At 73.6% G+C, this 56308-nt stretch carries 55 protein-coding genes (1 of these 55 cut by a window edge); 31 read left to right on the forward strand and 24 right to left on the reverse strand.

The window, feature by feature from the left end:
• Position 1: 1 nt before the first annotated feature.
• The gene (locus ABD352_RS36570) at positions 2-808 is read right to left on the reverse strand and encodes a hypothetical protein (RefSeq protein WP_344617124.1); all 807 of its coding nucleotides are present in this window, start codon (positions 806-808) and stop codon (positions 2-4) included.
• A 91-nt stretch (positions 809-899) separates the two neighbouring features.
• Between ABD352_RS36570 and ABD352_RS36575 the strand changes: the two genes are divergently transcribed.
• From ABD352_RS36575 to ABD352_RS36610, 8 genes are all read left to right on the forward strand, one after another.
• A complete protein-coding gene (locus ABD352_RS36575) occupies positions 900-1418 on the forward strand; it encodes a SigE family RNA polymerase sigma factor (protein ID WP_344617125.1) in 519 nt (172 codons plus the stop codon).
• Positions 1406-2143: a hypothetical protein gene (locus tag ABD352_RS36580; RefSeq protein WP_344617126.1), complete on the forward strand. Its 738-nt coding sequence runs from the start codon at positions 1406-1408 to the stop codon at positions 2141-2143. Before ABD352_RS36575 ends, ABD352_RS36580 begins: the two co-directional genes overlap by 13 nt.
• 56 nt (positions 2144-2199) lie before the next feature.
• A complete protein-coding gene (locus ABD352_RS36585; RefSeq protein ID WP_344617127.1) occupies positions 2200-4413 on the forward strand; it encodes a xanthine dehydrogenase family protein molybdopterin-binding subunit in 2214 nt (737 codons plus the stop codon).
• Complete coding sequence (locus ABD352_RS36590; protein WP_344617128.1) at positions 4410-5282, forward strand: FAD binding domain-containing protein; 873 nt, start codon at positions 4410-4412, stop codon at positions 5280-5282. Before ABD352_RS36585 ends, ABD352_RS36590 begins: the two co-directional genes overlap by 4 nt.
• A 3-nt stretch (positions 5283-5285) precedes the next feature.
• Entirely contained in the window at positions 5286-5750 is a 465-nt protein-coding gene (locus ABD352_RS36595; RefSeq protein ID WP_344617129.1) for a (2Fe-2S)-binding protein, read from the forward strand.
• 124 nt (positions 5751-5874) lie between these two features.
• On the forward strand, positions 5875-7629 hold the full coding sequence (locus tag ABD352_RS36600; protein WP_344617130.1) for a glycoside hydrolase family 15 protein: 1755 nt from the start codon (positions 5875-5877) through the stop codon (positions 7627-7629).
• A gap of 17 nt (positions 7630-7646) precedes the next feature.
• Entirely contained in the window at positions 7647-10724 is a 3078-nt protein-coding gene (locus tag ABD352_RS36605; protein WP_344617131.1) for an FAD-binding and (Fe-S)-binding domain-containing protein, read from the forward strand.
• A gap of 131 nt (positions 10725-10855) precedes the next feature.
• Entirely contained in the window at positions 10856-12784 is a 1929-nt protein-coding gene (locus tag ABD352_RS36610; RefSeq protein ID WP_344617132.1) for a N,N-dimethylformamidase beta subunit family domain-containing protein, read from the forward strand.
• On the opposite strand, the gene ABD352_RS36615 is transcribed toward ABD352_RS36610, so the two are convergent.
• Together ABD352_RS36615 and ABD352_RS36620 are read right to left on the reverse strand one after the other, a co-directional pair.
• The gene (locus ABD352_RS36615) at positions 12728-13951 is read right to left on the reverse strand and encodes an MFS transporter (protein WP_344617133.1); all 1224 of its coding nucleotides are present in this window, start codon (positions 13949-13951) and stop codon (positions 12728-12730) included. The two genes, ABD352_RS36610 and ABD352_RS36615, sit on opposite strands and share 57 nt — an antisense overlap.
• 111 nt (positions 13952-14062) lie before the next feature.
• Entirely contained in the window at positions 14063-14737 is a 675-nt protein-coding gene (locus tag ABD352_RS36620) for an Rv0361 family membrane protein (protein ID WP_344617134.1), read from the reverse strand.
• A gap of 87 nt (positions 14738-14824) precedes the next feature.
• Between ABD352_RS36620 and ABD352_RS36625 the strand changes: the two genes are divergently transcribed.
• Positions 14825-15439 carry an SET domain-containing protein gene (locus ABD352_RS36625; RefSeq protein WP_344617135.1) on the forward strand — a complete coding sequence of 205 codons (615 nt, stop codon included), beginning with the start codon at positions 14825-14827 and terminating at the stop codon, positions 15437-15439.
• 171 nt (positions 15440-15610) lie between these two features.
• Here the strand turns inward: ABD352_RS36625 and ABD352_RS36630 are convergent, their stop codons facing one another.
• On the reverse strand, positions 15611-16909 hold the full coding sequence (locus ABD352_RS36630) for an NAD(P)/FAD-dependent oxidoreductase (protein ID WP_344617136.1): 1299 nt from the start codon (positions 16907-16909) through the stop codon (positions 15611-15613).
• A gap of 153 nt (positions 16910-17062) precedes the next feature.
• Between ABD352_RS36630 and ABD352_RS36635 the strand changes: the two genes are divergently transcribed.
• Entirely contained in the window at positions 17063-17392 is a 330-nt protein-coding gene (locus ABD352_RS36635) for a plasmid stabilization protein (protein WP_344617137.1), read from the forward strand.
• 164 nt (positions 17393-17556) lie between these two features.
• On the opposite strand, the gene ABD352_RS36640 is transcribed toward ABD352_RS36635, so the two are convergent.
• Positions 17557-18069: a hypothetical protein gene (locus ABD352_RS36640; RefSeq protein ID WP_344617138.1), complete on the reverse strand. Its 513-nt coding sequence runs from the start codon at positions 18067-18069 to the stop codon at positions 17557-17559.
• Positions 18070-18119: 50 nt separating this feature from the next.
• Positions 18120-18527, reverse strand: coding sequence for a BlaI/MecI/CopY family transcriptional regulator (locus ABD352_RS36645; RefSeq protein ID WP_344617139.1), 408 nt, complete (start codon positions 18525-18527; stop codon positions 18120-18122).
• A gap of 43 nt (positions 18528-18570) precedes the next feature.
• Here ABD352_RS36645 and ABD352_RS36650 point away from each other — a divergent pair, with 43 nt between their 5' ends.
• Together ABD352_RS36650 and ABD352_RS36655 are read left to right on the forward strand one after the other, a co-directional pair.
• Entirely contained in the window at positions 18571-19464 is an 894-nt protein-coding gene (locus ABD352_RS36650) for a M56 family metallopeptidase (protein ID WP_344617140.1), read from the forward strand.
• A gap of 37 nt (positions 19465-19501) precedes the next feature.
• Positions 19502-20638 (forward strand): SigB/SigF/SigG family RNA polymerase sigma factor, encoded by a 1137-nt coding sequence (locus ABD352_RS36655; RefSeq protein WP_344617141.1) that lies wholly within the window; start codon positions 19502-19504, stop codon positions 20636-20638.
• Here the strand turns inward: ABD352_RS36655 and ABD352_RS36660 are convergent.
• Entirely contained in the window at positions 20628-21434 is an 807-nt protein-coding gene (locus ABD352_RS36660) for an MBL fold metallo-hydrolase (RefSeq protein ID WP_344617142.1), read from the reverse strand. The two genes, ABD352_RS36655 and ABD352_RS36660, sit on opposite strands and share 11 nt — an antisense overlap.
• A 142-nt stretch (positions 21435-21576) precedes the next feature.
• Here ABD352_RS36660 and ABD352_RS36665 point away from each other — a divergent pair, with 142 nt between their 5' ends.
• The 5 genes from ABD352_RS36665 (at position 21577) to ABD352_RS36685 (ending at position 26042) form a co-directional block, all read left to right on the forward strand.
• Entirely contained in the window at positions 21577-22005 is a 429-nt protein-coding gene (locus tag ABD352_RS36665) for a MarR family winged helix-turn-helix transcriptional regulator (RefSeq protein WP_344617143.1), read from the forward strand.
• A 16-nt stretch (positions 22006-22021) separates the two neighbouring features.
• Positions 22022-22582 carry a cysteine hydrolase family protein gene (locus ABD352_RS36670; RefSeq protein ID WP_344617144.1) on the forward strand — a complete coding sequence of 187 codons (561 nt, stop codon included), beginning with the start codon at positions 22022-22024 and terminating at the stop codon, positions 22580-22582.
• 39 nt (positions 22583-22621) lie between these two features.
• Positions 22622-23350: a histidine phosphatase family protein gene (locus ABD352_RS36675; RefSeq protein WP_344617145.1), complete on the forward strand. Its 729-nt coding sequence runs from the start codon at positions 22622-22624 to the stop codon at positions 23348-23350.
• On the forward strand, positions 23334-23474 hold the full coding sequence (locus tag ABD352_RS36680; RefSeq protein WP_344617146.1) for a hypothetical protein: 141 nt from the start codon (positions 23334-23336) through the stop codon (positions 23472-23474). Before ABD352_RS36675 ends, ABD352_RS36680 begins: the two co-directional genes overlap by 17 nt.
• A 276-nt stretch (positions 23475-23750) precedes the next feature.
• Positions 23751-26042, forward strand: coding sequence for a putative bifunctional diguanylate cyclase/phosphodiesterase (locus ABD352_RS36685; protein ID WP_344617147.1), 2292 nt, complete (start codon positions 23751-23753; stop codon positions 26040-26042).
• 15 nt (positions 26043-26057) lie between these two features.
• Here ABD352_RS36685 and rph read toward each other — a convergent pair whose 3' ends face one another.
• The 3 genes from rph to ABD352_RS36700 all read right to left on the reverse strand — a co-directional run bounded on the left by rph (position 26058) and on the right by ABD352_RS36700 (position 30084).
• Positions 26058-28580 (reverse strand): rifamycin-inactivating phosphotransferase, encoded by a 2523-nt coding sequence (rph, locus tag ABD352_RS36690; protein WP_344617148.1) that lies wholly within the window; start codon positions 28578-28580, stop codon positions 26058-26060.
• A 143-nt stretch (positions 28581-28723) separates the two neighbouring features.
• A complete protein-coding gene (locus ABD352_RS36695; protein WP_344617149.1) occupies positions 28724-29389 on the reverse strand; it encodes a class I SAM-dependent methyltransferase in 666 nt (221 codons plus the stop codon).
• A gap of 53 nt (positions 29390-29442) precedes the next feature.
• Positions 29443-30084, reverse strand: a complete 642-nt coding sequence (locus ABD352_RS36700; RefSeq protein ID WP_344617150.1) for a hypothetical protein — start codon at positions 30082-30084, stop codon at positions 29443-29445.
• A gap of 135 nt (positions 30085-30219) precedes the next feature.
• Between ABD352_RS36700 and ABD352_RS36705 the strand changes: the two genes are divergently transcribed.
• Positions 30220-31092, forward strand: a complete 873-nt coding sequence (locus tag ABD352_RS36705) for a fructosamine kinase family protein (RefSeq protein WP_344617151.1) — start codon at positions 30220-30222, stop codon at positions 31090-31092.
• A gap of 19 nt (positions 31093-31111) precedes the next feature.
• Here the strand turns inward: ABD352_RS36705 and ABD352_RS36710 are convergent, their stop codons facing one another.
• Genes ABD352_RS36710 through ABD352_RS36720 form a run of 3 tightly spaced genes read right to left on the reverse strand, consistent with a single transcriptional unit; the run spans position 31112 to position 32390 of the window.
• Positions 31112-31576: a DUF6069 family protein gene (locus ABD352_RS36710; RefSeq protein ID WP_344617152.1), complete on the reverse strand. Its 465-nt coding sequence runs from the start codon at positions 31574-31576 to the stop codon at positions 31112-31114.
• Positions 31573-32052: an SRPBCC family protein gene (locus ABD352_RS36715; RefSeq protein ID WP_344617153.1), complete on the reverse strand. Its 480-nt coding sequence runs from the start codon at positions 32050-32052 to the stop codon at positions 31573-31575. Before ABD352_RS36715 ends, ABD352_RS36710 begins: the two co-directional genes overlap by 4 nt.
• A complete protein-coding gene (locus ABD352_RS36720; RefSeq protein ID WP_344617154.1) occupies positions 32049-32390 on the reverse strand; it encodes an ArsR/SmtB family transcription factor in 342 nt (113 codons plus the stop codon). The genes ABD352_RS36715 and ABD352_RS36720 overlap by 4 nt, the downstream gene beginning before the upstream one ends.
• Before the next feature lie 134 nt (positions 32391-32524).
• On the opposite strand from ABD352_RS36720, the gene ABD352_RS36725 reads away from it, so the two are divergent.
• Positions 32525-33727 carry an acyltransferase family protein gene (locus ABD352_RS36725; RefSeq protein ID WP_344617155.1) on the forward strand — a complete coding sequence of 401 codons (1203 nt, stop codon included), beginning with the start codon at positions 32525-32527 and terminating at the stop codon, positions 33725-33727.
• A gap of 236 nt (positions 33728-33963) precedes the next feature.
• On the opposite strand, the gene ABD352_RS36730 is transcribed toward ABD352_RS36725, so the two are convergent.
• Complete coding sequence (locus ABD352_RS36730; protein ID WP_344617156.1) at positions 33964-34971, reverse strand: serine hydrolase; 1008 nt, start codon at positions 34969-34971, stop codon at positions 33964-33966.
• Between the two features lie 263 nt (positions 34972-35234).
• Between ABD352_RS36730 and ABD352_RS36735 the strand changes: the two genes are divergently transcribed.
• The 3 genes from ABD352_RS36735 (at position 35235) to ABD352_RS36745 (ending at position 37710) form a co-directional block, all read left to right on the forward strand.
• A complete protein-coding gene (locus ABD352_RS36735) occupies positions 35235-35714 on the forward strand; it encodes a hypothetical protein (RefSeq protein ID WP_344617157.1) in 480 nt (159 codons plus the stop codon).
• 88 nt (positions 35715-35802) lie between these two features.
• Positions 35803-37068, forward strand: a complete 1266-nt coding sequence (locus tag ABD352_RS36740; RefSeq protein WP_344617158.1) for an alpha/beta fold hydrolase — start codon at positions 35803-35805, stop codon at positions 37066-37068.
• 30 nt (positions 37069-37098) lie between these two features.
• Positions 37099-37710, forward strand: a complete 612-nt coding sequence (locus tag ABD352_RS36745; RefSeq protein ID WP_344617159.1) for an LUD domain-containing protein — start codon at positions 37099-37101, stop codon at positions 37708-37710.
• An 18-nt stretch (positions 37711-37728) separates the two neighbouring features.
• Here the strand turns inward: ABD352_RS36745 and ABD352_RS36750 are convergent, their stop codons facing one another.
• The 6 genes from ABD352_RS36750 to ABD352_RS36775 form a co-directional block, all read right to left on the reverse strand.
• Entirely contained in the window at positions 37729-38739 is a 1011-nt protein-coding gene (locus tag ABD352_RS36750; RefSeq protein WP_344617160.1) for a LacI family DNA-binding transcriptional regulator, read from the reverse strand.
• Positions 38740-38756: 17 nt separating this feature from the next.
• A complete protein-coding gene (locus ABD352_RS36755; protein ID WP_344617161.1) occupies positions 38757-39782 on the reverse strand; it encodes a LacI family DNA-binding transcriptional regulator in 1026 nt (341 codons plus the stop codon).
• Between the two features lie 18 nt (positions 39783-39800).
• Entirely contained in the window at positions 39801-40631 is an 831-nt protein-coding gene (locus tag ABD352_RS36760) for a carbohydrate ABC transporter permease (RefSeq protein WP_344617162.1), read from the reverse strand.
• Complete coding sequence (locus ABD352_RS36765; protein ID WP_344617163.1) at positions 40628-41560, reverse strand: carbohydrate ABC transporter permease; 933 nt, start codon at positions 41558-41560, stop codon at positions 40628-40630. Before ABD352_RS36765 ends, ABD352_RS36760 begins: the two co-directional genes overlap by 4 nt.
• A 65-nt stretch (positions 41561-41625) precedes the next feature.
• A complete protein-coding gene (locus tag ABD352_RS36770; protein WP_344617164.1) occupies positions 41626-42939 on the reverse strand; it encodes an ABC transporter substrate-binding protein in 1314 nt (437 codons plus the stop codon).
• Between the two features lie 565 nt (positions 42940-43504).
• Positions 43505-44530: a LacI family DNA-binding transcriptional regulator gene (locus ABD352_RS36775; RefSeq protein ID WP_344617165.1), complete on the reverse strand. Its 1026-nt coding sequence runs from the start codon at positions 44528-44530 to the stop codon at positions 43505-43507.
• Positions 44531-44711: 181 nt separating this feature from the next.
• Between ABD352_RS36775 and ABD352_RS36780 the strand changes: the two genes are divergently transcribed.
• From ABD352_RS36780 to ABD352_RS36805, 6 genes are all read left to right on the forward strand, one after another.
• Positions 44712-47117 carry a glycoside hydrolase family 2 protein gene (locus ABD352_RS36780; RefSeq protein WP_344617166.1) on the forward strand — a complete coding sequence of 802 codons (2406 nt, stop codon included), beginning with the start codon at positions 44712-44714 and terminating at the stop codon, positions 47115-47117.
• A 174-nt stretch (positions 47118-47291) separates the two neighbouring features.
• Entirely contained in the window at positions 47292-48209 is a 918-nt protein-coding gene (locus ABD352_RS36785) for an ROK family protein (protein ID WP_344617167.1), read from the forward strand.
• Between the two features lie 127 nt (positions 48210-48336).
• Positions 48337-48645, forward strand: coding sequence for a hypothetical protein (locus tag ABD352_RS36790; protein ID WP_344617168.1), 309 nt, complete (start codon positions 48337-48339; stop codon positions 48643-48645).
• A gap of 44 nt (positions 48646-48689) precedes the next feature.
• Positions 48690-49139: a hypothetical protein gene (locus ABD352_RS36795; RefSeq protein WP_344617169.1), complete on the forward strand. Its 450-nt coding sequence runs from the start codon at positions 48690-48692 to the stop codon at positions 49137-49139.
• Positions 49140-49251: 112 nt separating this feature from the next.
• A complete protein-coding gene (locus ABD352_RS36800) occupies positions 49252-50682 on the forward strand; it encodes a lectin (RefSeq protein WP_344617170.1) in 1431 nt (476 codons plus the stop codon).
• 58 nt (positions 50683-50740) lie between these two features.
• Positions 50741-50965, forward strand: a complete 225-nt coding sequence (locus tag ABD352_RS36805) for a DUF2804 family protein (RefSeq protein WP_344617209.1) — start codon at positions 50741-50743, stop codon at positions 50963-50965.
• A 5-nt stretch (positions 50966-50970) separates the two neighbouring features.
• On the opposite strand, the gene ABD352_RS36810 is transcribed toward ABD352_RS36805, so the two are convergent.
• Entirely contained in the window at positions 50971-51384 is a 414-nt protein-coding gene (locus ABD352_RS36810) for a rhodanese-like domain-containing protein (protein WP_344617171.1), read from the reverse strand.
• Between the two features lie 28 nt (positions 51385-51412).
• Positions 51413-52687: a lanthionine synthetase LanC family protein gene (locus tag ABD352_RS36815; protein WP_344617172.1), complete on the reverse strand. Its 1275-nt coding sequence runs from the start codon at positions 52685-52687 to the stop codon at positions 51413-51415.
• A gap of 77 nt (positions 52688-52764) precedes the next feature.
• On the opposite strand from ABD352_RS36815, the gene ABD352_RS36820 reads away from it, so the two are divergent.
• Entirely contained in the window at positions 52765-53532 is a 768-nt protein-coding gene (locus ABD352_RS36820) for a hypothetical protein (RefSeq protein ID WP_344617173.1), read from the forward strand.
• A gap of 97 nt (positions 53533-53629) precedes the next feature.
• Here ABD352_RS36820 and ABD352_RS36825 read toward each other — a convergent pair whose 3' ends face one another.
• Both ABD352_RS36825 and ABD352_RS36830 read right to left on the reverse strand, forming a co-directional pair.
• A complete protein-coding gene (locus ABD352_RS36825; RefSeq protein WP_344617174.1) occupies positions 53630-54310 on the reverse strand; it encodes an FKBP-type peptidyl-prolyl cis-trans isomerase in 681 nt (226 codons plus the stop codon).
• A 53-nt stretch (positions 54311-54363) separates the two neighbouring features.
• Positions 54364-55320, reverse strand: coding sequence for an alpha/beta hydrolase (locus ABD352_RS36830; protein WP_344617175.1), 957 nt, complete (start codon positions 55318-55320; stop codon positions 54364-54366).
• Positions 55321-55396: 76 nt separating this feature from the next.
• Between ABD352_RS36830 and ABD352_RS36835 the strand changes: the two genes are divergently transcribed.
• Both ABD352_RS36835 and ABD352_RS36840 read left to right on the forward strand, forming a co-directional pair.
• Positions 55397-55960, forward strand: coding sequence for a TetR/AcrR family transcriptional regulator (locus ABD352_RS36835; protein WP_344617176.1), 564 nt, complete (start codon positions 55397-55399; stop codon positions 55958-55960).
• Between the two features lie 32 nt (positions 55961-55992).
• Positions 55993-56308, forward strand: partial view of a hypothetical protein gene (locus ABD352_RS36840; RefSeq protein WP_344617177.1) — the start only. It continues 869 nt past the right edge of the window; the window shows 316 of its 1185 coding nt (coding positions 1-316); it begins with the start codon at positions 55993-55995; its stop codon lies beyond the right edge, outside the window.

The following is a 56308-nucleotide window of genomic DNA, read 5'->3' on the forward strand; positions in this document are numbered from 1 at the left end:
ATCAGCCGAGCTGCGCCAGCAGCGCCGCGGGGGCGGCCTGCACCTCGGCGGCGGCCGGCTTGGTGATCGTGACCGGCTTGCCGAAGTCGCTGAAGGTCGACTTCGCCGTCGTGGCCGGAATCTGGCCGGCGGCCGGCATCATGATCGTTAAGGAGGTGACGTAGCCGTCGGCGTTCGTCGTCGCCTCGAACGGCACCGACTTCGCCGCGTCGCCCATCTGCTGGACCAGGGCGGCGCCGGACTCCGGAACCTTGCGCTTGGTCATGTCGAGCGTGCCCTTGTACGCGCCCGTCCCGGTCCGCTCGGCCGTGACGATCGCCTCGGAGAACCCCTTGACGCTGGCCGGGTCGTCGGGGTCGCCGAGGCCCAGCTTGGCCAGCGACGTCTTCGACCCGTCGAAGTACATCCACTTCTTCGGGTCCACGCCCGGCAGCGGCACGCTCATCTTCATGTACACGTCGGTCCCCAGGACGATGAGCTGGGCGTTGATCGTCTGCCCCGGCGCGGTGACGACCATCGTGCCGCTGGTGGCCTTCGTGGCGGGGTCGCTGGAGCCCGTCAGCTTGGTGCTGGCCACGGCGCCCGACTCGGTCGACGTCGAGTAGGCCATGGAGACGCCGTTGAGCTTGTTGAACGCGTTGATGAGCTCGGTGCGCGGATCGGCCTGCGGCGACGCGGCCGCGCTGGTCGCCGCGGCGCTGCCCGCCGGCGCGGCGTCCCCGGCGGTGCTCTTGTCACCACAGGCCGCGGTGACGGACAGGGCGCCGGACAGTACCAAGGTGAGCAGCAGGCCTCTGCTGGATCGCATGCGATTCCTCCCGTTGGGCGGCTCCGTGCCGCCGCCCGGAAGAGTAGCGACGCCGGGCAACCTGCCGGGCCGGTGCGCGTGTCTTGCGGGTATGGGGAGCGACGTCGAGGGGTTCCGGGCCTACGTGAGCGCCCGGCTGCCCGCCCTGCGCCGGGTCGCGTACCTGCTCAGCGGCGACTGGCACCGCGCCGACGACCTGCTCTCGGCGGCGCTCGTGCGGGTGCTGCAGCACTGGGCCAGGGTGTCGGCGGCGCAGGACGTGGACGCCTACGTGCGCCGGGTGCTGGTGCGCACGATGCTCAATGAGCGCCGCCGGCCCTGGCGTCGGGAGCACGCCATGGATTCGGTACCGCACGTGCCCGATCCGGCGGCCGATCCGGACCGGGTCGCGCAGCGCCTGGCGCTGGAGGGACTGCTGCGTGAGCTGCCCCCGCGCCGGCGGGCGGTGCTGGTGCTGCGCTACTGCTGCGACCTGTCCGTGGAGGAGACCGCGCTGGCGCTGGGCTGCAGCACCGGCACGGTGAAGAGCCAGGCCGCGCGCGGGCTGGCCACGCTGCGCGAGCGGCTGTCCGACGGCGAGGCGACCGAGGAGGAACTGTGGACCCGCTGACCGAGCACCTGCGCACCCTCGACCCGCCGGCGCCCCCGTCGGCCGTCGACCTGGACGCCGTCGTCGCCCGCGGGCTGCGCCGCCGGGCACTGACCCGCTACGGCGGGGTCGCGGCCGCGGGCCTGGCCGCCGTCCTGGCCGGGACGACCGTCGCCGCGCTGCCCAGCCGGACCGCCGACCAGCCGCGGCGGGTGTGCGCGCTCCCGGCCGAGCCGACCTCGTCGCTGGAGCCCCCGGTTCCGGCCACTCCGGCCGCCGGCAGCGAGTCGGCCGCCCTGGCCGCGGCCCTGCGCCCGCTGCTGGAGGCCGCGTTCCCGCGGACGCTGGTGGTCCAAACCGGCACGTGCGACGAGGACTGGACGTTCGACGCGCCGGCCGCCGGCGGGTACGCGGCCAACCTCGACCTGTACGACGCCGAGGGCATGCGCTGGCTGTCCGTGCGGATCCTGCGCGCCGACCTGGTCTCCGAGGCGGCCTGCACGGGGATGTGCACCCGCACCGTCGAGCCGGACGGCACCGTGGTCCGGCAGGTGAGCACCGCCTACGACGAGCCGGGCGCGGTGACGCTCGGCGTGTGGGCGCGGCACCCCGACGACCGGCTCGTCGTGGTCGAGGTGAGCAACTTCCGGATGTCGCAGGCGACGGGCGTGCTGCGCTACACCGTGACCCGCCCCGGCAACGGCATCACCCTCGCCGCGCTGCGCCCGCTGGCGCTGTCCCTGTGACACACCGGCCGACCGGGTCCTCGTTTGCGCGGCGGCGGCGCGGGTAGCCGTCGGCCGTGATCGGCGAGCGGATGCCGCGCCGCGAGGATGCGCGGCTGCTGCGCGGGGCCGGCCGGTACGTCGCCGACATCCGCGTCGACGGGTGCCTCGACGCCGCCTTCGTGTGCGGCGCCGTCGCCCACGGCGAACTGCGCGGCGTCGACCTGGAGCGCGCCCGCGCCGTGCCGGGGGTGGTGGCCGCCTGGTCGCACGCCGACCTGCCGGACCTGCCCCCGACGCCGCCGATGCTGGATGCCGACTCGGCCCGGGAACGGCCGTGGCCGCCGCTGGCCAGCGGCCGGGTCCGCTACGCCGGGGAGCCGGTCGCCGTCGTCATCGGCACCGACCGGTACGTCGCCGAGGACGGCCGGGACGCCGCGGTCGTGCGCGTCGACGCGCTGCCGGCCGTGCTCGACCCGGCCGAGGCGGCCGGCGGCGCGGTGCGGCTGTTCCCCGGCCTGGGCAACGTGGCCGAGGAGCGGGAGTTCGGGGCGCCGATCGAGCAGGACGTGTGGCGCGGCGCCGCGGTCGTGGTCGAGGCGCGCTACCGCCAGCAGCGCCTCGCCCACACCTCGATCGAGCCCCGGGCGATCATCGTGCGGCCCGAGGCGGGCGGCGGCCTCACCGTGTGGGCGTCGCACCAGGCGCCGCACCGACTGCGCCGCGACCTCGCCGACGCGTTCGGGCTCCGGCCGGAGCGGGTGCGGGTGATCGTGCCGGACGTGGGCGGCGCGTTCGGCGGCAAGAGCGAGACGTGGCCGGAGTACCTCGTCGTGGCCGCCGCCGCCCGCCGGCTGGGCCGGCCCGTGCGCTGGCTGCAGGACCGGGCGGAGGCGCTGACCGGGCCGCCGCACGGCCGCGACCAGGACCAGCGGGTGCGGATGGCCGCCGGCGCCGACGGGCGGATCGTGGCCTACGAGCTGCACATCGACGCAGGCGTGGGCGCCTACCCGCACACCGGGGCGTTCGTGCCGACGGCGACGGCCATGATGGCCGGCGGCGCCTACGCCATCGCGCGCGTGCACGTGCGGACCCGCGCGGTCGTCACCAACACGGCGCCCACCGCCCCCTACCGCGGCGCCGGCCGGCCCGAGGCGGCCGCGGCGATCGAGCGCACGGTGGACCTGCTGGCCCGGCGGCTGGGCCTGGACCCGGCCGAGGTGCGCCGGCGCAACTTCATCGCGCCGCAGGACTTCCCGTACCGGACGCCGACCGGGTTCACCTACGACAGCGGCGACTACGCCGCCGCGCTCGACCGGGCGCTGCGCGAGCTGGACTACGGGCACTGGCGCGGCGAGCAGGCCCGGCGCCGGGCCGCCGGGCGGGCCCCGATCGGCATCGGCCTGTGCACGTACGTGGAGCGCGCCGGGATGGGGGAGGAGTTCGGCGCCGTGGAGGCCTGCCCGGACGGCACGTTCGTCGCGCTGTCCGGCTGCTGCAGCACGGGCCAGGGGCACGAGACGGCCTTCCCGCAGGTCGTCGCGGCCGTGCTGGGCGTCGGCGCCGAGCGGGTCCGGCTGGTCGAGGGGGACACCGCCGTGGTACCCCGGGGCATCGGCTCCTTCGCCAGCCGGTCGATGCAGATCGGCGGCGCCGCGCTGCACCGCGCCGCCGGCAAGCTCGTGGAGGAGGCCCGGCGGCGGGCCGCGGAGGCGCTGGGCGTGCCGGTCGCCGAGGTCGAGTACCGCGCCGGCACCCTCACCGCGGGCGGGCGCACCACCACGCCGGCCGAGCTGGCCGCGGCCGCCCCGCTGCGCGCCGACGACACGTTCGCCCCGCCCGAGGCCTTCCCCTTCGGCGCCTGCGCCGCCGTCGTCGAGGTCGACCCCGACCTGGGCGGCGTCGAGGTGCTGCGGCTCGTCGCGGTGGACGACTACGGTGTCGTGGTGAACCCGCTCATCGTCGACGGGCAGGCGTACGGCTCGGCCGTGCAGGGCCTCGGGCAGGCGCTGTACGAGGGCGTGCGGCACGCCGCCGACGGCCGGCCGGAGACCACCGGCCTCCTGGACTACCTGCTGCCGACGTGCTCCGAGGTGCCCCCGCTGCGCCTCGCCGAGACCTGCACGCCGAACCCGAACACCCCGCTCGGTGCCAAAGGCGCGGGCGAGGCCGGCTGCATCGGGGTGCCGCCGGCGATCGTCAACGCCGTCGCCGACGCGCTCGACCGGGCCGACCCGGCCGCGCTGCAGATGCCGCTGACGCCGTACACCTGCTGGAGCGCCGCCCGGTGAAGCCCGCCCCGTTCGAGTACGTCGCCGCGCACAGCACCGGGGACGTCGTGGCCGCCCTCGCCGCCGGGGACACGCGCGTGCTGGCCGGCGGGCAGAGCCTCGTGCTGGAGATGAACTACCGCACCGCCCGGCCCGCCCGTCTCGTGGACATCAACCGCGTGCCCGGCTTCGACCGCCTCGACCTGGACCGGCTCGACGGCGCCGACGGCGCGCTCGTCGCCGGCCCGCTCGTGCGCCACCGGGCCTTCGAGGCCGGCGCCGCGCCGGGGGCGCTCGGCGAGCTGCTGCGCCGGGTCGCCCGGCACATCGCCCACCCGCCGATCCGCGCCCGCGGCACGCTGCTGGGCAGCCTCGCCTACGCCCATCCGGCGGCCGAGTGGCCGGCGGTCGCCGTCGCGCTCGACGCGCGGCTGGAGCTGCTGGCCGCCGGCGGGTCCCGCACCGTCGCCGCCGCCGAGTTCTTCACCGGCCCGTTCGCCACGCTGCGGCGCCCCGACGAGCTGCTGCACGCCGCCCGGCTTCCCCTGCTGCCGGCCGGCACGCGGGTGGGCTTCGCCGAGCAGCGCCGCACCCGGGCCAGCTTCGCGCAGCTCGCCGCGCTGGCCGCGGTGACGGTGGCCGGCGGCCGGGTCGTCGCGGCCCGCATCGGCCTGGTCAACGCGGCCCGCCGGCCGATCCGGGCCCGCGCGGCCGAGCTCGCGCTGCAGGACGGGCCGCTGGACGACGCCGCGATCGCGCGGGCCGCGGCGGCCGGCGCGGACCTGGACGCCGAGCCGCACCCGCAGCCCTACGCCGACGCCGGCTACCAGCGCCACGCGGTGGCCGTGCTGCTGCGCCGCGCCCTGGCCGAGGCCCGAGACGGAGGATGAGCCGTGCGCACCACGATGACCGTCAACGGGCGGCCGTACGAGCTGGACGTGCCACCCCGGCGCACCCTCGCCGACGCGCTGCGTGAGGACTGCGGCCTCACCGGCACCCACCTAGGCTGCGAGCACGGGGTCTGCGGCGCGTGCACGGTGCTGGTGGACGGCGAGGCGATGCGCTCCTGCCTGATGTTCGCCGTGCAGTGCGACGGCGCCCGGGTGCGCACCGTCGAGGGCCTGGCCGACGGCGGCGAGCACCCGCTGCAGGCCGCCTTCACGGCCGAGCACGCGCTGCAGTGCGGCTTCTGCACGCCCGGGTTCCTGATGCTCGCCGCGGGCGCCATCGAGGCGGACCCGGGCGTCGTGGACGATCCGGAGCGGCTGCGGGAGCTGCTGACGTCCAACCTGTGCCGCTGCACCGGCTACGAGGCCATCCGGCGGGCCGTGCGCGCCGCCGCGGGCCGCCAGGGCTGACCGTCTGCCAGCTGTCGGCCCGGTGGCCGGCGGCGCCGCGCTGCCGCGCCCGCCGCCGGTTACCGGGAGACCGACTGGGTAGCAGGACGGCGAACCCGGCCCATGGCGCCCTGAGGAGGCTGCGGTGCACGACGACTCGCTGGACGCGCCGCAGGTGCTGCGGGAGTACGCGTTCCTGGGCGACGGCCGCCGCGGCGCGCTGATCGGGCCCCGGGGCGACGTCTCCTGGCTGTGCGCGCCGAACTGGGAGTCCGGTGCGGTCTTCGCCGGCCTCCTCGGCGGCCGCGGCCAGTACGCGGTGACCCCGATCGACGTGCGGTACGTGTGGGGCGGCTGCTACGACCCCGGCTCGCTGGTCTGGACCAGCCGCTGGGTCACCACGGGCGGCATCGTGCACTCCCGCGAGGCGCTGGCGCTGCCGTCCGACCCGCACCGGGTGACGATGCTGCGCCGGGTGCAGGCCGTCGACGGGTCCGCCCGCGTCGGCGTGCTCCTGGACGCGCGGGCCGAGTTCGGCCGCTTCCCGCTCGGCGACCTCGCCCGGGACGAGCACGGCTGGACCGGCCGGACCGGATCGCTGCACGTGCGCTGGACCGGCGGGGCCGACGCCCGGCCGGACGGGGAGGGCCGGCTGCGGATGGTGCTGGACCTCCCCGAGGGCGCGCACCACGATCTGGTGCTCGAGCTGTCCGACCGGCCCTTCGACGCCCCGGCGCCCGAAGCGCAGCGGGCCTGGGAGGCGACCGAGGGGGCTTGGCGGTCGGCCGTTCCCGAGGTCGACGGCACGCTCGCCGACCGCGACGCGCGGCACGCCTGTGCGGTGCTGCACGGCCTGTCCACGCCCGAGGGCGGCACGGTCGCCGCCGCGACCACGTCGCTGCCGGAGCGGGCGGAGGCCGGTCGCAACTACGACTACCGCTACGCGTGGGTCCGTGACCAGAGCTTCGCCGGCCTCGCCGCGGCCGCCGCCGGCGCCGATGGGCTGCTCGACCGGGCGGTGCGGTTCGTGTCGCAGCGGCTGCTCGCCGACGGGCCGGGCCTCGCGCCGGCCTACCTGGCAGGTTCGGGCGCGCGGGTGCCCGACGAGCAGGAGCTCGGCTTCCTGCCCGGCTACCCCGGCGCGCCCGTGCGGACCGGCAACTGGGTGAACAAGCAGTTCCAGCTCGACGCGTTCGGCGAGTCGATCCTGCTGCTCGCCGCGGCCGCGCGCGCCGGGCGCCTCGACGACGACGGCCGGCGGGCGCTCGGCGTCGCCGTCGACGTGGTCGAGCGGCGCTGGAACGAGCCGGACGCCGGTATGTGGGAGCTGAATCCCCGGGCCTGGACGCACTCCCGCCTGACCTGTGTCGCCGGGCTGCGGCAGGCGGCCGAGGCCGCGCCGGGCGTCGCCGCAGGCCGGCTCGACGACCTGGCCGAACGGATCCTGAACCACACGGCGGCCACCAGCCTGCATCCCGACGGGCGGTGGCAGCGCTCGCCCAAGGACCCGCTGGTGGACGCGGCGTTGCTGTTCCCCGGCATCCGCGGGGCGCTGCCGCCGCAGGACCCGCGCACGATCCAGACGATGGCGGCCGTCCGGCGGGACCTCGCCGAGGACGGCTACGTGTACCGGTTCCACACCGGCGGGCAACCGCTCGGCACGGCGGAGGGCGCGTTCCTGCTGTGCGGGTTCGGCATGGCCCTCGCCGAGCACCGGGTCGGGAACACGGTGGCGGCGGCGCGGTGGTTCGAGCGCAACCGGGCCGCGTGCGGGCCACCGGGCCTGTTCGCCGAGGAGTACGACGTCCGCCAGCGCCAGCTGCGCGGCAACCTTCCCCAGGCATTCGTCCACGCGCTGCTGCTCGAGTCGGCGGTGGCGCTGGGCCGGCCGACGAGCTGAGCCAAGGAGGTACGGCAGTGGCCGCCGTTGAGCTTTCCGCACCCGTACGCCATCCCGCGGGCGCCGTCGACGTCGCGGCGCTGCAGCACGCCCTCGAACAGCGCGTCGACGGCGAGGTGCGCTTCGACGCGGGGTCCCGGTCGGCGTACTCGACCGACGCCTCGAACTTCCGCCAGGTGCCGATCGGCGTCGTCGTGCCGCGCACCGTCGAGGCCGCGGCCGAGACGGTCGCCGTGTGCCGCGAGTTCGGCGCGCCGGTGCTGTCACGCGGCGGCGGCACCAGCCTGGCGGGGGAGTGCACCAACGTCGCCGTGGTGATCGACTGGTCCAAGTACTGCACCCGGCTGCTGTCCGTCGACGCCGAGCGGCGCACCTGCGTCGTCGAGCCGGGCATCGTGCTGGACCGCCTCAACGCCCTGCTCGAAGGCTACGGGCTCGAGTACGGCCCAGAGCCGGCCACCCACAACCACTGCACGCTCGGCGGCATGATCGGCAACAACTCGTGCGGCGCCACCGCGCAGCGCACGGGCAAGGTCGTCGACAACATCGAACGGCTGGAGGTGCTGCTCTACGACGGCACCCGCATGTGGGTGGGCGAGACCAGCGACGAGGACTACGAGCGCATCGTCGCCGCGGGTGGCCGGCCCGCGGAGATCTACGAGCAGCTGCGCCGGCTGCGCGACGCCAACCTCGAGCAGCTGCGCACCCGCTACCCGGACATCCCGCGGCGGGTCGCCGGCTACAACCTCGACTCGCTGCTGCCGGAGCAGCGCTTCCACCTGGCCAAGACCCTGGTCGGGTCGGAGAGCACGCTCGTCACCGTGCTGCGGGCCGAGCTGCGGCTGGTGCCCCGGGTGCCGGCGTACAGCCTGGTCGTGCTCGGCTTCGCCGACATCGCCGCGGCCGCCGACGCCGTGGCGGACGTGCTGCCCCACGACCCGATCGCGCTGGAGGGCATCGATCACCTCCTGATCGAGTTCCAGCAGCGCAAGCACCTCAATCCGCAGGCCCTGCGGCTGTTCCCCGAGGGCACCGGGTTCCTGCTCGTGCAGTTCGGCGGGGCCGACCGCCGTGAGGCCCGCCGGCGCGCCGAGCGCATGGTCCGGGCGATCGGCCGCGACCCCGACGGCGACGACGTCGTGCTCTTCGACGACCCGGAGTACGAGCGACAGGTGTGGCTGGCGCGGGAGGGGGCGCTCGGGGCGACCGCGCGGGTCCCCGGCCTGCCGGACACCTGGCCCGGCTGGGAGGACTCCGCGGTGGCGCCCGACCGGCTCGGCGACTACCTGCGGGACCTGCGCCGGCTGTACGACGCGTTCGGCTACTCCACCGCCAGCCTGTACGGGCACTTCGGGCAGGGCTGCGTGCACTCCCGCATCCCGTTCGACCTGGTCAGCGCGGACGGGATCGCGGCGTACCGGGCGTTCCTGGAGCGGGCCGCGGACCTCGTCGTCAGCTACGGCGGGTCCTTCTCCGGCGAGCACGGCGACGGCCAGCAGCGCGCCGAGCTGCTGCCCAAGATGTTCGGCCCGGACCTCGTCCGCGCGTTCGAGCAGTGCAAGGCGATCTTCGACCCGGACAACCGCATGAACCCGGGCAAGGTCGTCATGCCCGGCCGGCTCGACGAGGACCTGCGGCTGGGCACCAGCTTCCGCCATCCCGCGCCGAAGACGCACTTCGCCTACCCGGACGACGAGGGCAGCTTCAGCCGGGCGGTCATGCGCTGCGTCGGCGTCGGCACGTGCCGGCGCGAGGAGGGCGGGGTCATGTGCCCGTCGTACATGGTCACCCGGGAGGAGGAGCACTCCACCCGCGGCCGCGCCCGGCTGCTGTTCGAGATGCTCGACGGCACGGCCCGCGGCGGCGCGATCGGCGACGGCTGGCGCTCCGACGCGGTGCGCGACGCCCTCGACCTGTGCCTGGCCTGCAAGGGCTGCAAGACCGACTGCCCGGTCAACGTCGACATGGCCACCTACAAGGCCGAGTTCCTCGCCCACCACTTCACCGGCCGGCTCCGGCCGCGCGCGCACTACTCGATGGGCTGGCTGCCGCTGTGGGCGGCGCTTGCCGCCCGGGCCCCGAGCGTCGTCAACGCGCTGGCCCACGCCGGCCCGATCGGCACGCTGGCCAAGCGGGCCGCCGGGGTCGACGTGCGCCGAGAGCTCCCGCTCTTCGCCGGTCGCACGTTCCAGCGCTGGTTGCGTCGCCGTCGCCCGGCGGGCACCGCCACGCGCGGCGACGTCGTGCTGTGGCCGGACACGTTCACCAACCACTTCGACCCGGCGATCGGCCGGGCCGCCGTCGAGGTGCTCGAGGACGCCGGCTGGCGGGTGCTGGTGCCGCCCCAGGCCGTGTGCTGCGGCCTGACGTGGATCTCGACCGGTCAGCTCGACACGGCCAAGCGCGCGCTGGAGCGGACCGTCGCCGTGCTGCGGCCGTACCTGCGCGCCGGCACCCCGATCGTCGGGCTTGAACCGAGCTGCACCGCCGTGCTGCGCAGCGACGCGCACGAGCTGTTCCCGCACGACGAGGACTTCGAGCGGCTGCGGCGGCAGACCTTCACCCTGGCCGAGCTGCTGCACGAGCACAGCCCGGGCTGGCGGCCGCCGCAGGTGCACCGCAAGGCGCTCATCCAGACCCACTGCCACCAGCACGCCGTGCTCGGCTTCGACGCCGACGAGGCCCTGCTGCACCGGGCGGGCGTCGAGGCGGTCGTGCTGGACTCCGGCTGCTGCGGCCTGGCCGGCAACTTCGGGTTCGAGGAGGGCGGCGGCCACTACGAGGTCTCCGAGGCGTGCGCCGAACGGGTGCTGCTGCCGGCCGTGCGCGACGCCGGCCCGGACGACGTGGTGCTGGCCGACGGATTCAGCTGCCGCACGCAGATCGACCAGAACGCGGTCGGCGGCCGCCGCGGCATGCACCTGGCCGAGCTGCTGCGCGCCGCCCTGCGCGGCGACGACGGGAGCTCGAACCCGGAGCGGTCCTGGGCGCCCCGGCCGGCCCCACCCCGGGCGGGGGTGACCGCGGCGGCGGTGGCCGGCGTGGCCGCGCTCGCCGCGGCGGCCGTCGTGGTGGCCCGCCGCCGACGGTGGTGAGCGACCCGTTCCGGCGGTGCCGGGCCGGGCGCATCGACCAACTTCCGTAAAGATTGTTGACAGTAACGATATCGACTCATAGCTTTAGGCGACGTGCCGACCGACCGCCTGCCGGCCCCGCTGGAGGCATGATGAGCATTCGGGCGTACGCGCGCGCCACCTCCTGCGCCGCGGGCGGCACGCTCGAGTTCGCGGTGTCCGAGCCCGGCCACGTGGTGGTCGCCGACGCCGTTTCCTGCGAAGTCGTACTGCGAACCGCCGTCGAAGCTCCACAATGGACCCTCGACGTCCCGCCGGACTGGCCCAGCTCCCTCTACCGCGCGACGTTCGCCCGCCCGGGTGAACAGCCGCGCATCGACGCCGCCGGCGAGGACGAGGTGTGGTTCGCCGTGCGCGCCGCCGACCCCGGCGCGGCGTCGCCGATCCTGGTGTCGGTCCCGTTCGCCACCTGGCAGGCGTACAACCGCGCCGGCGAGCCGGGGGAGGGGCTCTACTACGCCGAGCAGCCCCTGCGCGCCACCCGCGTCACCTTCGACCGCCCGGGCGGCGGCCCCCCGCCGGAGCGCTGGGAGGAGCCGCTGCTGCGCTGGCTGCCCGGCGCCGGCCACCCCGCCGAGTACTGCTCCAACCTCGACCTGCACGGCGGCGACGAGCTGCTGTCCCGCTACCGCCTGCTCGTCGTCTGCGCCCACGACGAGTACTGGACGTGGGAGATGCGCGACGCCGTCGAGTCCTTCGCCCGCCGCGGCGGCAACGTGGCGGTCTTCGGCGCCAACACCGCCTGGTGGCAGATGCGCCTCGAGGACGGCGGCCGCACGATGGTCTGCCACCGCGACGCCGCCACCGACCCGATGGCCGCCGTCGACCCGGGCCGGGTCACCGTCGAGTGGTCCAGCGCCCCGGTGCACCGCCCGGAGAACGCGATGACCGGCGTGAGCTTCCGCCGCGGCGCGGGCGCCTGGGGCGACGGCATGGCGGTCATGGGCCGCGAGGCCTACACCGCCCGCTTCGCCGACCACTGGGTCTTCGAGGGCACCGGCCTCGCCGACGGCGACAAGTTCGGCCAGGGCACGCTGGGCTACGAGACCGACGCCGCCGAGGTGTCCGAGGTCGACGGCGTGCCCCGGGCCACCGGCCGCGACGGCACCCCGCCGTCGTTCGTGGTGCTCGCCACCGCGGACCTGCGCCACTGGCGCCGCTACGGCCAGGGCGGCGCCGCCACCATGGGCGTGTTCGGGCTCGGCGCCGGCACGGTGTTCACCGCGGCCACCGTCAACTGGGGCAAGGGCCTCGACGACCCGGTGGTCGACCGGATCACCCGCAACGTGCTGGACCGACTCACCGCGTCCCCGCCGGCCTGGGACGTCATCGGCCCCCCGGCCGACCTGACCGCCCTGGCCGCCTGCGACGACCGGCTCTTCGCCGTCGCCGCCGACGGGGCCCTGCTGACCCGCGAGGCGTGCGCGCAGAACCTGCCGTGGCGCAGCATCGGCCGCGCCGACGGCGTCCTGGCCCTCGCCGCACCGCGCGAGGCCGCCGGGCGGATGTGGCTGGGCCTGTGGGCCGTCACGGAGCAGGGGCGCCTGCTGTACCGCGACCCCACCCCGGACCGCGTGGACTGGACCGACGTGGCGGCCGTCCCGCCGGGCACCCGCGCCATGGCGCTGTGCGACGCCGGCCTCTTCGCGGCCACCATCGGCGGCGAGCTGCTGCACCTGCCCGCCCTGGACCTGCCGTCCGACCCCGCCGAACCGGCACCGTGGCGCGCGATCGGCGACTCGGGCGGCGCGGTGGCGCTGACCGCTCTCAGCGGCCGCCTCTACGCCATGGCCGCCGGCGACCGCCTGCTGGCCCGCCCGCCGTCGACCGACCCGGCGACCCCGTGGACGCCCGCCGGATCCGCGCCGGGCGCCGGCACCCTCGCCGGCTACGCCGGTCGGCTGATCGCGGCCGGCCCGGAGACCCCGCTGCGCTGGCGATCGGCCCGGCCGGCCGGTGGGCGCTCAGTCGTGGGCGATGTGGGCGAGCTGGCGCCAGAGCAGCACGACGAAGACCGCTGAGCCGGCGAAGGCGAACCAGAAGGGCGCGGTGACGCCGATCCGGGTCGCCAGGACGCCGCCGAGCAGCGATCCGACGACCAGGCCGCCGAAGACGCTGATGGTGTTGACGCTGCCGACCCGGCCCTGCAGGTGCTCCGGGACCGCCCGCTGGCGCACGGTGATCGAGGTGGTGCCCCAGATGAACGCGTGGGCGCCGAAGACGAACAGGATGGCCGCGGCGACCCGGGGCGACGTCGTCACCGCGAACGCCAGGTGGGTCAGCGTCTCGATGATCAGGCCGGCCCGCATGATGTTGCCCAGGCTGACCAGGCGCGTGAGCCGGCCGTAGAGCCCGGTGCCCACCAGGCCGCCGACGGCGCCGAGCGTGGTGAGCAGCCCGAAGCCGACGGCGCCGAGGCCGAGCCGCTGCTGCGCGTACAGCACCAGGACCGACCAGGCGGCCCCGAACGTGACGTTGAAGACGAGGATGGTCAGTGACAGGGTCCGCACGGCGGCGTGCCGCCAGGTCCACCGCACCGCCTCGGCCACCGCCCGCCACACCCCGGCGGGGGCCTCGGCCGGGCCGCCGGCGGGCGGCGGCAGGGCCGTGCGCGCCACCAGCAGCACCCCGGCGGTGACGAGCAGGCACTCGGCGGCGAACGGCCAGGTCCGCCCGGCCGCGAACAGCAGCGCGCCGAGCGGGGGGCCGGCGAGCTGGTTGAGCGTGATGTAGCCGGCCTGGAGCCGGGCGTTGGCCACCACGAGGTCGTCGCGGTGCACCAGCATCGGCGCCAGTGTCTGGCCGGCGTTGTCGGCGAACACCTCGCCCGTCGTCAGCAGCCCCAGCGCCACGAGCGCGACCGCCACCGACAGCCGGTCGGCAAGCATCAGCGCGACCAGCCCGCCGAGCACCACGCCGCGCAGCCCGTCGGCGACCATGACGATCCTGCGCCGGTCGAGGCGGTCGGACAGCACCCCGGCGTACAACCCGAACACCAGCGGCGGCGCCCAGCGCAGCAGCGCGGCGAGCGACACCAGGAACGCGTTGCCGGTCAGGGAGGCCACGAGCAGCGGCCCGGCCGCCAGCGCGATCCCGTCGCCGAGGTTGCTCGTCCAGGACGAGGCCAGCAGCCACCGGTACGCCGAACCGAGCCGCGCCGGGACGGCCGCCTCAACCAACCTGCCCATGACCAAAGCACCCTAGGGCGACCTCGCTCCGGGCGCGAGCGACTTCACGGGCGGCTGAAGAGGCAGCCCCCAGAAACTCCTGACCCCCTGGTCAAGGTCGGATCTTTGTCGTCAGGCCGCGAAGCCGCAGATCTTCCACTCCCGGCTCTCCTTGACGAGGGTCAGGTTGAGCGTGCGGTTCGAGGTGCGGCTGTTGCTGTCCTTGATGGTGAACTGGGTGTAGACCGTCGCGGTGTTGCCGTTGACGGACTCGCCGGTCACGTGCCATTCCAGGACCCGGTTGCCGTCGTTGCCGTCGGAGGAGTCCTTGCTGTTGGCCAGCTCCTTCTCGAGCTTCGTGGCCTCGTCCTTGCAGAGGTACTTCTCCAGGCCGTGCGGGTCCGGGTGGTCCTTGGTGGCCTCCTCGAGGTAGGCCTGCACGACCTCGCTCGGGGTGTGCACGAAGACCCGCTGGTAGGTGAAGTAGGCGCCGACGATGACCAGCACGAGGGCCAGGAACGAGCCGAGGCCGAGCAGGGCCCACTTGCCGCCCTTCTGGGTGCTGCCGCCGGTGGGCGGGACATAGCCGGGCGGCCCGTAGGGCTGCGCCGGGTACGGCTGGCCGGACACCGGCTGCGCGTACGGCTGGCCCGACACCGGCGGTCCGTAGGAGGGCACCCCGGAGACGGGCGGCTGCTCGTACGGCTGCTGGTAGGGCTGCTCGTACGGCTGCGGCTGGTACGGCTGGCCGCCGTACGGCTGCTGGTAGGGCTGCTGCGGGTCTGGCTGTCCCCCGGGGTACGTCACGGCGACATCGTATACATGGGGCTCACTGCTGCGATCCACCCGTCAGGCGCACCGCGAGTGCCGGTCGGCTCGACCTACGGTGGTCGGGTGGACGAGGTGACCATCGGCAGAGGGGCCCTTGCGGGGCGCGGCGTCTATGCGGCGCGGGACTTCGCGGCGGGGGAGGTGGTCGTCGCCTACCGGCTGCGCCCGCTCGACGAGGACGAATATCGCGCGCTGCCACCCGGCGAGGACCTTTTCGTGCACAGCTACGGCGGCCGGCGCTATCTCTACCCGCCCCCGGCCCGCTTCGTGAACCACGCCGACGACCCGTCCTGCTACCAGGACTTCGAGCGCGGCTGCGACGTCGCCCGGCGCCCGATCGCCAAGGGTGAGCCGGTCACCATCGACGCCGCCGAGGAGACCGCCCACGAGCTGGGCACGTTCCTCGACGCGTTGCGTGCCGGCCCGGCCCGGGACCTGCCCCGGCTCGTCGCCGCCGGCGCGACCCTGTGGCGGCGCGGCGCGGCGGCACGGGGCCGCGACGCGGTCGTCACTGGCCTGACGGACGAGGAGCGCGCCGCGCTGACCGACGCCGAGTGGCTGGTCGGCACCGGCCGCTGGGAGGCGCTGTGCTCGGCCCGGGCCGGCACCGCGCACCTCTCGCTGCTGCTCAAGGTCATCGCCGGCAACTGGCAGCTGGTGTACCTGCACGTCGGTTAGTGAAGCGTGTAAGTCGACGTTCGTGGGCCGCAGCGTCAACTTCGGCCTCAACGGCAACTCCGTGGCCGGCACCAACGGCGTCCCGGCCGCCTTCACGCTCAACGGCGCCGCCTGCACCCAGGGCTGAGCCCACGGTGGGGCTCCCGGCGCGAGCCGCGGAGCCCCACGCGGCTACCGGACCCCCACCGCGACCTCCTTGGTCTCCAGCGGCACCAGCGGGCCCGGGACCAGGCCCAGCTGGACGCCCGGCCGGGGCGAGGCCGCGCTCAGCAACCAGTCGGCCGCCGTGCCCAACCGGTTGGCCGGCAGGGCGCTGAGGTGGTAGCCGCAGGTGACCGCCTTGGCGAGCAGGCCGCGCATCGGCACGCGCACCGGGTTGGCCACGGCGTCGCGGCCGCCCAGGTCGACCACGAAGCCGAGATCGCGGTGCCGGTAGCGGCGGCGGGTGCCGATCCCGTACGAGGCCGCGATGTTGTGGGCGACGAGCCGTCCCTGGCGCACCGCGTGCTGGGCCGTCATCGGCGTGTCGGCCCCCTGGTGGTACAGGTCGGGCACGGCCGCGCCGTCGCCGCAGGCGTAGACATCCGGGTGGCCCGGGACGCTCAGGTGCGTGTCCACCTCGACCCGGCCGTTGCGGGTGGGCAGGCCGGCCCCCTCCACCAGCGGATCCGGGCGCACGCCGACGCACCACACCAACGTGCGGGAGGGCACGAACCGGCCGTCGGTCAGCCGTACGCCGTCGGCGGTCGCCTCGCGGATGGACGTACCGAGGCCGATGGTGATGTCGCGGGAGCGAAGGACCTTCGCGGCGCCCTCCGCCATGCGCGGGTGCATCCCCGGCAGGACCTGGTCCGCGGTGTCCAGCAGCAACCAGCGGGGCGGCGTGTCCCGCAGGCGCGGATGGCGGGCGGCCACGGCGGCGGTGAGCAGCTGCCCCTGCGCGGTCACCTCCGTGCCGGTGTAGCCGGCCCCGACGACGACGAACGTCATCCGGGCCGCGCGCTCCGCCGGGTCGTCGGCCGCGTCGGCCAGCTCGATCTGGCTGATGAGGTGGTCGTGGAGGTACAGCGCCTCCGCGATCCCGCGGAAGCCGTGCGCGTGGTCGGCGATGCCCGGGATCGGCAGCAGCTTGGTGACGCTCCCCGCGGCGAGCACCAGGCGGTCGAACCCGAGGGTCCCTCGCTCACCCTCGGGGCCGGTGTACATCACGGCCTTCGCCGCCAGGTCCAGCCCGTCGACCTCGCCCAGCACGACTCGCGCGCCGGGCAGGGTGTCCTGCAGCGGCACGCACGCGTGCCACGGGTTCAGCGTGCCGCCGGCCACCTCGGGCAGCAGCGGCAGGTACAGGAAGTAGTCCGTGGGGTTGACCAGCACGACCTCGGCCGCCCCGCGGGAGCGGCGCAGCAGCTGACGGGCGGTCTGGTAGCCGGCGAACCCGGCCCCGGCGATGACGATACGCGGCTTGGCCATGCGCTGCGCCTACCCGCGCCCGCGGCGTTGCAACGGGGACGCCTCGATCGAGGCCGGCGCTTCCCGCCGCCGGTGCGTTCAAACGCCGCCGGCGGACTGAACGGCCACCGGGTGGGTATGGCGGGACGAGGTACACACGCGAAGGAGAAGGCCATGCCACGACAGTCGTGGAGCAACAAGCGGGAACGGCAGTACGAGCACGTCAAGGACAGCGAGCGGGAGCGCGGCCGCGCGCCGGGCCGGGCCGAGGAGATCGCCGCCCGCACCGTCAATAAGCAGCGCGCCGAGTCGGGGGAGGCCCGCGGCGGTTCCCGCGGCTCGTCGTCGGGCAGCCGTTCGTCGTCCGGCCGTTCGACGTCCGCCCGTGCCAAGCAGCAGCAGGCCGATCGTTCCAAGGAGCAGCTGTACGCCGAGGCCAAGCGCCGCAACCTCAAGGGCCGCTCGAAGATGACGAAGGCCGAGCTGGAGCGGGCGCTGCACTGAGCGCCGGGAACGCCACGCGCGGGAGCGGGTCGGCGGCCCGCGAACCCGGCGCGCGCGGATGACCATGTGCACCTCCTTGGGGGTTGGCGGGCCCTCAAGGTAGGGAGCAAGGCATCGGGACGTCGATGAGTTTCGAAGTACCGTCGACTGCTTTCACGGTGTTGTCATGACCCGCGCTGCTCGGGCAGCTGGTTGAGCCACAGCGCCAGGGCCCGGGTGACCTCCTGGTCGTAGGAGGTGCGGGCCCGGTGCGCCGGCTGGGTGTCCTCGGCCGCGGCCAGCCGGCGCATCCGCTGCCGGGTCGCGGCGAGGCCGGCGGCGAGGAAGCCCTCGAACGCGGCCGCGTCGGCCGCCTCGACGGCGAGCAGGCCGCGCACGTACACGTCCTCGATGTCGGTGTCCGGGCCGACCGCGCACAGCCACTCGGCCTGGCGGCCGCGCCCGGCCGCGGTGAGCCAGCAGCCGAGCCGGTTGCCGCTGCCCAGCCGGGCGGTCGCCGGCACCTCGATGCGCAGCAGCCGGGCCCGCTCCAGCCGGTTCACGCTGATCATGACCCGGCTCAGATCCACCCGGCGGGCCTCGCCGAAGATGTCGCTGTGGCGCTGCCACAGCTCGAAGGCGCTGCTCGGGCCGTCGGCCAGCAGCACCAGGACGACGTCGTCCAGCACCACCGCCATCCGGCCCTCCACACCTTCTACAGCCGTGTGGAAGTTAGCAGAGGCGGCCGTCAATCGCGCTCGGGATGCTCCCGCAGCAGCTCGCGCACCAGCCGCTCGTCCTGCTCGGTGAGGCTGCCCACGAAGCGGCGCAGCACCGAGGCCCGGTCGGCCTGCGCGGCGAGCAGGCGGCTGATCCGGTCGGCGACCAGGCCGGCGGGGTCGCTCAGCGCCCCGTAGCGAAACGCCCGCCCGTCCCGCTCGCGCCGCACCGCGCCGCGCTCGTGCAGCCGGGTCAGCGTGGTCACCACGGCGCTGTACGACAGGCGGCCCTGCGGATCCAGCCGGTCCCGCACCTCGCCGGGGGTCAGCGGTCCGGCGGCCGCCCCGAGTATGGTCAGGACCTCGGCCTCGAGCTGGCCGGGCCGCCGCCGTGGCCGGCCGGTCCCGTCGTCGCCGGTGGCGGGTGCAGGGCTCACCGCCAGACTGTACCGATCGCGCCCGCCCGGGAGGTGGTGAGCCGTGTTCGACCACTTCGTCTGCTCTGTCCTCGTCGTCCCGCCGCTGCTCGTCGTCGCGGTGCGGCTGCTGGCCGACCGGCTCGCGCCGTCCGTCGCCGCCCGGGCCGTGGCCTGGTCCGCCCTCGTCGCCGCGGCCGCCAGCACGGCCAACCTGGCGCTGTTCACCGCGAAGGCGGCCGCCCAGGTGCCGGCGGCCGGGCGGGCGTTCGGGTGGTCCAGCGCCGTGGTGGCGCGCGACACCGCGGCCGAGCCGTGGGTGCCCTGGCTCAGCGCGGCGCTGCTGGCCGCCGTGGTGGGCTCCGTGGCGTACCGCTGGCAGGTCCAGCGCCGGGTCCTGGCGCTGCTGCCCCTTGCCGGGGCCGAGCCGCTGGTCGTGGTGGCGGACCCGGCGCCCGGCGCGTTCGCGGTGCCGGGACGGCCCGGGCACGTCGTCGTCACCGAGGGCATGCGGGACCTGCTCACCGCACCGCAGTTCGAGGCGCTGCTGGCCCACGAGCGGGCCCACCTGGCCGAGGGCCACCACCGGCTGGTGCGCGTCGCCGAGCTGGCCGTGGCCGCGCACCCCGCCCTGTGGTGGGCCGGGCGGCACCTCGGCTACCTCGTCGAGCGGGCCGCCGACGAGCGGGCCGCGGTGGCGCTGGGGTCCCGCCGTACCGTCGCCCATGCCATCGGCACGGCCGCCCTCGCCGCCGTCGCCGCCCCGCACCGGGCCGCGCTGCCGGCCGCGGCCCCCGGCGGCGTGGTGCCGCGCCGGATGAGCCGCCTGCTCGAGCCCCTGCCGGCCGCCGTCCCGCCGATCCTGGCCGTGGTGCCCGTGGGGCTGGCGTTGTGCTCCGTCGTCTGGACCGGCGAGGGCCTGCTCGACCTGGCGGAGCTGCTGCGCGCCGCGCGCTGAGTCGTTTGCCCGGGTCGGCGGTGGGTAGGCGAATCGGGTGACCGTGGACCTGGGCGTCAGCCTGTCGACCCGGCGGGACGAAAGCCTGCTGGAGCTGACCGGGACGCTCGACTACGCGTCCGCGCCATATCTGCGCCAGGTCATCTTCGAACGCTTCGACGCTGGGACGCGCGACATCGCGGTCGAGGTGTCCGACCTGCGGCTGATCGACGCCTCCGCGATCAAGGTGATGCTGTACCTGCACCACCGCGCCGCCCAGTTGGACGCCACGATCCACCTCGCCGGGACCCGCGGCACGGTGCTGAGCGCCGTCGAGGTCGCCGGGGTGGCCAAGGAGCTGGGCGCCTACGACGAGCTGGACTGGCCGCCGTCCGAGCGCCAGCGCCGGCCGGTCGACCTCGACGGGCTGCACCTCGGGCACGGCCACTGGCCCCCGGAGGCGACCGAGCAGCTGGCCCGGCTGCACCGCCTGGCCCCCGGCGACCCGGGGCGGTCCCGGATCCGCGAGTCGGTGATCGAGGCCTGCCTGCCGACCGCCGAGCAGCTGGCCCGCCGCTACGGCGGGGCCGGCGAGCCGCTCGCCGACCTCACCCAGGTGGCCGCGCTCGGGCTGATCAAGGCCGTCGACGGCTTCGACCCCGACCGCGGCATCGAGTTCGGCGCCTACGCCACCCCGACCATCGCCGGGGAGATCAAGCGGCACTTCCGCGACCGCACCTGGGGCGTGCGGCTGCCCCGGCGCCTGCAGGAGCTGCGGCTGCGGGTCAACCAGGCCCGCGACGACCTCACCCAGCGGCTCGGCCGCTCGCCGACCGTCACCGACCTCGCCGAGCACCTCGACGCCCCCGAGGAGGAGGTCATCGAGGTGCTGGGGGCCGGCCACGCGTACCGCCCGGTGTCCCTGGACACCCCGACGCGCACCGCCGACGACTCGACCACGATCGCCGACACCATCGGCGGCGAGCCGGCCGACTTCGGCATGGTGGAGTTCCGCGAGGCGCTGCGGGTGCTGGTCGAGCGCCTGCCCGAGCGCGAGCAGCGCATCCTGGCCCTGCGCTTCTACGGCAACCTGACCCAGACCGAGATCGCCGAGCGGGTCGGCATGTCGCAGATGCACGTGTCCCGCCTGCTGACCCACGCCCTGCAGTTCCTGCGCCGCCGCCTCAGCGAGTGAGCACCGCCGGCGCCAGGTCGACGGTCTCCCCGCGCCCCACCGGCCGCACCGCCCCGGCCAGCTCGCTCGCGCCCGCCAGCTGCAGGAAGTTCGACAGCGGATCGTGGAACACCGGATAGTCGTCGTAGTGGATCGGCACGATCCGCCGCGGCCGGACCAGCCGGGCGAGCGCCATCCCCTCCGGCGCGTCCATGGTGACCAGCATCCCCAGCAGCCGCGTGCCGCCCAGGTGCAGCAGCATGGCGTCGACGTCGCCGAAGCGGTGCGGGATCTCCCGCAGCGCCCGGCGCTGGAAGCGGGTGTCGCCGCTGATGTACAGCCGCAGCCGCGCCCCGCCGTCGCGCTCCCACTCCAGGATGCTCCCCATGGTGGCAGGCAGGGCCCGGTACACCCCCGCGGGGCCGTGGCGGGCCGGCACCGCGGTGATGCGCAGCGACTCGCCGGGCCGGCGCAGCACGACATCCTCCCAGTCGCGCAGGCCCATGGCGGCGCCGAACCTCCACCTCGTGAGCTGGCGGGCGGCCGGGCGGGTGGTGAGCACCGGCACGTCCCGCGGCAGCCGCCGCCTCGCGATCCGGTCGAAGTGGTCGCCGTGCAGGTGCGACAGCACGATGCCGTCGAGGCTCGGCAGGTCGCCCGGGCCGAGCGCGGGCTCGGTGCGCCGCCTGCTCGACAGGCCGTACCCGAGGTAGGCCCGCTGCCCGCGGTGCAGGAAGTTCGGGTCGGTCAGCATGGTGAACCCGCCGAGGCGCAGCAGCACGGTGGCGGTGCCGATGAAGGTCGCCGAGGTGTCCATGCGGGCCCGCTACCCGCGCCGGCGGCCCCGACACAATCCTTCGGGTTTCCCGCGAGCCTTGTGGCAGCAGGAGCCACGCGGGTTACTTCGTAGGTAAACTACGTAATAGAGTCTACGTAGTTTTCCGAAGGAGGTGGTGGGCGTGGACGGGACGCCGGGCGCGGCCGCCGCCGCTCAGGACCTGGTCGCGCTGTTCCGCGGGCTCAAGGCGCGGATGCGGCAGCTGCCCTCCAGCGGGCTGACGCCCTCGCAGTCGGCGGTTCTGCTGCGCCTCTACGACGACGGCGCGTCCTCGACCACCGTGCTGGCGCTGGCCGAGGGGGTGCGGTCGCAGTCGATGACCGCCACCCTCAACGGGCTCGAGGAGCTCGGGCTCATCGAGCGGGCGGCCGATCCCGAGGACGGGCGGCGGCAGATCATCACGCTGAGCCCGGCCGGGAAGCGGCGCGGCCAGGAGGAGAAGGCCGGGCGCAGCGCGTGGCTGGCCCGGGAGCTCGACCGGCGGTTCACCGCGGAGCAGCTGGCGATCATCAACGAGGCGCTCGGCCTGCTGGGCGCGCTGACGCAGTAGGAAAGGTACCGAAACCATGTCCGACAACCGTGCCGTGCTGCTCGTCATGGACTACCAGAACGGCATCATCGAGCGGTCCGGCGGCGAGGCCCTGATCGGCGGCGGGCTCGCCGCGGTCGCGGCCGCCCGCAAGGCCGGCGTCCCGGTGATGTTCGTCCGGGTCGCGTTCCGGGCCGGGTACCCGGAGGCCGCCGGGTCCAACCAGACGTTCGGGCGCGTCGTGCAGTTCGGCGACGCGATGACCCAGGACCACCCGGCCACCCAGCTGCACCCCGCGCTGGAGGCCCGGCCCGACGAGCCGGTGATCCTCAAGCGCCGGGTGAGCGCCTTCAGCGGCAGCGACCTCGACGTGCTGCTGCGCGGCGCCGGGGCCGGCACGCTGGTGCTGGCCGGCATCTCCACCAGCGGCGTCGTGCTCTCCACGCTGCGCCAGGCGGCCGACCTCGACTACCGGCTCGTCGTGCTCGCCGACGCCTGCATCGATCCGGACCCGGAGGTGCACCGGGTGCTCACCGAGAAGGTGTTCCCGCGGCAGGCGCAGGTGACGACGGTCGAGGAGTGGGCCGCCACGCTGTAGGCGGCGTGTCGCGCCCCGGCCCATGGGTATCCCGGCGACATGGCGGAATTGGGGTGGCTGGGGGTCGTCCGGCACGGCCAGAGCACCGGCAACGTCCGGGCCGAGGAGGCCGAGCTGGCCCGGACCGAGGTGATCGACATCGCGGAGCGCGACGCCGACGTCCCGCTGACCGACCTCGGGCAGGACCAGGCGCGGGCGGTGGGGAAGTGGCTCGCGGGGCTGTCGGAGGCGCAGCGGCCCGAGGCGGTGGTGGTGTCGCCGTACCTGCGGGCGCGCCAGACCGCCGAGCTCGCGCTCGACGGGCTGGGCGTGCCGGTCCGCGTCGACGAGCGGCTGCGCGACCGGGAGCTCGGCGCGCTCGACCGGCTCACCCGGGCCGGCGTCGAGGCCCGGCTGCCCGGCGAGGCCCACCAGCGGCGGCGCCTCGGCAAGCTGTACTACCGGCCGCCGGGCGGGGAGTCGTGGGCCGACGTGCTGCTGCGGCTGCGCAGCCTGCGGCGGGACCTGCGCGAGGACCATCCGGGCGGGCGGGTCCTGCTCGTGGCGCACGACGCGCTGGCGCTGCTGCTGCGGTACCTCGTGGAAGGCCTCGGCGAGGAGGAGCTGCTCCGCCTGGCCCGCACCACCGCGATGGCCAACGGCTCGATCAGCAGCTGGCGCCTCGAGGGCGGGGTCCTGCGCCCCGAGCGGTTCAACTTCGTCGAGCACCTGCACGCGGCGGGGACCGTCTCGACCAGCCAGGAGGACGTCCGTGCCGAGGCCGGCTGAACCGCGCACCATCACGCCGGCGCTGCTGCGCGACTGGCCGCTGCCCGCCGCGCCCGGCGGTGACAAGCACGGGCGGGGGACCGTGCTGTTCGACGGGGTCGCCTACACGATCGGCACCATCTGAAACCGCGCCGGCCACCTGGCGCGCGAGCTGTTCGACGGGGTCGCCTACACGATCGGCACCATCTGAAACCGCGCCGGCCACCTGGCGCGCGAGCTGTTCGACGGGGTCGCCTACACGATCGGCACCATCCGCAACCGCGCCGGCTACCCGGCCGCGCGGGCCCACGAGGCGCCCGCACGATCGGCACCGTCTGCAACCGCGGCCGCAACCGGTCCGCACCGCGGGCGGGTGATCCTGGACACCGGCAGGTCCGCGGACTTCGGGAGGGTCGCCCGCATGCGTTTCCAGGCGAACGCTTGGTGGTGGTACCTCCTCGGCGGCCTTCCGGTCGCGATCGCCGCGCCGCTGCTGCCGACCTCGGCCCAGCTGCTCACCTACGCGTTCGCCTCCGCCTGCGCGGTCGGGGTCCTCGTCGCCCGGCTGCGGGCGGGCAAGGCCGACCAGCGGCGCACGTGGTGGCTGCTCGCGGCCGCGATGAGCTGCGCCGGGCTCGCGGACCTGTGCTGGTCCGTGGCCGTCGCGCTGGGGCACCCGGGCTCGGGCATGCCGGCGGTCGACGCCACCTACTTCGCCATGTACCCGCTCATCGCCGCCGGCCTTCTCAGCCTGCCGTCCACCAGCCGGTACGGCTCCAAGCTCGTCGGCTTCACCGAGGCCGGCATCGCGCTGTGCACCGCCGTCGTCGTCACCTGGGTGCTGCTCTACGACCCGCTGGTGCGCCACCAGCCGGGCCACCCGGTGAGCCTCACCGTCGCCCTGTACCCGCCGCTGGACCTGCTGATCCTCGCCACCGCGGTGCGCATGGTCGTGGCCTCGGGCACGCTGCGCGGCACCAACCTGCTCCTGCTCGGCGGGGCCGCCTGCCTGCTCACCGCCGACGTGTCGTACTTCGTGTCGGCCGCCCTCGGCGGCTCCTGGGCCGGCCCCGGCCCGACCGTCGCCTGCTGGGTCGCCACCTACTCGTGCATCGCCGCCGCGGTGCTGCACCCGTCGGCGAGCACGCCCTCCCCGCCGGCCCTGCCGTCCTCGTCGAGGTGGGTGACGGTGGTGTACGCCGTGGTCGTGCTCATCGGCCCGGCCGCCACCGCCTACTCGCTGCTGGCCCAGCTCGACCGGGGCGTCTTCGACGCGCTCGACGTCGTCGTCCCGCTCGCCCCGGCCGCCGTGACCGCCGTGCTGCTCGTCATCCGGCTCGGCCACGCCGGGCGGATCGAGCAGCGCCGCGCCCTCGACCTGCAGGAGTCCCTGCGCCAGCAGTCGCAGATGCAGGCCCTGCTGCGCCACCACGCCCTGCACGACGCCCTGACCGGCCTGCCCAACCGGCGGCTGCTCGACGACCGGCTCGTCGAGCTGCTGACCGGCGGCGGGGGCGGCGGCCTGGTCCTGTTCGACCTCGACGGCTTCAAGGACGTCAACGACCGCTTCGGCCACCCGACCGGCGACGCCCTGCTCATCGCGGTCGGCCGCCGCCTGGAGGGCCTGCTCACCCCCGGCGACACCCTCGCCCGCCTCGGCGGCGACGAGTTCGCCCTGCTGTGCCCGCGCGCGAGCGAGGCCGAGCTGCTCGAGCGCGGCGAGCGGATGCTGGCCGCGCTGCGCCAGCCGGTCGACGTCGGCGGCGCCGAGCTGTTCGTCTCCGCCACCGCGGGCGCCCGCCAGTTCGGCGCCGCGGCCGGCCCGACCACCGTGCTCAGCGACGCCGACGTGGCCCTCTACGCGGCCAAGGCGGCCGGCAAGGATCGCGTCCTGCCCTTCGACGAGCAGCTGCGCGACCAGCAGCTGCAGCGCAGCCGCACCGCCGAGCAGCTGCGGGCGGCTCTGGCCGCCGACGAGCTGGCCGTGCATTACCAGCCGATCGTCGCCCTCGACGGCAACCGGGTCATCGGCGTGGAGGCCCTGGTGCGCTGGTGCCCGCCCGGCGGCGCGCCGATCGGCCCGGACCGGTTCATCCCGGCCGCGGAGGCCAGCGGCCTCATCGTGGCGCTGGGCGACTGGGTGCTGGCCCGCGCCTGCCGCGACGCCGCCCCGTGGCACGCCCGCCATGGCGCCGGGGTCAGCGTCAACGTCTCCCCGCGCCAGCTCGCCGAGCCCGACTTCGTCTGCCGCGTGCACCGTGCCCTGGAGGCCTCCGGCCTGCCCGGCGCCGCCCTCACGCTGGAGATCACCGAGGGCGTCCTGGTCGGCGCCGGCCCGCAGGCCGAGCTTACGATCGCCCACCTCACCGCCCTGCGCGCGATCGGCGTGCGGGTCGCCATCGACGACTTCGGCACCGGGTACTCGTCCCTGGCCTACCTGCGCGACCTGCCGATCGACATCCTCAAGATCGACCGCTCGTTCCTGCCGCACAGCAGCGACGACGTGGCGGGCCAGACCGCGCTGGTGCGGGCGATCGTCGACCTGGCCCGCAGCCTGGGCCTCATCACCGTGGCCGAGGGCGTGGAGACCGAGGAGCATGCCGAGCTGCTGCGCCGCCTCGGCTGCGACCGGGTCCAGGGCTACCTGCTGGGCCGGCCGGCCCCGGCCGCCGCCACCGCCCACGCCTTCGCCCCGGAGCTGGTGGCATCCTGAGCCGCTGCCGGACCGCTACGCGTCCAGCATCTCGACGTACCCGTCGGTTCCGTGCACGCGGATCCGCTGCCCGTCGCGGATCAGCCGGGTGGCATCCACGACACCGACGACGGCCGGCAATCCGTACTCCCGCGCGATCACCGCGCCGTGCGTCATCAGTCCTCCGACCTCCGTCACCAGGCCTGCGACGGCGACGAAGAGGGGCGTCCAGCTGGGGTCCGTGTGGGCCGTGACGAGGATGTCGCCCGGTTCGAGATCGGCCTGTGCCATGTCCAGGATGACGCGGGCCCGCCCCTCGACGGTCCCGGCGGAGACCGGAAGGCCGATCAGCGCGCCGGCCGGCGCATCGTCACGCCGGTACGTCCCGGTGATGGCCTCGCCGTCCGACGTGAGCACCCGGGGCGGCGTGAGCGCCTGATACGACCTGAACTCCTCCTTGCGCCGGCCGATGAGCCGGTCGTCCACGCGGTTCGTGCGCACGACGTCGTGGAGCTCCTGGAACGTGAGGTAGAAGATGTCCTCCGGCTCGCGCAGCACGCGGGCCCGCGCGAGGCGCCCGGCCTCCTCCAGCAGGGCCTGCTTGTACACGAAGTAGCGGCTGACCATGCCGTACTTCGGATACTCCCGGTAGCCGATGAAGGTCCGGACCCGGTCGATCATCCGCTTCGTCTCGTCGGCCTTGCTCTCCCCGTCCGGCAGGACCCGCAGGCGCTCCAGCAGCTCCTGCTCCTGCTTCCAGGCCTCCTGCCGGCCCTGCTCGAAGCGTCGCCGGCTCTCGCCGGGCTCGAAGTTCCTGATGTTGCCGAGGATCATGGGCACGAGCATGGAGGGGCGTTCGCTCCAGCGCGGCCGCGTGATGTCGATCTCGCCGACGCAGCGCATGCCGTACGTGCCGAGCCAGGCCTCGATGGCGTCGCGCGCTTCCCGCCCGCCGTCGAGCCCGGGCAGCTCGTCCAGGAAACCCTCGTCCTCGACGTGCCGCAGCAACGCCACCACGTCCGGATGGGCGCGGATCACGTCGGCGACGTCGAGCAGCGCCAGCCCCATCTCCGACGTGACGTTGTGGGGCACGGACTGCGTGAGCGTGTCCGCCGCGTTCTTCTCGCCCAGCCACGCCTCCAGCCGCTCGTTGAGCCACCAGGTGGCCTCCATCGCCGACATGAACACCCGATGGCTCCGCGGATCGAACAGGATCCGCCGCAGCTCCTGGATGTCCGCCCGGATGAAGTCGAGCAGCGCCTCACCGGACTTCGTCCGGATCTCGTGTTCCGAGGCGGCGATGGACGCCTCGCTGAGCCCGATCAGCTCGGTGACGATGGCCGGATCGGTCTCGATCGGGGCCGGCGCGCCGCCGGGCAGTGGCCCGGGGGGACCCTCGTCCGGCAGCGGCCGGATGAAGCCGTCGCGCTCGAGGACGGTCCGCACCGCGTCCGCGGTCAGCGGATCGGATCTCCCCATGAGCTCCACGAGGCCGTCGCGGCTCGCCGGCGAGGCCAGCCTACGGGTGACGTCGACGAACAGGCGGCCGCCGGCCTCGGCCATGGGCGCGGGGGTCGTCATCTGCCAGAAGGAGAGCCCCAGGGGCTTCATGGGGTCGGTCATCATCTGCTGATGGCCGACGGAGAGATAGACGTGGTTCTCCCCGTCGCCGGACTCGGGGATGGGGAACAGCGTGGTGATCGGCCGGCTCTGGACGATCTGGAAGTCGTCGCCGGCCAGGCACCATTCGATGTCCTGGGGGCGGCCGAAGTGCGCCTCGATCCGCCGGCCGAGCCGCGCGAGCCGCACGACCTGCGCATCCGTCAGCGCCGGCCGCTCCGGGTCCGTGGCGATGGTCTTGGCGACCACCTCGCCGTCGCGGACCTTGAAGACATCCGGGTTCACCAGGCCGGAGACCAGGGCCTCGCCGAGGCCGAAGCACGCCTCCACGGAGGTGACCTTCCGGTTGGACGTGACGGGGTCGGCCGTGAACAGGATGCCGGCCGCGTCCGGGAGGACCATCCGCTGCACGACCACGGCCATGTGGACCGTACGGTGGTCGATGCCGTTGCGCTGGCGGTAGGTCACGGCCCGCTCGGTGAACAGCGAGGCCCAGCACCGGCTGACGTGCTGGAGAATCGCCGCCGGCCCCACGACGTTGAGGTACGTGTCCTGCTGGCCGGCGAAGGAGGCCGTCGGCAGGTCCTCTGCCGTCGCGCTGGATCGCACGGCGTAGGCGGCCTGCTCGCCGAGCTGGGCGAGGGCGCCGGTGATCGCCGCCGCCAGATCGTCCGGGATGGTGACCCCTTCGACGGTCCGGCGGATCTCCGCGCTGAGCGTGCGGATCGCCTCCCGGTCGTCGGGGCTCAGGCGCGACAGCTGATCGAGCCGCCCGCCGATCGAGGGTGCGGCCGCCATGATCCGCCGGAAGGCGTCCGTCGTCACGCAGAAGCCGGCCGGCACGCTGATGCCCTCGATCCGCGACAGCGCCCCCAGATGCGCGCCCTTGCCGCCAACGACCGCGAGCCGCGTCTCGTCAACCTCGTGAAGACCCAACACCAGCACGTCGTGCCCCCATGTCGTCGTCCGTTCTTGGTCCGGCCGACGATTCTGCAGCGTGACCCGGGTCTTGCGGCAAGCCCCCCAGTCTGCTATATGTTAAAAGTGGCAGGGAGTGAGATTTCCTTGCCTTCTTTTTTGCCTTACTTTCTCGTCGTCTGCGGGCGGTTGCCGCTGCCCCAGTAGAACGGCCCGGAAGTCGGATGGACCCTGATGCGCCAGCCGATCCGGTCGAGCCGCTGTTCGAGGTCTTCGGGCCGGTGCGGCACCTTGACGATCCGGTAGGCCGTCCCGTCGGTGAGCCGGCGTTGGATGACCGGGGAGTGCTCGCCCTCGATGAGTTCCTCGTCCGTGCGGTACGCGTCGTCGACGAAGAACACCCGTCCATCGGGCCGCAGACAGTCGGCCACCAGCGACCAGAACGACGCGAAGCGCTCGGTCGGAACGTGCGACAGCCAGAACCCGAAGAACACGACGTCGTAGCGGCGGTCCGGCCGCCAGTCGAACAGATCGGCCTGCACGAATCGCACCCGCTCCCGGCCGGCACGGGCCGCGGCGATGCCGAGCATCTCGGCCGAGGCGTCCACGGCCGTGACGTCGGTGGCGTGCCGCAGCAGCCGGGGCGTCCAGGTGCCGGGACCGCAGGCGAGTTCGAGCACGCTGCCCGCCGGCCGGAAGGCATCCAGCGCCTGGGACAGCTCGCCGCCGCCGGGAAATGGCAGCGCATGGTCGTCGTACTCGGCCGAAACCGCCCGATAGAACGCGGCCTGCTCGTCGAGCAACGCCCCCAGATCGTCACCACCAGCCATCAGCCGAATATCTCGGAACCTCGGCCAGGCCGCAACCCCGGGCCGCCCGAGGATCAGCCGCCCTTCTGCTGGCCCATCCCGGGCCGGATCCGGGCGGACGCGACCGCCTTGCCCTTGGCGTTGTAGACGGTGACGAGGGGATACTGCGCCTCCGGTCCCGGACTCGTCTCGCCGCGGTCGGGGAAGAAGATGTCCTCCGGCGCCGGCTTGCCCTGGCGCCGCAGCCAGAAGACGGTGACGGTGTCCTGGTCCCAGCGGGCGAAGGACGCCTCGGTGGTGGTGCCCTCGGCCTGGCTGGTGACCCGCGCCGCCTCGCCCCGGAAAGCGCCGAACTCGATGAGGGAGCCGTCGGTCGCGACGCACTGCTGCAGGGCGAGGAACGGGGGCCGCAGGTCGGATCCGGTGCCGCCGCGGCACATACCGACGTCCTGGCTGACGGCGCCGGTGCGGGTGTCGCGCACCGCCTGGGCGAACACCGGACTGTCGGAGGCGCCCCAGAAGAACAGCACCAGCTCCTTGCCGTCGACCACGATGCCCGTCGGCATCGTGTTGCCGGTGACCCGGGCACTCGGGCCGATGTCGATCGGGATCGACGACGGGGTGACCGGGCCGCCGGGCCGCGACCCGTCGGCCGTGCCCGCGCAGGCGGACAGCGCGAGCAGGAGCGGGAGGAGCATGATTGGCCGGGGACGCATCGATCCTCCTGAAGGACTGGTTGCCTGAGAGGACGTCGCAGGGCGCTCGGATGGTTGGCGGTCAACTGGTCGTGTTCATAGGATCTGGTTCAGAGGATCTGGCGAACGAGCAACCCGGACAAGAGGAGCCCGTCGATGATGTTCCTGCTGGAGTGTCTGTACCGGGCGGGGATGCGCGACGTTGTCACGGTGGAGCCGGCGACCGGTGGGTTCGCGGCGCTCGCGGGCGTAGCCGTGCGCCGGGATGCGCCGCCGGTGTTCGTCAAGGCCTTCACCGACCCGCCGGGCGACGACGTCTTCGCCGCGGAGGCCGAAGGGCTGGCCGCCCTGCGCGAGCTCGGCCGCATGGCGACACCCGAGGTGATCCTGGCGAACCGGGAACTGCTGGTGCTGTCGGTGCTGCGGCCGAGGCCGCCCAGCGAGACCTTCTGGGAACAGCTCGCGCACGCCCTCGCCGGCCTGCACACGAGTACGACCCATCCGCGCTTCGGGTGGCACCGCGACAACTGGCTGGGCCGCCGCCGGCAGATCAATACCTGGGATGACGACGGCTTCGCGTTCTTCGCCCAGCACCGGCTGCTGCGGTGGCTCGGCCAGCCCCGCGTCGAGGCGGCACTCGACGCTGGTGACCGGGCGGCGCTGGAACGGCTGTGTCACCGGCTGCCTGACCTGCTGCCGGATCGGCCGGCCTGCCTGACCCACGGCGACCTGTGGGCATCGAACGTGCTGGCCACCCCGGACGGCCGGCCCGCGCTGATCGACCCGGCGGTGTCCTACATGTGGGCCGAGGTCGACCTCGCCCACGTGTGGTCGACCGTGCCACCGCCCGAGGCGGCCCGGTTCTTCGCCGTCTATGCGGAGCTGACCTCCCTCGATGCCGGCTGGCGGTCCCGCATGCCGATCGTCCAGCTGCGGCAGCACCTCGCGGTGCTGGCCCAGCTCGACGACGACTGGGGCGCGGGCGACCTCGTCCGTGCCACCCTCGCGCCGTTCCGGACGCGGACCTGACCCCCTTGCTGGGAGCGGGCTACCGGGCCGGGGACTGCCGGGTGTCTCGGCCGGGACCGCGCGGCAGCGCGTTGAGGGCGAGCAGCGTCGGCGGGATGGTGGTCAGGTGCATTGCCGCGAGGGACACCGCGCTGGTGGTGTCGAATCCGGCTGGAAGGGTCATCACCGCGATGGTGGCCACCGCGAGCGTGGGGGCGGCGATGCGCGCGACGAGGATGGCCGCCGGCCACTTGCGGGACAGCGCCGCGACCAGGCCCAGCCCAAACGCCAACGGCACGAGCGACATGAACGTGACCGCGACCGGGTCGACCCGCACGTTCGCGCCGTTCTGCCGGTAGGTGAAGACGCCGCCGAGCGCGCGGCCGATGGCGTACAAGGCCAGGTTGGTCAGGAGCAGTCCGGCAAGTACGGCGGCGATCAGCGCCAGCCGGCCCGCGGGCGTGCTGACCCGGCCGGGCGATGATGCCGTGGGCTGGTCGGTCACGGCCGGCGGTGCTGCGTCAGGAAGGTCGCCAGGCCGTCGAGGATGCCCCGGGTACCTTCTTCGCGACCTTCGACCGAGTCCAGACCGTCGAAGTGGACGCCTTGTTCGGTGTACGTCAGGCGGGTGGCATCCTCGCCGGGTTCCACCGCGATGGTGGTCAGCGACGTGGACAGGTGCTGGCCGTCGACCCACATGTCGTAGGTGAAGACGATGCGGCGCCGGTCGACGATGTCGGTGTAGGTGGACTCGAACCGCGACCGCGGCCCGCCGTGCCATTGGCCTTCCTCGACGGCGCGCCCGCCGACGCGGAAGTCGTGCGACTTGTGCTCGACGTCGAACGCCGGCCCGCCGCCGAACCACTGGTCCCGCGCGTCGTTGTCGGACAGCGCGTGCCAGACCTCCTCGACGGGCACGGGATACGTGCGCTCGATGACGAAGGTCGCGTGCGTCTGGCTGCGTTCGGTCGTGTCGTTCATGTCGTCTCCTTGTCGGTGGGCGTGTCGAGGAAGGCGCCGAGCCGGTCGAGGCGCCGCTCGGCGGGCAGGCGCTGCCGGCTGATCCATTCGGCCGCCGGCGTGAGCGCGTCGGTCGCCAGCTGGTACGTCCGGACCCGGCCGACCTTGGTGGACACCACGATCCCGGCGGCCTCGAGCACGCCGAGGTGCTGGACCACGCTGGGCAGGGCCATGTCGAACGGGCGGGCAAGCTCGCTCACCGACGCCGGACCGCGGGCCAGCCGCTCCACCATCGCGCGGCGGCTGGCGTCGCCGAGGGCGTGGAACATCCGGTCGAGCCCGTCGGAATACTTAGGCACGTACCTAAGTATTGAACCATGCCCGACGCCCGTCAAGGGCGCGTTCCGTATCTTCAGCCGTCCGGGGTCGGTGGGTCGGCCATGTCTGGGCGAAGCGTCGGCAAGCGAGCCTTGCGGTGCCCACCATGGCGTAGGTGACGTTGCCTGCCGGCCGGGATCGGTATCTGGATGTGCTCCGCGCTGTGGCGATCATCCGGGTCGTGGTGTTCCACATGTTCAGCGTCGTGTGGCTCAGCTACGCGTTCCCCGCGATGGGTGTCATGTTCGCCCTGGGCGGCTCGCTGATGGCGGCGTCGCTGCAGCGCTCGGCGGTGCGGGCGGTGACCAGCCGCATCCGGCGGCTGCTGCCCGCGTTGTGGGTGCTGGCGGCGTTCGTCGTGCCGGTGATGCTGTGGCACGGGTGGACGGCGGCCGACCCCAACGGCCGGGATCTGCGCCTGCTCGTGTTCTGGCTGGTGCCGCTGGCCGATCCGCCCGGCAGCGCCTGGGCCGGCGACGCGACCGTCGTCCTGTGGTACCTCGTGACGTATCTGTGGCTGGTGCTGCTGTCGCCCCTGGCCTGGCGGCTGTTCCGCCGGCTGCCGCTCGTCGCGATGGCCGTGCCGCTGGCCGTGCTGGCCGCCACCCAGCTGGCCCCCGGGCACGCGGGTCTGGACCTGCTCGGCTGGCGGGCCGCGGCGGTCGTGGTCGACGTGGCGACGTTCGGGGCGTGCTGGATAGCAGGGTTCGCGCACCGCACCGGCGCGCTCGGGCGCCTGCACCCGGCGCAGGTGGCCGTGCTGGCCGGCGCCTGTCTCGCGGCGGGTGCCGGGTGGGCGGTGACACACCCGGCCGAGGACGGCAGCGGCAACCTCAACGACATCCCGCTCGCGCAGGGCCTGTACTCGCTCGGGTTCGCGGTGCTGCTCCTGCGCGCGGCGCCGGCGATGCGGTGGCTGCGCCGGTTCCCGCTGCTGGACGGCGCGGTCAGCGTGCTCAACGCCCGCGCGGTGACGATCTACCTCTGGCACAACATCGCCATCGCACTGTGCTTCTGGGTCGGTGACCTGCTGCAGGTCTGGCAGCTCGGGCCCTGGACGCAGCTCGGGTACTTCGGCGTGGCACTGGTCCTGCTCTGCGTGCCGGTGCTGGTGCTGGGACCGGTGGAAGACCTCGCCGCCCGCCGCCGGCCAGCACTGTTGCCGGTGCAACGCGCCGCCACCGCCCCCGCTGACGCCACGGTCACGGTGCGAGACGCGGGACGGTGGCGTCAACGCCGGCGCCGGTCGGCCCGGCACGCGCTGGCGGCGACGGACCGGGAAGGCGGGCACACCCCTGACGCGATGTCGCGGCGGTAGTCCAGCCCGCACCACGACGGCGTCGCGCCTCAGCGTGCCGGGCTACGCCATGCGTCGCTCATGGCCACGATGCTTCGGGTCACGGCCGCCAGGGTCCACCAGCTGGTGCATGTGCAGCCCCGGCGCATGCTCGACGACGAAAGCCGGATCCATAAGATCACCTTGCCCGAACCGGGCCACCACAAGCCACGCGGTTCGTGACGCTCACCGCGAACACGAGGCCGCCGCTGCCGTTGTCAGCCGCCGTTCTGGGGGCGGAATTTCGGTACGACCGATTTGGCTTGGGCGGCGGGGACCTTGGTGTCCTTGATCGTGTCGAACATGGTGCGGCCGAGGACCGCGTGCGCCTCCACCGCCGGGTGGGTGGCGCCGTAGTTGTCCAGGTCGCCGAGGGCCTCGGCGAAGAAGCTGTAGACGAGGGCCGGGGCGCCGTCGGTGCCGAACATGATGCCGGCCTCGTGGCGGGCGGCGCCCAGGTTGTTGAAGTCGGCGCCGTACTTGGTGGCGACGCGGCTGCGCTCCTCGGAGGACATGTTGCGGCGGATACCGTCGTGGTAGCCGTCGATCCAGCGCAGGATGCTCAGCAGGAAGGTGCACGAGGTGGGCGCGAGCAAGGTGTGGTTCGCGAGGCGGGTCAGCAGGTCGGTGATCTCGTGCGGGGTGGTCGTGCCCAGGTAGAACCGATTGGGATTGGCCACCGGCTCTACCCGGGTGTGCACGAACCCCTTGGCCGCCAGGATCTCGTTGATCTCCAGGGCCGGCACGACGCGGCCGCACATGCGTACCGCGGTGTTGTCCGAGACGAGCAGCATCGCGGTGAGGAAGTTGGCGATCGTGATGTCGTCGCCCCAGACGGTGTGCAGGAAGTAGATCCCGCTGCCGCCGAGGATGATGTCGGCCTGCAGGTCGAGCTTCTGGCCGAGCTGCAGCTCGCCGCGGTCGATCTTGTCCATGACCGCGGTGGCGACGGCGAGCTTCTGCACGCTGTAGCCGTTGACCACGTGGTCGGCGTCCTGCTCGACCACGGTCCGCAGCACCCCGGCGTCGTCGACCCGGGTGACGTGCGAATACCAGCTGCCGCCGGCCTTGGCCGACTGGCGCGCGAAGGTGCGGCGGATACGTTCGGCCGGCGGCAGCTTCGCCAGCTCGTCACCTACCGGCGCCGCGGCGGCCCGGCCCGCCCCCGCCAATGCCGCGGTCGCCCCGGCCCCGATCGCCAACGCCGCCCGTCGCGTCATCTCCATGGCATCCGAGGCTAGAAGTCGGACAAATAATATTCAAGCCAGCAAATGTGAACGGTGTGCCGTGCTCCGGTGGCCGCAGGACGTGCGCTGCTACCGGCCGTCCACCGATGAGTGTGCGGCGGTTGGTCCTGAGGGACTCGGGCAGGACTCACCGGCCCGTGTGGACCTCGAAGAGCTTGTATGCCCGGCATCGAAGGTCGTGCACATTCGACTCAACGGGGAGAAGCGTTCGCACGCGATGGAAGATCCCGGCCGGTGTCCTGTTGGTACTGGCCCTGCTCATCCCGGCGGCATCGGCGGTGGCGCAAACCGGATCGCCCGGGACGGCCCAGACGTCCTGCCGGACGGTCGTGTATTCGGACATCCGTCAGCTTGTCACCATCGACCTCGATACCGCTTCCGACACCAGTGTGCGGGTGCTGGCCAACCAGATCCTGGCCGCGGCGGTCGCCAACTCGTTGACCACGTTGCCCGGCAGAATTCAGGCGCGGCTGGACGGCACTGCGGATGATCTCCGCGCGTTCCTCAAGACGAAGCTGCAGGCGTCCTGGTCGATAGATTTGCGGGTCGCGGTGAACCAGACGATGACGAACGCTGGTTCCAGCGACAGCGCGGCGAGCGATGTCATGGTGGAGCGCACCGAGCGTGGTTTCGCTCAGGTCTCGCGGCTGATCACCGTCCGGAGGAAGGTGCCACCTGGTCGATCGCGGCCGCGGCCTCCGGCAGAAACGTCCAGAAGCTGAACCCAGTCGCGGTTGCACTTGCCGCCGTGTACGGCACCGGGTGGCACCACTCGGCGGAGTCTCCCAGGGGTGCGGGCATAGTGGGGGCGTGAGCACCTACCGGCAGCCGGGGACCGTGGTTACCGAGCACCTGTTCGACGTACCGCTGCGCCATGACGATCCTGAGGGCGAGACGATCAGCCTCTTCGCGCGGGAGGTCGGCGCAGCGGACGGGGTCGAGCGGCCGTGGCTGCTGTTCCTGCAGGGCGGGCCCGGGTTTGCCTCGCCGCGGCCGGTCGGGCGGGACGCCTGGCTGGATCGGGCGCTGCGGGACTACCGGGTGCTGCTGCTCGACCAGCGCGGCACCGGGCGGTCCACGCGGGTCAACCGGCACTCACTGCTGCGCCGCGGCGGGGCCGAGGCGCAGGCCGAGTACCTGTCGCACTTCCGGGCCGACAGCATTGTCCGCGACGCCGAGCTGGTGCGGCGCCGGCTGCTCGGGGACGTGCCGTGGAGCGTGCTCGGGCAGAGCTTCGGTGGGTTCTGCGCGGTGACGTACCTGTCGTTCGCCCCGCACGGGCTGCGCGAGGTGCTCATCGCCGGTGGCCTGCCGGGGCTCAGCGCGAGCGCCGAGGACGTGTACCGGGCCACGTACCCGCACGTGGCAGCCAAGAACGTGGCGCACTACGCGCGGTACCCCGGCGACGTCGAGACCGTCCGCGCGATCGTGGCCCACCTGCTGGAGCACGACGTCCGGCTGCCCGGCGGCGCCCGCCTCACCGCGCCGGCGTTCCAGACGCTGGGCCGGGCGCTGGGCGGGCTGTCCGGCTCCCACGAGCTGCACTACCTGACCGAGGACGCCTTCGACGCGCCGGGAGTCCTCGGCGACGCCTTTCTGGAGGAGGTACAGCACCGCCTCAGCCTGGCCGCCGCCCCGCTCTACGCCGTGCTGCACGAGTCCATCTACGCCCAGGGTCCGGGCGCGACGGCGTGGGCGGCCCATCGCCTGCGCCCGGCGGCATTCGACAACTACGCGAGCGGCCCGGTCCTGCTGACGGGTGAGATGATGTACCCCTGGCAGTTCGACCTCGACCCGGCGCTGATCCCGCTGCGCGACGCCGCCGAGCTGATCGCCGCCCGCCCGTCCTGGCCGGTGCTGTACGACCCGGCCGTGCTCGCGGCGAACGAGGTCCCGGTGGCGGCGGCGGTGTACCACGACGACATGTACGTCGACCGCACCCTGTCCCTGCGCACCGCCGCCGCCATCCGCGGCACCCGCGTCTGGGTCACCAACGAGCACGAGCACGACGGCATGCGCGTGAGCGCCGGCGCCGTCCTGGACCGCCTGATCGCCATCGCGAGGGGCGACGCCTGACATTTGTCGAAGCTCCGTCGTCGGTACGGCATGACTTCCTTCGCTGATACCGCTACCGCGCAGCGCCTCGACCGCGCCGCTGAGGCCCTGCGCGCCAATGGTTTCGCCACCGAGATCCTGCCCGACGCCGCCGCCGCGCGGTCCCGGGTGGCCGAGCTGATCCCGCAGGGCGCGAGCGTGTTCACCGGCGCCAGTGAGACGCTGCGGCTGTCCAGCATCGAGGCCGACATCAACGCCGGCGAGCGCTACTTCGGCGTCCGCGCCAAAGTGCTCGCCATGGACCGGGCCACCGAGGCCGACGAGATCCGGCGCCTGACCGCCACGCCGGACTACGTCATGGGCAGCGTCCACGCGGTCACCGAGACCGGCTCGCTGGTCGTCGCCTCGGCCACCGGCAGCCAGCTGCCCGCGTACGCCGGCGGCGCCCGCCACGCCATCTGGATCGCCGGCGCCCAGAAGATCGTGCCGGACCTGGAGACGGCCCTGCGCCGCGTCGACGAGCACTGCCTGCCCCTGGAGTCCGAGCGGGCCAGGGCCGCCTACGGCGTGCCCAGCGTCGTGGGCCGCCTGCTCGTCATGCACAAGGAGGTCCACCCGGGCCGCGCCACGGTCCTGCTCCTGCGCGGGCCGATCGGCTTCTAGCGCCTGTTGCAGCAGGCGCTAGGCCGGCGGCGACGCGGTGCTGTCGCGGACGGCCAGCACCGCGTTGCCGTAGCGGACGCTCCGCGGGGGGCGCCCGTCCAGCAGCTCGAACAGCAGTCGCGCGGTGCGCATGCCGTAGTCGGTGATGTTGCGCTGCAGGACGGTCAGGGCCGGGTGGACCAGCTGGCACAGGGGGGAGTCCTCCCAGGCCAGGATGGACAGGTCGGCCGGGACGGCCAGGTGCATCTCCGCGGCGACGCCCAGGCCGGCCAGGGCCATCAGGTCGTTGTCGTAGATGATCGCGGTCGGGCGGTCCCGGGCGCTGAGCAGGCGGCGGGTGGCCTGGGCGGCGGACTCACCCGTGTAGTCGGACGCGACGGTGCGGATGTCGGGCAGCGGGGTGCCGGCCAGGGCGTCGGTGCGGGCCCGGGTGTGGGCCAGCTCCGGCGGGCCCGTCACGCGGGCGACCCGGCGGTGGCCGAGGGACCACAGGTAGCCGGCCAGCTTGGTGGCGCCGGCCTGCTCGTCGGTGGACAGGTTGGCCAGGCCCGGCAGCTCGGCGGAGCCGCCGGCTACCACCGCCGGCAGGCCCAGCTCGCGCAGGGCGTCGAGGCGGGGGTCGTCGACGAGCAGGTCGCAGAGGATGACGCCGTCGACGCGGCGCTCGGCGTGCCAGCGGCGGTAGAGGGCGATCTCCTCGTCCGGGCCCTCCACGAACTGCAGGGCGAGGCCGAAGCTCCTGCCGTACAGCTCCATCTGGAGCCCGGCGATGAACTGGCGCCGGAAGACCTCGGCGCGCAGGGCGGCCCCCGTGCGGCGCAGCGCCAGGCCAACCACGTCGGCGGAGGCGCCGTGCATGGCGACGGCGGCCCGGTGCGCGGTGAAGCCGAGTTCCTCGGCCACCTCGCGGACGCGCTCGCGCAGGTCGTCGGAGACGCCCGGGCGGCCGTTGAGGGCGTAGGAGACCGCGACCCTGGACACGCCGACGCGTCTCGCGATGTCGCTCATCGTCGGACGCCGCCCCGCCATCCGAGAAGCGTATCGGGTCAGTCGCCGGGCGGTGCGATGCTGTCCCGCAGCAGCAGACGCGGGGTGGCGTCCTGGAAGTCCGCGGGCGGGGCGCCCGCCAGGTGGGACAGCAGCACGCGGGCGGCGTTGGCGCCGTAGGCGTGCACGTCGCGGGCCAGGGCGCTCAGCGCCGGGTAGGCCATCTCGCACAGCTGGGAGTCGTCGCCGGCCACGATGGACAGCCGGCCGGGGACGTCCAGGCCCAGCTTGCGGGCCACGTGCAGGCCGGCGGTGGCCATGATGTCGTTGTCGAACGTGATGGCGGTCGGCGGGTCGGCCGCGGTGAGCAGGCGCTCGGTGGCCCAGGCGCCGGCCTCCCATGTGTAGTCGGTGTCGACGACCTCGGCGGTGGCCAGGCCGTGGCGCTGCGCGGCGGCCCGGAACGCGGCCGTGCGGATGCGGGTGTGCTCCAGGGTGGTGAGGCCGCCGACCCGGGCGATGCGCCGGTGGCCGATGCCGGCCAGGTAGTTGACGGCCTCCGTCAGCGCGGACGCGTCGTCGCTCCACACCGCCGGGACGCTGGAGCCGGCCGGGCGGACGCTGGGGTGGCCGACGAGCACGCCGGGCAGGCCGAGCCGGTCCAGTGCGGCCACCCGCTCGTCGTTCACCCACAGGTCGGTGAGGATGGTGGCGTCGATGCGCCGGGCCGCCCACAGCGAGCGCAGCGCCTCGATCGCCCGGTCGTGGTCGCCGACGACCTGCAGGACCAGGGCTGTGCCGGTCGCCGACAGCTCGGTCTCCAGCCCGGCGATGAACTTCATGTAGAACGGCTCGACGCCCAGGGTGGCCGCGTCACGGGCGATGACCAGCCCGATCGCCTCGGCCTTGGCCGCCGACAGGTTGCGGGCGGCGGCGCTTGGCTGCCAGCCCATCTCGTCGGCGATCGCCCGGATGCGCTCCCGGGTCGACGCGGAGACGCCGGGCCGGTCGTTCAGCGCGAATGACACGGCGCCGATGGAGACGCCGGCGGCCTCCGCGATGTCGCTGATGGTGGGGCGTTTCAACGGGTTTCCCTGTGCTGGTTACTTGGTGGCGCCGGACGTGAAGCCGTTGTAGATGAATCGTTGCAGCAGCAGGAACAGGATAAGCGTCGGCACGATGACCAGGACCGCGCCGGCCGAGATGGTCTCCCAGTGCGCACCGAACGGGCCCTTGAACCGAAACAGCGAGGTGGATATCGTCCCGAGCCCTTCCGAGGGCATGTAGAGAAATGGAATGTAGAAGTCGTTGTACACGAAAATGCCCTTGATGATGACGACCGTGGCGATGGCCGGGCGCAGCAGCGGCAGGATCACGGACCGGTAGATCTTGAAGGTGGACGCGCCGTCGAGGCGGGCGGCCTCGTCCAGGGAGACCGGGATGCCGCGCATGAACTGCACGAAGATGTAGATGGCGACGATGTCCGTGCCCATGTACAGCAGGATCGGCGCCCACCGCGAGTCGAACAGCCCGAGCGTGTTCACCACCCGGAACGTCGTCACCTGCGTGGTCACCCCGGGCACGAGGGTGGCGACGAGGAACGCGGCCACCACGAGCTTCTTGAACCGGAACCGCATCCGGTCGATCGCGTACGCGGCGAGCGTGCCGACGAACACGGTGCCGACGATGGTGACGGCCAGGATGACCGCCGTGTTCGCGAACGCCGTCAGCATCTGGCCCTTGTCGAAGGCGACGGCGTAGTTGTGCAGGTTGAGCCAGTTGCGCGGCATCGCGAGCGTGTCGCCCTGGGCCACCTCCTCCGGCGTCTTGAGCGAGGTGATGAACACGGTGACCAGCGGCAGCAGCACGACGATGGAGGCGCCGACGAGGGAGAGGTACTTCAACGTGCCGGCGACGGCGTCGCGGACTCTCATGTCAGGTCGGTCCTCTCATCCGGCACCAGGCGGCGCTGGAGCCACGTCACGAGCAGCACCACGAGCAGCAGCACGACGGCGGCGGCCGAGGCGAGCCCGAACTTGTTGAACTGGAAGGCGAGCTTCACGGTCTGGATCACGAACGTCTTGCTGTCCCCGGCCCCGCCGGTCATCACGAACGGGATCTCGAACACCGACAGCGAGCCGGAGACGGCGAGGATGACGCTCAGGCTGATGATCGGCCGGATGCCGGGGGCGACGATGTGCCGGAAGATGTGCCAGCGGTTGGCCCCGTCGAGCTCGGCCGCCTCGTAGAGCTCGCCGGGGATCGACTGGATCGCGCCGAGGAAGAGCACGAACGTCAGGCCCGTGAACCGCCAGACCGAGACGCCGGACAGCGACCAGTTGACCAGGTCGGGGTCGCCGAGCCAGAGCTTGCCCGGGTGGCCGCCGAACAGTGCGAGCACCGAGTCCAGGGTGCCGTGCGGGCGGAAGAAGTACAGGAAGACGAACGAGACGGCGACGCCGTTGATGAGGTACGGGAAGAACAGGATGCCCTTGAACAGGTTCCGCAGGCGCAGCTTGAAGCTGAGGATGAAGGCGAAGTACAGCGCCAGCGCGATCTGCACCGCGGCGGCGGCGAGGTAGTAGAGGCTGACGAAGAACACCCCGAACAGCTCGGGCCTGGTGAACAGCTGGGTGTAGTTGTCGACGCCGACGAATGCCGGGTCGGGGTTCAGGCCGTCCCAGTTGGTGAAGCTGTACCCCACCATGCTGCCCACCGGGACGTAGGTGAAGACCACGAGCAGCGCGATCGCCGGGAGCAGGTAGATCCACGGAGCTATCAGTTCGGTGATGCGCCTTGGCGCGCCGCCGCGCGGTGGCGCGGTCCCTGGCCGTGGCGGGGCGTCGGCCATCGAGTCGATCATCAGTACCTGCTTCCAGGAGGGTGGCGGGCCGGCCGCCGTCCTTTCGGCCGGCCCGCCACGTCGGTTCAGTTGGCGGTCTTCGCGGCCTCGGTCCAGCGCTTCGACAGGTCGGTGAAGATGCCCTTGAGGTCGCCGGGCGCGGCACCGCGGGCGGTGTCGACGATCTTCTGCCGGTAGTCGGGCTTGCTGATGCCGACCTCGGAGGCGTTGTCGATCTTCGTCAGCTTCGGCGCCTCGGCCTGGGACAGCTCGATGAACTTCACGCCGGCCTGGCTGAACGGCTGCAGTGCGGGCGGCATCGGGGCGCCCTTGACCGCCGAGACGGCCTGGTTGACCGCGGCCGAGTCGGACTTGTCGATGAACCAGTCGAACCAGGCGCGGGCGGCGGCCTTGTTCTTGGAGTGCGAGTTGATCGCGTACTGGTAGTCCGGGGCGACGACCGAGCAGAACTTGCCGTCGACCTGCTTCGGGAACGGCATGTACCCGATCACGCTCGGGTCCTTGCCCGCCTTCTTGGCCGCGTCCTGCATCTGCACGATGGACCACGACCCGAGCCACATCGTGGCGATCTTGCCGGTGCCGAGCGCGCCCTTCGAGTCCTCCCAGTTGGTCGTCGTCGGGTCGGCCTCGGACAGCTTGTTCTTCACGATGTTGTACAGCAGGGTGTCGCCGACGCCGAGGTCGTGCCCGTCGGCCCAGGGGTCGGTGCTGACCAGGCTGTCGTTGGCCTTCGGGTCGCAGCTCACCGAGCCGACGACCGAGGACCACGAGCTGAGCGGCCAGCCGTCGTGGTAGTTGGTGTAGTACGGCGTGGCGCTGGTCTTGCTCTTGATCGCCTGCAGGTCGGCGATGAAGTCCTCGGGGGTCTTCGGCCACTCGGTGACGCCGGCCTGGCTCCAGACGTCCTTGTTGTAGACGAAGCCGTTGACGTAGGCGAACCCGGCGACGCCGTAGATCTTGTCGTTGACCTTGGCCTTGTCGGTGAAGCTGTACTTCGCGCTGACGTCCGCGGCGGAGCCGAGCGAGGCGAAGTACTTCGGGTAGTCGTCGGTGGACACCGTGTTGGGGATCAGCAGGACGTCACCGTAGTTCTCGGTGTTCATCCGGATCTTGACTTCGCCCTCGTAGTCGGTGACGCCCTCGAACTTGACGTTGACCTTGGGGTAGAGCTGCTTGAACTGGTCGGCGTACTTCTGCATGGTGCCGTCGGTGACCAGGTCGGTGCGGTTGGTCAGCACGGTGATGTCGCCGGAGACGGTGGCGGGGTCGGTCGGGGAGAGCGCGTCGTCGGACGTCCCGGACTTGCTGCTCGAACCGCCGCACGCGGCCGCCGCGAGGGCGGTGGCGGCCAGCACCGCGACGAACGTACGTCTGATCATGGGGTGCTCCATTCGGGTGCCTAAAGCGTTTTAGTGAAGCGACCGCAATATGGCACCGCCGCGCGGCGAGGGTAAAGCCCCCTTTACCGAACCGTTACACGTCGGCCATTGCTTCGAGCGCCCGTCGTGCGTGGTTGGGTGATCGATCCGGTGCTCCGGTGCGTGGGGATTTGTGCCGATAAATCCGGGCATCTGCGCTGTCCTGATTTATCGGATTTATCGGGCACGCGAGGTGTAGCGCACGGCAAGGCGGGGGCGGAACGGGTGTGTAAGGGCGGAGAGGGTTCGTGCAGGTGGCGGTCGGCGCGCGGGGATACGGAGGCGGGCGGTTGGCGGGGTGCGGGACGATCGGCGGGGTGCGTGGTGGGCGGCGGTGCCGGTGGTCGGGCGCCGCGGCGACGGGCTGGACTGGCGGCGGGGCCAGGGGTTGTGATGCGGTGCCGGTGGGCGGTTCTGGCGGCGGAGCTGGGGTTGTGGTGCGGTGCCGGGGTGTGGGGTGCGCGGCGTCGGCCGAGGTGGTGGCGTCGGTGCGGTCCGGATGGGGGAGTGGCGGTGCTGGGCGGGGTCAGGCGGTCGTGGGCTGTAGGCGGGCGGTGCTGCCGCGGGGGCTCAGGTGGGCCGGCGCCCCGTGGGTGCTGGCGACCGGCTCGCCGGCGATCGCGGCCAGCAGCAGGTGGGCGGCGCGCACCCCGTACGCGCCGATGTCGCGGGTCAGCGCCGTCAGCGGAGGGTGCAGCAGCCGGCACACCGGGGAGTCGTCCCAGGCGATGATGGACAGCTGCCCGGGCACGGAGATGCCCAGCTCATGGGCCACCGTCAGGCCCGCGACGGCCATGATGTCGTTGTCGTAGATGATCGCCGTCGGGCGGTCCGGGGTGCTGAGCAGGCGGCGGGTGGCGCGGGCGCCGGACTCGCCGCTGTAGTCGGCCGGGATCGTGGTCGTCTCGGTCAGGCCCAGGCGGGCGGCGACCTCGGTGAACGCGGCCGTGCGGATGGCCGTGTGGGCGAACTCGGCGATGCCGCCGACGCGGGCGATGCGGCGGTGGCCCAGCGCGGCCAGGTACTCCACCGCCTCGACCATCGACTGGGCGTCGTCCGACCACACGCAGGGCAGGCCGCCGCTCGCGTCCGGCGGCCCGATGACGATGGCGGGCACGCCGAGCTCCTCCAGCGCCGCCACCCGGGGGTCGCCGGTGCGCACGTCGCAGACCAGCACGCCGTCGACGCGGCCCTCGGCGAACCAGCGGCGGTAGAAGGCGAGCTCCTCGTCGCGGCCGGAGGCCATCTGCAGCAGCAGGGCGTAGGACTGGCGTGAAAGTTCCAGCTCCAGGCCGCTGATCAGCTCCATGAAGAACGGCTCGACGCCGAGGGTGCTCGGCGGGCGCTGCAGGGTCAGGCCGACCACCCTCGCCTTGGCGCCGGCCAGGGCGCGGGCGTTGCTGTCGGCGTGGAAGTTCAGCCGGCCGGCCACCTCCAGGATGCGCTCCCGGGTGGCGGGGGAGACGCCCGGGCGGCCGTTGAGCGCGTACGAGACGGCGCCCTTGGACACCCCGGCCTCGCGGGCGATGTCGGCGATCGTCGGTCGCTTCACTCGGGCCCCTGCCTGTCGCTGGTCTTTCTCGGTTCAGGCATGGCCGAACCGGTTCAGGCGATGCTAGCCCCGGAGGTGGGCCCCTGTCGCCATCGAGCGCGTTGACAGCCGCAGCTCGGCTCGCTACCTTGAGCGCGCTTACTCGGTTTAGTCCTCGGTTCGTCACTGTCAGGGGTCGATCATGTACCGTTCGCTGCACGAAGGTTGGACGCTGGCCGCCGCCGGGACTCCCGCCGAGACCGCCGGGGACCCGGCGTGGGTGCGGCCGCCCGCGGAGGCGCTCGCCGCCGTGCCGGCCGCGGTGCCGGGGTGCGTGCACACCGACCTGCTGGCCGCCGGGCTGATCCCGGACCCCTACCACGACGCCAACGAGCTCGCGCTGGGCTGGATCGGGCGTACGCACTGGACGTACACGACCTCGTTCCAATGGCAGCCGGAGGGCTTCGACCGGGTCGACCTCGCCTGCGACGGCCTCGACACCGTGGCCACCGTGACCCTCAACGGCACCGAGGTGGGGCGCACCCGCAACATGCACCGCCGCCACCGCTTCGACGTCACCGGCCTGCTGCGCCCGGGTGACAACGTGCTGACGGTGGCGTTCACCGCCCCCTATGCCTACGCCGAGGAACAGGCGGCCCGGCTGGGCGCCCGGCCCGGACCGTACGACGAGCCCTACCCGTTCATCCGCAAGATGGCCTGCAACTTCGGCTGGGACTGGGGCCCGACCCTGGTGACCGCCGGCATCTGGCGCGCCATCGGCCTGGACTCCTGGTCGGGCGCGCGCATCGCCGAGGTCCGCCCGCAATCCCGCCGCGACGGCGTGGACGTCACGGTCCGCATCGAGCGGGTCGCCGAGGGTGCGGTCGAGGTTGCCGCGGCGGTCGGTAATGTGCGGGTCGAGGGCAAGCTCGCGCCGGGTGAGCAGGAGACCACGCTGCGGGTCGACGTGCCCGACGCCCGGCTGTGGTGGCCCCGCGGCCGCGGCGAGGCCCACCTGTACGACCTGGTGGTGACCGCCGCCGACGACGAGTGGCGGAGCCGGGTCGGGCTGCGCAGCGTCGAGCTGGACCCGGACGCCTTCCGGATCATCGTCAACGGCGAGCCGGTCTTCGTCCGGGGCTTCAACTGGATCCCCGACGACACCTTCCCCGCCCGCACCACCGCCGCGGACCTGCGCGAGCGGTTCGGCCAGGCGATCGACGCCGGCGCCAACGCGCTGCGGGTGTGGGGCGGCGGCGTCTACGAGTCCGACGAGTTCTACGACCTGGCCGACAGGCTCGGCCTGCTCATCTGGCAGGACTTCCCGTTCGCGTGCGCCGCGTACCCGGAGGAGGAGCCCTTCGCCTCCGAGGTCGAGGCGGAGGTGCGCGACAACGTCGCCCGGCTCATGGGCCACCCGAGCCTGGTGCTGTGGTGCGGCAACAACGAGAACATCGAGGGCCACCAGCACTGGGGCTGGCCCGCCGAGCTCGAGGGGCGCAGCTGGGGCGCCGGCTTCTACTACGAGCTGCTGCCGCGGCTGGCCGGCGAGCTGGACCCGGGCCGCCCGTACTGGCCGGGCAGCCCCTACTCGGGCGCCCCCGACCGCGACGTGCACGACCCGGCGACCGGCACCATCCACATCTGGACGGTCTGGGGCTCCAGGGACTACACCCACTACGCCGACTACACGCCCCGGTTCGTGGCCGAGTTCGGCTTCCAGGGCCCGCCGGCCTACGCCACGCTGCGCTCGGCGGTGTCCGACGATCCGCTGGCGCCGGACTCGCCCGGCGTACGACACCATCAGAAGGCCATCGAGGGCAACCTCAAGCTGCTGACCGGCCTCGGCGCGCACCTGCCCCGGCCGGAGACGTTCGACGACTGGCACTACTGGACGCAGCTCAACCAGGCCCGCGCGATGTCGTTCGGGGTCCGCCGGTTCCGGGCGCTCATGCCGTACTGCATGGGCACGGTCGTCTGGCAGCTCAACGACTGCTGGCCGGTCACGTCCTGGGCCGCGATCGACGGCGCCCGGCGCCGCAAGCCGCTGTGGTACGAGCTGCGCCGCGCCTACGCCCCCCGCCTGCTCACCTTCCACGAGGACGGGGTCGCCGCCGTCAACGACGACGCCGAGCCGTGGGCCGGCACGCTGCGCCTGACCCGCCGCGGCCTGGACGGCACGGTGCTGGACGAGGCCACCGTCCCGGTGACGGCGGCGCCCCGCGCGGTCGCGTTCACGCCCCTGCCGCCGGGCCTGGCCGACGCCGCCGACCCGGCCCGCGAGGTGCTCGTCGCCGAGTTCGACGGGCGGCGGGACCTGCGGTTCTTCGCCGAGGACCCGCAGGTCGCCTACCCGCCGGCGGCGTTCGAGGTCGAGGTCGCCGACGTGCCCGGCGGCCACGCGGTCACGGTCACGGCCGAGACCGTGGTGCGCGAGCTGGCCCTCTTCCCGGACCGGCTGCACCCGTCGGCGACCGTGGACGACCAGCTCGTCACGCTCCTGCCGGGCGACCGCGTGACCTTCACCGTGCGGGCCGACGAGCGCCTCGACCGGGTCGCGCTGATCTCCCACCCCGTGCTGCGCTGCGTCAACGAGGACCGGTCATGAGCGGTCCGGAGCGAAGCGGAGGGGCCGCGAACAACAGGCACAGGTTCGGTTCAGGCCGGGACCGGAGCGAAGCGGAGGTTCCGGCATGAGCGGTCCGGAGCGAAGCGGAGGGGCCGCGGACAACAGGCACAGGTTCGGTTCAGGCCGGGACCGGAGCGAAGCGGAGGTTCCGGCATGAACGGTCCGAGGGTGCTCGCCGTCGACATCGGCGGCACCAAGTTCGCGGCCGCCGTCATCGACGAAGACGGGACGGTGTGCGCCCGCGCCGAGGAGGCGATCGCCGGCGCCGACCCCGCCGAGGTGCTCGGCCGGGTCATCGCCGCCACCGACCCCGCCGGCGTGGTGGCCGCCGGCATCGGCACCGCCGGGCCGCTGGACCGGGCGCGCGGCACCGTCAGCCCCGTCAACATTCCGGCCTGGCGCGACTTCCCGCTGGCCGCCACCGTGGGCGACCGGCTTCCGGGTGTACCGGTGGTCATGGCCGGCGACGCCCAGTGCATGGCCCTGGGCGAGTGGTGGCGCGGGACGGCCCGCGACCGCGCCGGCGCGCTGCTCGGCATCGTGGTCTCCACCGGCATCGGCGGCGGCGTGGTCCTCGACGGCCGGCCCCACCTCGGGCCGACCGGCAACGCCGGGCACATCGGCCACATCACCGTCGACCCGCGTGGCGAGCCCTGCCCGTGCGGGGCCGTCGGCTGCGTCGAGACCTTCGCCAGCGGCCCGGCGATGGTGCGCTGGGCGGCCGGGCAGGGCTGGACGCTGCCGCCCGGTTCCCCGGCGGACGCGCGGTCCCTGGCCGCGGCGGCCCGGGCCGGGGACGAGGTGGCGCAGGCGGCCTTCGACCGGGCCGCGGAGGCGCTGGCCACCGGGCTGCTCACCACGGCGGCGCTGTTCGACCTGGACCGGGTCGTGGTCGGGGGCGGCGTGGCGGCGGCCGGGGACACGCTGCTCGCCCCGATCCGGCGGGCGCTGCTGGCCCGCGACGGCATGGCCTTCCTGCGGCGGCTGCGGGTGGAGCCCTCGACGCTGGGCCGGGACGCCGGGCTGTTCGGGGCTGCTGCGCTGGCCCGCCTGCACGCGCCGGGTGCATGACCCGGGCCCGGCGAGCGTGGCCCGCGTTTCCGTCGTGGTCAGGTGGCCGAAGGGGACAGGCTGGAAAACTCCAGGGGCAGACGGCGGCCGACCGTACAGTTGCGCGTCACGGTTAGACTCGGGCCACATGAAGATCGCGACCTTCGCCGTGGCTCTCGTCCTGGCCCTGGGCGGCCTCACCGCCTGCAGTTCCGACAACGTCGACTGCACCACCGACGCCTGCACCGTCACGTTCGACCGCGGCGTGCAGGCCGAGTCGTCCGTGCTCGGCCTCAAGGTCGAGCTCGTCGGCGTCGACAACGGCACGGTCAAGCTCGACGTCGGCGGCACCACCGTCAGCGTCCCCGTCGACGGCTCCACCCAGGCGCAGGGCTTCGACATCTCCGTGCAGAAGGTCACCGACGCCGAGGTCGTCGTCCGGATCAAGCGGAGCTGAACCAGGACGGGAACCGGGGGCCGCGCCCGGGGCTCGCACCTGACGTGAGACTTCTGCCTATCGTCCTGGTCCCGCTGCTCGCACTGGCGGGCTGCACCGAGGCAGCGAGCCCCGCCCCGGTCCGCAGCGGCTGCGGGTCGCCCGTCGACAGCGGTGAGCTGCCCGAGTGGGCGCGCGGCGGGTTCACCGGATCGTCGGCCGTGCCGCACGTGCTCGGCGACCGCGGGGAGATCGTCGCCGTGCTCTTCGGGCAGCCGCTCACCGCCGACCGCGCCGACGGCATGGCGAACAAGGTGCTGTGGGCGGCCAAGGCGGACGCCGCCCCCGGCGACCTCGTCATCGACGCCACCCTCGACGGCGGCGGCGAGACGGCGCGGCGCACCGTGGCCGGCGGGCCCGGGCCGTCGATCCTGGACCTGCCGCGGGCCGGGTGCTGGCGGCTGCGCCTCGACTGGCCCGGCCACCACGACACGCTCGACCTCAGCTATCGCTGACTCGGTTCACGCCACGGCCCTACGCATCGGTTGACTTAACTTTCTTTAGCTGTCTTACTCGGTTCAGCAATTGCTGAAACCGCCATGACAGCAACCGGAAGGACCATCAGCCATGCGACCTGTACGCAGGGTCGGGGCCGGCCTGGCGGCCGTCGCCGTCGCCCTCACAGTGTCCGGGGCGGCGCTGAGCGCACCGGCCGCCGCCGCACCGACGCCGGGCGGCACCGCCACGGCCGCCGACGTCGTCAACTACCTGCAGAGCATCTCCGGGCACAACATCATCTCCGGGCAGCAGGACGGGCCCAGCTCGGCGCCGAACACCTGGCAGCAGAAGGTGCACGACATCACCGGGGAGTACCCGGGCGAGTGGGCCGGGGACTTCGCCTTCGAGCAGGCCGACATCAACGCCCGGCCGGCCGTCATCGCGCAGGCGAAGTCGGTGTGGGCGGCCGGCTCGATCCCGGCGCTCGTCTGGCACATGTGCCCGCCGACCGTGGGCCAGTCCTGCCACTGGGACTACGGCGACGGCGCCATCGAGAGCAAGCTGTCCGACGCCCAGTGGAACGAGCTGGTCACCGACGGCAGCGCCCTCAACACCGCGTTCAAGCGGCGGCTCGACGAGGCGGTGCCGTACCTGCAGGACCTGAAGAACAACGGCATCCCCGTGCTGTTCCGCCCGCAGCACGAGATGAACGAGGGCTGGTCGTGGTGGGGCGGGCGCCCCGGCGCGAACGGCAGCCGCAAGCTCTTCCAGATCACCCACGACTACCTGGCCGGCACCAAGGGCCTGAGCAACCTCGTCTGGGTGTGGAACCTCAAGGACGTCGCCGGCGGCGAGAGCCACGTGGCCGACTACTGGCCGGGCGCCTCCTACGTCGACGTCGCCACCATGGACGCCTGGGTCAACAAGCAACCCACCCAGGCCTGGTACAACGCCATGCTCGGCATCGCCGGCGGCAAGCCGATCGGCCTGTCCGAGGTGGGCACCGTGCCCACGCCGGAGACCGTCAGCGCCCAGCCGCGCTGGACGTTCTTCAGCGTCTGGATCAGCTGGCTCACCGACCCGGCCTGGAACACCAACAACGAGATCAAGCGCACCTACTACGACTCCCGGGTGCTCAACCGCGGCGAGATCCACTTCGGCGGCGGCACCACCCCGCCGGCGGGCACCGGCCCGATCAAGGGCCTGGCCGGCAAGTGCCTCGACGTCGCCGGGGCCGCCACCGCCAACGGGACGAAGATCCAGCTGTACACCTGCAACGGCACCAGCGCCCAGAGCTGGACGGTCGGCGGCGACGGCTCGCTGCGGGCCCTGGGCTGGTGCGCCGACGTGACCGGGGGCGTCAACGCCAACGGCACCAAGGTCCAGCTGTGGGACTGCAACGGCAACACCCACCAGCAGTGGTCCCGGGCGGGCCAGACGCTGGTCAACCCCGAGACCGGCAAGTGCCTGGACGTGACCGGCCAGAACTCCGCCGACGGCACCCAGATCCAGATCTGGACCTGCAACGGCCAGACCAACCAGAACTGGGTCCTGCCCTGACCCATGATCTGGGCGGCGGTGCCCACCGGCACCGCCGCCCGGCGCTGGTGGCGCAGAGCTGCGCTGGACCTACGACCGCGGCGACTGGCTACGCCCGTGGCGGATCGCCGGCGAGCGCGTCGAGGCCGAGTTCCACCCCTTCCACGAGCGGGTCGCCCGGACCAACCTCGGCGTCATCGCCAGCTTCGGCCACTTCACCGGCTGGGCCGAGACCGACGACGGCGAGCGGGTCGACCTCGACGGCCTCACCGGCTGGGCCGAGGAGGCCCGCAACCGCTGGTAGCGCGCTCAGCGGCGCACGTCGGCCGGCCCGCGGTGCAGCGGCAGACCAGCCGCCAGCCACGCCTCCACGCCCCCGGCCAGGTCGGTCGCCCGGTGCAGGCCGACCCGGCGCAGGCTCTCGGCGGCGAGGCTCGAGCTGTAGCCCTGCCGGCACACCACGATCACTTCGACGTCGTAGCCGGTCGCCTCCGGGATCCGCGCGTCGCCGGCCGGGTCGAGCCGCCACTCGAGCACGGTCCGGTCGATGACGAGCGCGCCCGGCAGCTCGCCGGTCTCGGCCCGCTGCGTCTCCGTGCGGGTGTCGACGAGCAGCGCGCCCCCGCGCCGGGCCGCCTCCGCCTCCAGTGGCGTGTACCGCCGGACTCCGGCCCGGGACTCGGCGAGCACCTGATCGATGCCGATGGATGTCGTCAAGGTCATGGCGCGATTCTGCCCCGCCGGGGGAGGTTCATGCTGCCCCGTTGGTTCCCGGGAACGCAACGGAAGCGGTCCGGAGCTTCTCGGGAACGGTCCAGAACTGGTCCGGCCGGTCGACCACCGGCGCGGCCAGGCCCTCGCGGCCGACCCGGTCCAGGCGCAGCAGGAACGCGGCGATCCCGGCCGCACCCTGCATCCACGTCGTGCGCGGCGGCAGCAGCGGCGGGTCCACCCGGTGCTCCACGAAGCGCCAGCAGACCCCGTTGCCGTCCCGGATCGCCCGCTCGGCGAGCGCGTCGCCCATCCGCCGGGCCCCGGCCCAGGCCGCCGCCGCGGTGCCGTCCGCGGCGTCCTGCGCCGCGTCGATGAGGACGTCGCCCACGCCGGCGGTACCGCAGCAGCGCCCGTCGTTGTCCCAGAACCCGGGCCGCAGCCGCTGCGGCACGCCCGACGTCAGCACGGCGTGCAGGCAGCGGCGGCGAAGGTCGTCCCGGCCCAGGGCGGCGAAGAGCTGGGACGTGCCGGTGGGGCCGTGGCACCAGGTGTACGTCACCGGCTCCACGTCCCGCGTCGACTCCGGGATGGTGTGCTCCACCACGAACCCGCCGCCGTCCAGCGACGCGATCGCGGCCAGGTGCTCGGCCCCGCGCTCGGCCGCGGCCGTGAAGTCCTCGCGGCCGAGCAACCTCCCCGCCACCGCGAGGGCGGACGCGACCCCGGCCGTGCCGTGCGAGAAGTTCGGCATGCTGGACGCGTGCCCGGGCCACATCCGCCAGTCCAGGCCCGCGCCGGTCTGCTCGGCCACGGCCAGCAGCGCCTCCCCGCCGTGCTCGGCCAGCCCCCGGTCGCCGGCCCACACCGCGGCCATGACGATCCCGGCGGTGCCCACCACCACGTCGGTCAGCGGCCCGCCCGGCCCGACCCCGAGCGTGCTGTCCCAGCCGCCCGGCCGGCGCAGCGCGGCGAGGCGCTCCAGCGCCACCCGCTCGGTGCCCGGCGCCAGCAGCCGCAGGGCGGTGACGTCGCCGGCCAGCCCGTCGTAGAGGGAGGGCTCGTCGCGGGTCGCGGCCTGCCGGGACAGCCGCGCCACGATCGCGCCGGCGAGGTCCGACTCGGCGGCGGTCCAGGGGCGGGTCAGGGCGATCTCGGCGAGCACCGGGGCGAGGCCGGCGATCCCGGCGTACAGCGAGTCGCGGTCGCCGGCCGGCGCGTCCGCCGGCGGGATCTCGGGCAGCCACGGGCCGTCGTCATCGCGCATGTGGCCGAGCACCCACCCCCAGGCCGCCTCGCCGAGTTCCCTGTACATCCGGGCAACGGTACTCAGTCGCACATTGAGTATCGAGACCCATGCCGGGCCCGGCGCGTCCCGGCAGACTGTCCGGCATGCGACGCGTCCCGATCATCGCCGCCGCCCTGCTCCTCGCCGCCGGCTGCGCCAAGCCGGGCACCGGCCCCGGCGGGCCCGGCGGCTCCGCGGAGCCCACCGTGGACCCCGGCCGGCCGGAGTGGGGGACCTTCGCCGTCACCGTCACCGGCGTGCGGCCGGGACCGGACGCGCGCACCGCCCTCGTCGACGTCGAGGTCGCCACGGGTCGCGAGGGCTGCTCGCGCGAGCCGAAGATCGACCGGTACACCGAGGAGGACGGGCGCGTGTACGCCAGCGTCGTGCAGGAGGTCGTCGTGAAGGGGTGCCCGTCCAAGGCACCCGGGGTCGCCACGCTCACCGCCCCCGCGCCGCTCGGCGAACGGATGCTCGTGCTCAATGAGGAGGCGTGGACGCCGGCGGGGGCGCAGTACCGCAAATGCGACAAGGAGCTCGGGTGTGACCCGCCCGCCGACCACTGCGACAGCACCTGGGTGCGGGCCGCCGTGCGGGGGCTCGACGTGTCCCGGCACTCGCAGGGCAGCGTCGAGGCGTGCGACGGCACCTGGCTGGTGATGACCGTCCCGGACGACCCGGTGGCGTGCGGCGCCGGCGGCCGGCCGGGGTGCACGCCGAGGACGACGATCCGGCGGTACTTCATGCGCTTCGCCGAGGGCCACGGCTGGACGACGGTCTCGGGCAGCACGGGCCCCGGATGCGGGCAGGTGGCCTCGGTCGAGCCGGCGTTCCCGACCCGCCTGTGCGTCGACCTGCCCGCCCCGGGTTGACGGCTCCTCAGGACGAACGCGAATGCGTTCCCTGAGCAGCCTCGGGGTTCACGGTGGGCGCCGAGCGAACCCCCGGTGAACTCCGGCCAACGGCCAGCTAGCTCGCAGCCAGGACGTCGACGACGAAGCGCAGCGCTCCCGCCGGGCGGCCGCCGCCGGGGTTCTCGCCGTAGGCCAGCGCGGCCGGGATGTCGAGCTGGACGCGGCTGCCCACCTTGACGCCGATGAGGCCCTGGTCCCAGCCCTTGATGACCTGCCCGCCGCCGACCTGGAAGCTGAACGGCTGGGAGTGGTCCCAGGAGGCGTCGAACTGCTTGCCGTCGGCGTAGCTGACGCCGACGTAGTTCACGGTGATGGTCTGGCCCGACTTGGTGGCCTCGCCCTTGCCCTCGATGAGGGTGTTCGACACGAGTGAGGTGAGGCTGCCGCCGCCGGCCTTCACCTCGGGCTTCTTGGCCAGCGCCGGGTCGGCGTCCGGCGGCAGGGGCGGGAAGGCGGCGGCCGTGGTCGGGGCGGCGGCCTCGGTGGTGGCCGCGCCGGAGGCGGTCGCGGTGGACGACGGAGCGGAGTCGCCGAACGGTCCCCACAGCGCCAGCGCGACGATGATCACCACGACGGCCACCGCGGCCCCGGCGATGGTGAGGGCCTGCCGGATCTTGGCGGCGCGGACCGCCCGAGCCTTGGCCGCCTTGGCCAGTGCGCGCTTGTCGGCCTTGGTGCGGGCAGGCGGCTCGGCGCCCGGGCGCTTGGGGGTAGCGGTGCGCATCCGTTCGTTCACCGGCACACCGTACACCGATGACCCCGCGATTCCGTGTCCCCGTGCGGCCCGTTTCAAGCGGCGAGGCGGGCGCGGAGGAAGCCGGTGATCTCGTCGCGGGCGGCCTTCGCCTGCGGCACGACGCCCGGCATGCTCACGAAGGCGTGCACCGCGCCCGGGTGTTCGGTCAGCTCCGCCGGGGTGCCGGCCGCGCGCAGGCGCTCGGCGTAGCGGCGGCCCTGGTCGGCCAGGGGGTCCAGGGTGGGGACCACCACCAGGGCCGGGGCCAGGTCCCGGAGGCTGTCGGCGTACAACGGGGAGAGCGGCCGCGGGTCGGTGCCCTCCGGGACGGCGAGCTCGCGGAAGAACCGCACCGTGGCGACCGTGAGGGTCGGGCTGTCGGGGTGCTCGCGCACGGAGGCGTAGTCCAGGGCCGTGGCCGTCAGGTCGACGGCCGGGTTGACCAGGACCTGGGCCCGCAGGCGCAGGCCGGCGTCGCGGGCGCGCAGGGCGCACAGGGCGGCGACCGCCCCGCCCGCGCTCTCGCCGAAGACCGTGGCCCTCGACGGATCGATCCGCCACTGCCCGGCGTGTTCCAGCACGAGCCGCAGGACGTCCCAGCCGTCGTCGACGGCGGCTGCGAGCGGTACCGATGGGGCAATCAGGCGGTGCTCGACGGAGACGACGACGGCGGGCAGGTGGGCGGCGAGATGGCTGTTGATCCAGTCGCTCTGCGTGGCCGTGCCGACGAACCCGCCGCCGTGGATGTGCAGCACCAGGGGCAGGGGTGCGTCGTGGCCGGCCGGGCGGTGGACGCGGACCGGGACGGCGCGGCCGGGCAGGTCGAGGCGCTGCCAGGCGATGGTGGCGCCGCGGTCGGGGAAGCCGGAGACGAGGCGGGTCAGGCGGGCCGAGCGCTTGCGGTTCTCGGCGGCGGCGAAGGCGGCCAGGCGCTCGGCCGACATCGTCGACCAGTCGGGCTCGGAGCGCAGGGCGCTCAGTATCCGGATTCCCAGCGGCGGGCGGCTCATGGCGGGCTCCTCGGGCGATAATTACGATACTTCTAGTATCGATACCAGAGGTAGCATAACTCGGTAAGGTGTGGGCATGGCAAGCCCGACCTCGCCCGCACGCCCGCCCGGCCGCCCCCGCTCCGGGGTCGACGGCACCGTCTTCGCGGCCGCGCTGCGCACGGTGCACGAGCTCGGGTACGCGCACGCCACCGTCGACCGCATCGCCGCCGCGGCGGGCGTGGCCAAGACGACGATCTACCGGCGGTGGCCGTCGAAGGGCGCGCTGATCACCGCCTGTCTCGTCGACGCGTTCGGGCCGGCGCCGCTGGAGGGCGGGAGCCGGGAGGAGATGCTCGCGGGGGCGATCCGGTGGATCGCGGGCAAGGTCGGGGAGCCGGGCATCGGGGCCGCGTTCGCGGGCGTGTTCACCGACGCGGTGAACGACCCGGCGCTGCGCGAGATCCTGTCCACCCGGCTGCAGGACCCGTACCGGCTGGCGTTGCAGGAGGCGCTCGGCGAGCCGGAGCGGCGGGTGCTGTTCTTCATCGACGTGGTCGTCGGCACGCTGCTGCACCGGATGGGCATGACCGGCGAGCCGATGGTCGACGCGGACGTGGACACCCTGGTCGAGATGGTGCTGCGGACCATGACATCTTGACGAGTATCGATATCGGTGCTTTCCTTCACCGCATGGTGACCCCCCGAAAACTTGTCACATCCGGCCTCGCGGCGCTGATCGTGGCCACCGCGGCCACCCCCGCCGCGGCCGCGCCGGAGCCGCCGTCCGCCAACACCTGGTTCGCGACGCTGACCGCGATCGACGACGACGACGTCAACGTCGCCTGGAGCACCGGCGCCCTGCGCATCGCCGACCCGGCCCGGGTGCCCGACGGGCAGCGGGCCCCGGTCGTCTCCGGCATGCTGCTGCTCGCCCCGCACCCCTTGGCGGTGCCGGTCAACCAGGTGCGCGCGCTCACCACCGGCGCCACCACCGGGGTCGGCGTCG

Origin of the sequence: Dactylosporangium salmoneum (assembly GCF_039532525.1) — a bacterium.
Lineage (GTDB): Bacteria > Actinomycetota > Actinomycetes > Mycobacteriales > Micromonosporaceae > Dactylosporangium > Dactylosporangium salmoneum.

Excerpts from the sequence above, each read along its gene's own strand:
- ABD352_RS36570 (WP_344617124.1), bottom strand. The coding sequence starts at position 808 with ATGCGATCCAGCAGAGGCCTGCTGCTCACCTTGGTACTGTCCGGCGCC.
- ABD352_RS36575 (WP_344617125.1), top strand. The coding sequence starts at position 900 with ATGGGGAGCGACGTCGAGGGGTTCCGGGCCTACGTGAGCGCCCGGCTG.
- ABD352_RS36610 (WP_344617132.1), top strand. The coding sequence starts at position 10,856 with ATGAGCATTCGGGCGTACGCGCGCGCCACCTCCTGCGCCGCGGGCGGC.
- ABD352_RS36615 (WP_344617133.1), bottom strand. The coding sequence starts at position 13,951 with ATGGGCAGGTTGGTTGAGGCGGCCGTCCCGGCGCGGCTCGGTTCGGCG.
- ABD352_RS36630 (WP_344617136.1), bottom strand. The coding sequence starts at position 16,909 with ATGGCCAAGCCGCGTATCGTCATCGCCGGGGCCGGGTTCGCCGGCTAC.
- ABD352_RS36635 (WP_344617137.1), top strand. The coding sequence starts at position 17,063 with ATGCCACGACAGTCGTGGAGCAACAAGCGGGAACGGCAGTACGAGCAC.
- ABD352_RS36640 (WP_344617138.1), bottom strand. The coding sequence starts at position 18,069 with ATGGCGGTGGTGCTGGACGACGTCGTCCTGGTGCTGCTGGCCGACGGC.
- ABD352_RS36660 (WP_344617142.1), bottom strand. The coding sequence starts at position 21,434 with ATGGACACCTCGGCGACCTTCATCGGCACCGCCACCGTGCTGCTGCGC.
- ABD352_RS36670 (WP_344617144.1), top strand. The coding sequence starts at position 22,022 with ATGTCCGACAACCGTGCCGTGCTGCTCGTCATGGACTACCAGAACGGC.
- ABD352_RS36675 (WP_344617145.1), top strand. The coding sequence starts at position 22,622 with ATGGCGGAATTGGGGTGGCTGGGGGTCGTCCGGCACGGCCAGAGCACC.
- ABD352_RS36685 (WP_344617147.1), top strand. The coding sequence starts at position 23,751 with ATGCGTTTCCAGGCGAACGCTTGGTGGTGGTACCTCCTCGGCGGCCTT.
- ABD352_RS36695 (WP_344617149.1), bottom strand. The coding sequence starts at position 29,389 with ATGGCTGGTGGTGACGATCTGGGGGCGTTGCTCGACGAGCAGGCCGCG.
- ABD352_RS36700 (WP_344617150.1), bottom strand. The coding sequence starts at position 30,084 with ATGCGTCCCCGGCCAATCATGCTCCTCCCGCTCCTGCTCGCGCTGTCC.
- ABD352_RS36705 (WP_344617151.1), top strand. The coding sequence starts at position 30,220 with ATGATGTTCCTGCTGGAGTGTCTGTACCGGGCGGGGATGCGCGACGTT.
- ABD352_RS36715 (WP_344617153.1), bottom strand. The coding sequence starts at position 32,052 with ATGAACGACACGACCGAACGCAGCCAGACGCACGCGACCTTCGTCATC.
- ABD352_RS36730 (WP_344617156.1), bottom strand. The coding sequence starts at position 34,971 with ATGGAGATGACGCGACGGGCGGCGTTGGCGATCGGGGCCGGGGCGACC.
- ABD352_RS36745 (WP_344617159.1), top strand. The coding sequence starts at position 37,099 with ATGACTTCCTTCGCTGATACCGCTACCGCGCAGCGCCTCGACCGCGCC.
- ABD352_RS36750 (WP_344617160.1), bottom strand. The coding sequence starts at position 38,739 with ATGGCGGGGCGGCGTCCGACGATGAGCGACATCGCGAGACGCGTCGGC.
- ABD352_RS36760 (WP_344617162.1), bottom strand. The coding sequence starts at position 40,631 with ATGAGAGTCCGCGACGCCGTCGCCGGCACGTTGAAGTACCTCTCCCTC.
- ABD352_RS36765 (WP_344617163.1), bottom strand. The coding sequence starts at position 41,560 with ATGATCGACTCGATGGCCGACGCCCCGCCACGGCCAGGGACCGCGCCA.
- ABD352_RS36770 (WP_344617164.1), bottom strand. The coding sequence starts at position 42,939 with ATGATCAGACGTACGTTCGTCGCGGTGCTGGCCGCCACCGCCCTCGCG.
- ABD352_RS36780 (WP_344617166.1), top strand. The coding sequence starts at position 44,712 with ATGTACCGTTCGCTGCACGAAGGTTGGACGCTGGCCGCCGCCGGGACT.
- ABD352_RS36785 (WP_344617167.1), top strand. The coding sequence starts at position 47,292 with ATGAACGGTCCGAGGGTGCTCGCCGTCGACATCGGCGGCACCAAGTTC.
- ABD352_RS36790 (WP_344617168.1), top strand. The coding sequence starts at position 48,337 with ATGAAGATCGCGACCTTCGCCGTGGCTCTCGTCCTGGCCCTGGGCGGC.
- ABD352_RS36800 (WP_344617170.1), top strand. The coding sequence starts at position 49,252 with ATGCGACCTGTACGCAGGGTCGGGGCCGGCCTGGCGGCCGTCGCCGTC.
- ABD352_RS36810 (WP_344617171.1), bottom strand. The coding sequence starts at position 51,384 with ATGACCTTGACGACATCCATCGGCATCGATCAGGTGCTCGCCGAGTCC.
- ABD352_RS36815 (WP_344617172.1), bottom strand. The coding sequence starts at position 52,687 with ATGTACAGGGAACTCGGCGAGGCGGCCTGGGGGTGGGTGCTCGGCCAC.
- ABD352_RS36820 (WP_344617173.1), top strand. The coding sequence starts at position 52,765 with ATGCGACGCGTCCCGATCATCGCCGCCGCCCTGCTCCTCGCCGCCGGC.
- ABD352_RS36830 (WP_344617175.1), bottom strand. The coding sequence starts at position 55,320 with ATGAGCCGCCCGCCGCTGGGAATCCGGATACTGAGCGCCCTGCGCTCC.
- ABD352_RS36835 (WP_344617176.1), top strand. The coding sequence starts at position 55,397 with ATGGCAAGCCCGACCTCGCCCGCACGCCCGCCCGGCCGCCCCCGCTCC.